This is a genomic window from Halorubrum saccharovorum DSM 1137, assembly GCF_000337915.1.
GTDB classification, from domain to species: Archaea; Halobacteriota; Halobacteria; order Halobacteriales; family Haloferacaceae; genus Halorubrum; species Halorubrum saccharovorum.
The window spans coordinates 111100-165617 of record NZ_AOJE01000010.1 but is presented as its reverse complement, the minus strand read 5'-3'; the positions used below and the strand labels follow the sequence as shown (position 1 = coordinate 165617).

The 54518-nt window shown below is 69.0% G+C and carries 58 protein-coding genes and 1 tRNA gene (2 of these 59 only partly in view); 29 read left to right on the top strand and 30 right to left on the bottom strand.

What is annotated here, in order from left to right; genetic code table 11:
* Positions 1-842: the 5' portion of a hypothetical protein gene (locus tag C471_RS02575; protein ID WP_004046403.1), read on the bottom strand. It extends 220 nt beyond the left edge of the window; only the first 842 of its 1062 coding nucleotides appear in the window; the start codon lies at positions 840-842; its stop codon lies off the left edge, out of view.
* A gap of 157 nt (positions 843-999) precedes the next feature.
* On the opposite strand from C471_RS02575, the gene C471_RS02570 reads away from it, so the two are divergent.
* The 9 genes from C471_RS02570 to C471_RS02530 all read left to right on the top strand — a co-directional run bounded on the left by C471_RS02570 (position 1000) and on the right by C471_RS02530 (position 8822).
* Positions 1000-1524, top strand: a complete 525-nt coding sequence (locus C471_RS02570; RefSeq protein ID WP_004046402.1) for a transcription factor TFIIE subunit alpha — start codon at positions 1000-1002, stop codon at positions 1522-1524.
* Positions 1524-2219, top strand: a complete 696-nt coding sequence (locus C471_RS02565; protein ID WP_004046401.1) for a DUF2110 family protein — start codon at positions 1524-1526, stop codon at positions 2217-2219. Before C471_RS02570 ends, C471_RS02565 begins: the two co-directional genes overlap by 1 nt.
* 3 nt (positions 2220-2222) lie before the next feature.
* Complete coding sequence (locus C471_RS02560) at positions 2223-2990, top strand: DUF5803 family protein (RefSeq protein ID WP_004046400.1); 768 nt, start codon at positions 2223-2225, stop codon at positions 2988-2990.
* A gap of 67 nt (positions 2991-3057) precedes the next feature.
* The gene (locus C471_RS02555) at positions 3058-3777 is read left to right on the top strand and encodes a competence/damage-inducible protein A (protein WP_004046399.1); all 720 of its coding nucleotides are present in this window, start codon (positions 3058-3060) and stop codon (positions 3775-3777) included.
* A 193-nt stretch (positions 3778-3970) separates the two neighbouring features.
* A complete protein-coding gene (locus C471_RS02550) occupies positions 3971-5071 on the top strand; it encodes an ATP-NAD kinase family protein (protein WP_004046397.1) in 1101 nt (366 codons plus the stop codon).
* 208 nt (positions 5072-5279) lie between these two features.
* Positions 5280-7502, top strand: a complete 2223-nt coding sequence (locus C471_RS02545) for a CDC48 family AAA ATPase (protein WP_004046396.1) — start codon at positions 5280-5282, stop codon at positions 7500-7502.
* A 102-nt stretch (positions 7503-7604) separates the two neighbouring features.
* The gene (locus C471_RS02540; RefSeq protein ID WP_004046395.1) at positions 7605-7871 is read left to right on the top strand and encodes a hypothetical protein; all 267 of its coding nucleotides are present in this window, start codon (positions 7605-7607) and stop codon (positions 7869-7871) included.
* Between the two features lie 61 nt (positions 7872-7932).
* A complete protein-coding gene (locus C471_RS02535; protein WP_004046394.1) occupies positions 7933-8466 on the top strand; it encodes a DUF5815 family protein in 534 nt (177 codons plus the stop codon).
* Between the two features lie 140 nt (positions 8467-8606).
* Positions 8607-8822, top strand: a complete 216-nt coding sequence (locus C471_RS02530) for a hypothetical protein (protein ID WP_004046393.1) — start codon at positions 8607-8609, stop codon at positions 8820-8822.
* 82 nt (positions 8823-8904) lie between these two features.
* Here the strand turns inward: C471_RS02530 and C471_RS02525 are convergent, their stop codons facing one another.
* A complete protein-coding gene (locus C471_RS02525; protein WP_004046392.1) occupies positions 8905-9915 on the bottom strand; it encodes a hypothetical protein in 1011 nt (336 codons plus the stop codon).
* A gap of 275 nt (positions 9916-10190) precedes the next feature.
* Between C471_RS02525 and carB the strand changes: the two genes are divergently transcribed.
* Entirely contained in the window at positions 10191-13418 is a 3228-nt protein-coding gene (gene carB, locus C471_RS02520; RefSeq protein ID WP_004046391.1) for a carbamoyl-phosphate synthase large subunit, read from the top strand.
* Positions 13419-13421: 3 nt separating this feature from the next.
* Here the strand turns inward: carB and C471_RS02515 are convergent, their stop codons facing one another.
* Positions 13422-13991: a nitrous oxide reductase accessory protein NosL gene (locus C471_RS02515; protein WP_004046390.1), complete on the bottom strand. Its 570-nt coding sequence runs from the start codon at positions 13989-13991 to the stop codon at positions 13422-13424.
* Positions 13992-14097: 106 nt separating this feature from the next.
* Here C471_RS02515 and C471_RS02510 point away from each other — a divergent pair, with 106 nt between their 5' ends.
* The 3 genes from C471_RS02510 to C471_RS02500 are packed head-to-tail and all read left to right on the top strand — an operon-like array spanning position 14098 to position 17823.
* Positions 14098-16176 (top strand): right-handed parallel beta-helix repeat-containing protein, encoded by a 2079-nt coding sequence (locus C471_RS02510; protein ID WP_004046389.1) that lies wholly within the window; start codon positions 14098-14100, stop codon positions 16174-16176.
* Complete coding sequence (locus tag C471_RS02505; protein ID WP_049908928.1) at positions 16169-16963, top strand: ABC transporter ATP-binding protein; 795 nt, start codon at positions 16169-16171, stop codon at positions 16961-16963. The genes C471_RS02510 and C471_RS02505 overlap by 8 nt, the downstream gene beginning before the upstream one ends.
* A complete protein-coding gene (locus C471_RS02500) occupies positions 16960-17823 on the top strand; it encodes an ABC transporter permease subunit (protein ID WP_004046387.1) in 864 nt (287 codons plus the stop codon). Before C471_RS02505 ends, C471_RS02500 begins: the two co-directional genes overlap by 4 nt.
* A 24-nt stretch (positions 17824-17847) precedes the next feature.
* On the opposite strand, the gene C471_RS02495 is transcribed toward C471_RS02500, so the two are convergent.
* Complete coding sequence (locus C471_RS02495) at positions 17848-18195, bottom strand: DUF7471 family protein (protein ID WP_004046386.1); 348 nt, start codon at positions 18193-18195, stop codon at positions 17848-17850.
* A 112-nt stretch (positions 18196-18307) separates the two neighbouring features.
* On the opposite strand from C471_RS02495, the gene C471_RS02490 reads away from it, so the two are divergent.
* Both C471_RS02490 and C471_RS02485 read left to right on the top strand, forming a co-directional pair.
* Positions 18308-18811 carry a winged helix-turn-helix transcriptional regulator gene (locus C471_RS02490; RefSeq protein ID WP_004046385.1) on the top strand — a complete coding sequence of 168 codons (504 nt, stop codon included), beginning with the start codon at positions 18308-18310 and terminating at the stop codon, positions 18809-18811.
* Positions 18812-19037: 226 nt separating this feature from the next.
* A complete protein-coding gene (locus tag C471_RS02485; protein ID WP_004046384.1) occupies positions 19038-19724 on the top strand; it encodes a DJ-1/PfpI family protein in 687 nt (228 codons plus the stop codon).
* Between the two features lie 38 nt (positions 19725-19762).
* On the opposite strand, the gene C471_RS02480 is transcribed toward C471_RS02485, so the two are convergent.
* The 7 genes from C471_RS02480 to C471_RS02450 all read right to left on the bottom strand — a co-directional run bounded on the left by C471_RS02480 (position 19763) and on the right by C471_RS02450 (position 25921).
* Entirely contained in the window at positions 19763-20242 is a 480-nt protein-coding gene (locus C471_RS02480; RefSeq protein ID WP_004046383.1) for a universal stress protein, read from the bottom strand.
* Positions 20243-20413: 171 nt separating this feature from the next.
* Positions 20414-22627 (bottom strand): PAS domain S-box protein, encoded by a 2214-nt coding sequence (locus C471_RS02475; RefSeq protein WP_004046382.1) that lies wholly within the window; start codon positions 22625-22627, stop codon positions 20414-20416.
* 66 nt (positions 22628-22693) lie between these two features.
* Complete coding sequence (locus tag C471_RS02470) at positions 22694-22996, bottom strand: hypothetical protein (RefSeq protein ID WP_004046381.1); 303 nt, start codon at positions 22994-22996, stop codon at positions 22694-22696.
* On the bottom strand, positions 22993-24339 hold the full coding sequence (locus tag C471_RS02465) for a helix-hairpin-helix domain-containing protein (protein ID WP_004046380.1): 1347 nt from the start codon (positions 24337-24339) through the stop codon (positions 22993-22995). Before C471_RS02465 ends, C471_RS02470 begins: the two co-directional genes overlap by 4 nt.
* On the bottom strand, positions 24336-24728 hold the full coding sequence (locus C471_RS02460; protein WP_004046379.1) for a hypothetical protein: 393 nt from the start codon (positions 24726-24728) through the stop codon (positions 24336-24338). The genes C471_RS02465 and C471_RS02460 overlap by 4 nt, the downstream gene beginning before the upstream one ends.
* The gene (locus tag C471_RS02455; RefSeq protein WP_004046378.1) at positions 24718-25287 is read right to left on the bottom strand and encodes a hypothetical protein; all 570 of its coding nucleotides are present in this window, start codon (positions 25285-25287) and stop codon (positions 24718-24720) included. The genes C471_RS02460 and C471_RS02455 overlap by 11 nt, the downstream gene beginning before the upstream one ends.
* A gap of 103 nt (positions 25288-25390) precedes the next feature.
* Complete coding sequence (locus C471_RS02450; protein WP_004046377.1) at positions 25391-25921, bottom strand: hypothetical protein; 531 nt, start codon at positions 25919-25921, stop codon at positions 25391-25393.
* A gap of 244 nt (positions 25922-26165) precedes the next feature.
* Here C471_RS02450 and C471_RS02445 point away from each other — a divergent pair, with 244 nt between their 5' ends.
* A complete protein-coding gene (locus C471_RS02445) occupies positions 26166-26402 on the top strand; it encodes a hypothetical protein (protein ID WP_004046376.1) in 237 nt (78 codons plus the stop codon).
* 194 nt (positions 26403-26596) lie between these two features.
* Here the strand turns inward: C471_RS02445 and C471_RS16795 are convergent, their stop codons facing one another.
* A complete protein-coding gene (locus C471_RS16795; RefSeq protein ID WP_152421799.1) occupies positions 26597-27502 on the bottom strand; it encodes a hypothetical protein in 906 nt (301 codons plus the stop codon).
* Between the two features lie 655 nt (positions 27503-28157).
* Positions 28158-28231, bottom strand: a tRNA-Tyr gene (locus C471_RS02440).
* Positions 28232-28372: 141 nt separating this feature from the next.
* Here C471_RS02440 and C471_RS02435 point away from each other — a divergent pair.
* Together C471_RS02435 and C471_RS02430 are read left to right on the top strand one after the other, a co-directional pair.
* Positions 28373-29299, top strand: a complete 927-nt coding sequence (locus C471_RS02435) for a hypothetical protein (RefSeq protein ID WP_004046375.1) — start codon at positions 28373-28375, stop codon at positions 29297-29299.
* A gap of 102 nt (positions 29300-29401) precedes the next feature.
* A complete protein-coding gene (locus C471_RS02430; RefSeq protein ID WP_004046374.1) occupies positions 29402-29989 on the top strand; it encodes an NAD(P)/FAD-dependent oxidoreductase in 588 nt (195 codons plus the stop codon).
* Between the two features lie 206 nt (positions 29990-30195).
* On the opposite strand, the gene C471_RS02425 is transcribed toward C471_RS02430, so the two are convergent.
* The 8 genes from C471_RS02425 to C471_RS02390 all read right to left on the bottom strand — a co-directional run bounded on the left by C471_RS02425 (position 30196) and on the right by C471_RS02390 (position 36840).
* Positions 30196-30429, bottom strand: coding sequence for a YgaP family membrane protein (locus tag C471_RS02425; RefSeq protein WP_004046373.1), 234 nt, complete (start codon positions 30427-30429; stop codon positions 30196-30198).
* Between the two features lie 73 nt (positions 30430-30502).
* Positions 30503-30706 carry a hypothetical protein gene (locus C471_RS02420; protein WP_004046372.1) on the bottom strand — a complete coding sequence of 68 codons (204 nt, stop codon included), beginning with the start codon at positions 30704-30706 and terminating at the stop codon, positions 30503-30505.
* 47 nt (positions 30707-30753) lie between these two features.
* Positions 30754-31626, bottom strand: a complete 873-nt coding sequence (locus C471_RS02415; RefSeq protein WP_004046371.1) for a sulfurtransferase — start codon at positions 31624-31626, stop codon at positions 30754-30756.
* Between the two features lie 138 nt (positions 31627-31764).
* Positions 31765-32190, bottom strand: a complete 426-nt coding sequence (locus C471_RS02410; RefSeq protein ID WP_004046370.1) for a universal stress protein — start codon at positions 32188-32190, stop codon at positions 31765-31767.
* A gap of 96 nt (positions 32191-32286) precedes the next feature.
* Complete coding sequence (locus tag C471_RS02405) at positions 32287-32964, bottom strand: SdpI family protein (RefSeq protein WP_004046369.1); 678 nt, start codon at positions 32962-32964, stop codon at positions 32287-32289.
* A gap of 81 nt (positions 32965-33045) precedes the next feature.
* Positions 33046-33576, bottom strand: coding sequence for a GNAT family N-acetyltransferase (locus tag C471_RS02400; protein ID WP_004046368.1), 531 nt, complete (start codon positions 33574-33576; stop codon positions 33046-33048).
* Entirely contained in the window at positions 33573-34868 is a 1296-nt protein-coding gene (locus C471_RS02395) for an ornithine cyclodeaminase (protein WP_004046367.1), read from the bottom strand. The genes C471_RS02400 and C471_RS02395 overlap by 4 nt, the downstream gene beginning before the upstream one ends.
* Positions 34869-34968: 100 nt before the next feature.
* Positions 34969-36840, bottom strand: coding sequence for a site-2 protease family protein (locus C471_RS02390; RefSeq protein ID WP_004046366.1), 1872 nt, complete (start codon positions 36838-36840; stop codon positions 34969-34971).
* Between the two features lie 140 nt (positions 36841-36980).
* Here C471_RS02390 and C471_RS02385 point away from each other — a divergent pair, with 140 nt between their 5' ends.
* Positions 36981-37220 (top strand): hypothetical protein, encoded by a 240-nt coding sequence (locus C471_RS02385; protein ID WP_049908927.1) that lies wholly within the window; start codon positions 36981-36983, stop codon positions 37218-37220.
* A 32-nt stretch (positions 37221-37252) separates the two neighbouring features.
* Here C471_RS02385 and C471_RS02380 read toward each other — a convergent pair whose 3' ends face one another.
* The 3 genes from C471_RS02380 to C471_RS02370 form a co-directional block, all read right to left on the bottom strand.
* Positions 37253-38935, bottom strand: a complete 1683-nt coding sequence (locus C471_RS02380) for a methyl-accepting chemotaxis protein (RefSeq protein WP_004046364.1) — start codon at positions 38933-38935, stop codon at positions 37253-37255.
* 158 nt (positions 38936-39093) lie between these two features.
* Positions 39094-40077, bottom strand: a complete 984-nt coding sequence (locus tag C471_RS02375; RefSeq protein WP_004046363.1) for a 5,10-methylenetetrahydromethanopterin reductase — start codon at positions 40075-40077, stop codon at positions 39094-39096.
* A gap of 2 nt (positions 40078-40079) precedes the next feature.
* Positions 40080-40835, bottom strand: coding sequence for a coenzyme F420-0:L-glutamate ligase (locus C471_RS02370; protein WP_004046362.1), 756 nt, complete (start codon positions 40833-40835; stop codon positions 40080-40082).
* 475 nt (positions 40836-41310) lie between these two features.
* On the opposite strand from C471_RS02370, the gene C471_RS02365 reads away from it, so the two are divergent.
* Together C471_RS02365 and C471_RS02360 are read left to right on the top strand one after the other, a co-directional pair.
* Positions 41311-41814, top strand: coding sequence for a DUF367 family protein (locus tag C471_RS02365; protein WP_004046361.1), 504 nt, complete (start codon positions 41311-41313; stop codon positions 41812-41814).
* 144 nt (positions 41815-41958) lie between these two features.
* Complete coding sequence (locus tag C471_RS02360; protein WP_004046360.1) at positions 41959-42432, top strand: redoxin domain-containing protein; 474 nt, start codon at positions 41959-41961, stop codon at positions 42430-42432.
* A gap of 115 nt (positions 42433-42547) precedes the next feature.
* Here C471_RS02360 and C471_RS02355 read toward each other — a convergent pair whose 3' ends face one another.
* Complete coding sequence (locus tag C471_RS02355) at positions 42548-42910, bottom strand: DUF5518 domain-containing protein (protein ID WP_004046359.1); 363 nt, start codon at positions 42908-42910, stop codon at positions 42548-42550.
* Between the two features lie 151 nt (positions 42911-43061).
* On the opposite strand from C471_RS02355, the gene C471_RS02350 reads away from it, so the two are divergent.
* The 3 genes from C471_RS02350 (at position 43062) to C471_RS17570 (ending at position 44823) form a co-directional block, all read left to right on the top strand.
* Positions 43062-44093 (top strand): hypothetical protein, encoded by a 1032-nt coding sequence (locus tag C471_RS02350; RefSeq protein ID WP_004046358.1) that lies wholly within the window; start codon positions 43062-43064, stop codon positions 44091-44093.
* A 104-nt stretch (positions 44094-44197) separates the two neighbouring features.
* On the top strand, positions 44198-44497 hold the full coding sequence (locus tag C471_RS02345; protein WP_004046357.1) for a hypothetical protein: 300 nt from the start codon (positions 44198-44200) through the stop codon (positions 44495-44497).
* 149 nt (positions 44498-44646) lie between these two features.
* A complete protein-coding gene (locus C471_RS17570) occupies positions 44647-44823 on the top strand; it encodes a hypothetical protein (protein ID WP_004046356.1) in 177 nt (58 codons plus the stop codon).
* A gap of 40 nt (positions 44824-44863) precedes the next feature.
* Here C471_RS17570 and C471_RS02340 read toward each other — a convergent pair whose 3' ends face one another.
* The gene (locus tag C471_RS02340; protein ID WP_004046355.1) at positions 44864-45928 is read right to left on the bottom strand and encodes a type II glyceraldehyde-3-phosphate dehydrogenase; all 1065 of its coding nucleotides are present in this window, start codon (positions 45926-45928) and stop codon (positions 44864-44866) included.
* Positions 45929-46106: 178 nt separating this feature from the next.
* Here C471_RS02340 and C471_RS02335 point away from each other — a divergent pair, with 178 nt between their 5' ends.
* Positions 46107-47057 carry an aminopeptidase gene (locus C471_RS02335; RefSeq protein WP_004046354.1) on the top strand — a complete coding sequence of 317 codons (951 nt, stop codon included), beginning with the start codon at positions 46107-46109 and terminating at the stop codon, positions 47055-47057.
* A gap of 34 nt (positions 47058-47091) precedes the next feature.
* Here the strand turns inward: C471_RS02335 and C471_RS02330 are convergent, their stop codons facing one another.
* Positions 47092-48030 (bottom strand): HVO_0234 family beta-propeller protein, encoded by a 939-nt coding sequence (locus tag C471_RS02330; RefSeq protein ID WP_004046353.1) that lies wholly within the window; start codon positions 48028-48030, stop codon positions 47092-47094.
* A gap of 121 nt (positions 48031-48151) precedes the next feature.
* On the opposite strand from C471_RS02330, the gene C471_RS02325 reads away from it, so the two are divergent.
* A complete protein-coding gene (locus tag C471_RS02325) occupies positions 48152-49135 on the top strand; it encodes a hypothetical protein (RefSeq protein ID WP_004046352.1) in 984 nt (327 codons plus the stop codon).
* 587 nt (positions 49136-49722) lie between these two features.
* Here C471_RS02325 and katG read toward each other — a convergent pair.
* Positions 49723-51864: a catalase/peroxidase HPI gene (gene katG, locus C471_RS02320; RefSeq protein WP_004046351.1), complete on the bottom strand. Its 2142-nt coding sequence runs from the start codon at positions 51862-51864 to the stop codon at positions 49723-49725.
* A gap of 321 nt (positions 51865-52185) precedes the next feature.
* Positions 52186-52572: a cupin domain-containing protein gene (locus tag C471_RS02315; protein ID WP_004046350.1), complete on the bottom strand. Its 387-nt coding sequence runs from the start codon at positions 52570-52572 to the stop codon at positions 52186-52188.
* 169 nt (positions 52573-52741) lie between these two features.
* Between C471_RS02315 and C471_RS02310 the strand changes: the two genes are divergently transcribed.
* Positions 52742-52975, top strand: coding sequence for a DUF2249 domain-containing protein (locus tag C471_RS02310; protein ID WP_004046349.1), 234 nt, complete (start codon positions 52742-52744; stop codon positions 52973-52975).
* A gap of 42 nt (positions 52976-53017) precedes the next feature.
* Here C471_RS02310 and C471_RS02305 read toward each other — a convergent pair whose 3' ends face one another.
* Positions 53018-53356: a glutamyl-tRNA reductase gene (locus C471_RS02305; RefSeq protein WP_004046348.1), complete on the bottom strand. Its 339-nt coding sequence runs from the start codon at positions 53354-53356 to the stop codon at positions 53018-53020.
* Positions 53357-53485: 129 nt separating this feature from the next.
* Here C471_RS02305 and C471_RS02300 point away from each other — a divergent pair, with 129 nt between their 5' ends.
* Complete coding sequence (locus C471_RS02300) at positions 53486-53851, top strand: group I truncated hemoglobin (protein WP_004046347.1); 366 nt, start codon at positions 53486-53488, stop codon at positions 53849-53851.
* A gap of 109 nt (positions 53852-53960) precedes the next feature.
* Positions 53961-54518: the start of a phosphoribosylamine--glycine ligase gene (locus C471_RS02295; protein WP_004046346.1), read on the top strand. 753 nt of this gene lie beyond the right edge of the window; only the first 558 of its 1311 coding nucleotides appear in the window; its start codon is at positions 53961-53963; the stop codon falls past the right edge of the window.

Below are 54518 nucleotides of genomic sequence, written 5' to 3'. Positions count from 1 at the left end.
GCGTCCCGACGCCCGCCGGCCACGTAGAGCCGGTCGCCGACGGCGGCCGGGAGCCACGCCGGTAGGAGCAGGAGCCAGAGCGCGACCCCGGCGGCCGCGTACGCCCACGACGGGATCCGGTCGCGCTCCGGTTCGTACCCGTGGATCCGGTTGACGCGGCGGTCCGCCGCCGTGCGCTCGCCGCGGCGCCCGACGAGCAGTGTCGCGAGGAGCGCCACCGTCTCGACGGCCCCGAGCGCCGGGAGCAGCGCCGTCGAGACGAGCGCCTCACGGGTCCGAAGCCGGACGAGCGCGTGCCGGAGCGCCGCGTCGCGGTCGGCCTTCGACAGCGAGAGCAGGCGGGTCGAGACGACGAGCCGCGAGCCGCGGTAGCCGTCGGCGACGGCGACGTTGGCGGCGTCCGCGCGGACGACCGTCACCTCGGGGGCGTCGACGCCGACCTCGTCCGCGAGGGTCGCGACGCGGTCGGCGACGAAGTCGGCGGGGCGGTCGTCAAGTTCGGCCTCGGGGAGCCGGGCGATCCGGCGGTCGACGACCACCGGACCGAGGAGGGCGGACCCGCCGAGACCGACGACGACCGCGGCGAGGAGCCCGCCGATCGCGCCCGGGCCGATGACGCCGAGGCCGGCGGGACCGAGGAGGGCGGCGACGGGGACCAGCGGGACGGCGGCGAGGAGGACGGGGACGGCGAGGAGGGCGAGCGCGCCGACGGCTCGGCGGACGCGCGTTCCGGCCGCCGGGGGAGTGGACGCGTTCGTGGTGGCGGACGCGTTCGTGGCGTTCGAGCCGCTAGATCCCGCCGCCGGATCCGACCCGTCTCCCGCGTCACCGGTCGATGCCATACGACCCTGTCGTGTCACACGCGGGGTAAAGCTTTGCCGGAGGCAGCCGCGGGCGGTCCCGGCGGCGGATCGCACTGACCGGACCGGCGGCGACAGCGGACGGCGGCGACCGCTCCTTCCGGAGCTTTTAACCCGGTTCCTCCACCAGATCCACGTAATGGCTTTTGAGGATCTACTGAACGACCCCGTCATCCAGAAGTACCTCCACGAGCTGGTGGGGCCGACGGGGATGCCGGTCGCGGCCGCGCCGCCGGACGGCGAGGTCACCGACGAGGAGCTGGCGGAGGAGCTCGGACTGGAGCTCAACGACGTCCGACGCGCGCTGTTCATCCTGTACGAGAACGACCTCGCCACCTACCGCCGGGTGCGCGACGAGGACTCGGGATGGCTCACGTACCTCTGGACGTTCCACTACGACAACATCCCGGAGAACCTCGAAGAGGAGATGTACCGCCTGCTCGACGCCTTAGAGGAGCGCGAGGAGTACGAGCGCACCCACGAGTTCTACCTCTGTGAGGTGTGTTCGATCCGCTTCGAGTTCGGCGAGGCGATGGACTTCGGCTTCGAGTGCCCGGAGTGCGGCTCCCCGGTCGAGGCGATGGACAACGACCGGCTCCGCGAGGCGATGGGCCAGCGCGTCGAGGAGCTCCGTGACGAGCTCAACGTGGACGTGACGGGCTGATGGTCGTCCTCGCAACCAAGTGCTACGTCGAGGGGGACGCCCGAGACCGCGCGCTCGACGGGATGAACTCGCTCGTCGCCAACGACGTCGGCGAGCTCGACGTCGACTGGCACGTCGGCGTCCGCGACGACGACTTCGTGCAGGTGGACGTGAGCGGCGAGGACGCCGCAGTCGCCCGCAACGTCCTCGCGGAGACGTGGGGCGAGGTCGTCGCCCACGACGAGGGGCTGGAAGCCGGCGAGGAGTACGTCGGCACCCTCGAATCGTGGGACGACGACGGCTTCGTCCTCGACGCCGGCGTCGACGTGCGGATCCCGGCCGACGAGATCGGCCTCGGCAGGGGGTCGCCCGAGCAGGTCGTCGAGCGGTTCGGGCTGGTCCAACACCTCCCGGTCCGGTTCGTCTACGGCGGCGACGTCGGCGATCCGGACGCGGAGCCGAGCCGGCTGGCGGACGCCGAGCGCGACCGCCTGTACGACTGGCAGCGCGGTGACGGGCGCCTCAACGTCAACTCGGCGACCCGCGGCGAGGTCCGGGCGACCGTGAACCGCGCGGGCCACGCCCAGGACATCGTCACCGTCGAGCGGCTGGGGCTCTTGGAACAGAGCGTCGTCTGCACCGAGGACACCGACCCGCCGGGGCTGCTGGCCGCGATCGGCTCGTACCTCCCGGCCGAGATGCGCTGCGTCGTCTGACCAGTGAACCGACGCTTCGCCCTCGCGATCGCGGTCGTCGCGCTGCTCGCCGTCAGCGCCGGGTGTCTCACGTACGTCAACGACGGGGGCGAGGTGGCGAACGAGACGCTCGACGCCGAGCCGCCCCACTCGTACGACTTCGACACGGAGCGCGACGCGGCGATCAACCTGTCGACCGGGACGCGCTACACCGCGGTGTACAACGTCTCCGGCGTCGACGAGATACGGTTCTACCGACAGACTCCGTACATGGGCGATCAGCCCTTCGAGTTCGAGGCGCTCCGGTATCAGTACCCGGACGGCGAGGTGATCAACGGGAGCGAGTTCCGGGCTCAGGGCGGCGAGGTCGAGCGCACCCCGGACGAGACGTGGGTCCGGTTCGGCGAGGAGATGGCGGGCGGGCGGGTGGCCATCTCGGCGACCGGGTCGCCCCGCCGGTTCACCACGCTCACCTACGTCGAGGGGTCGTACGCGGTGACGCTCCCGCCCGGGTTCAGCACCGACGTGCCGATCGTCGGACACGTGTCGCCGCGAGACCACGAGATCGAGACGGTCGACGACCGCGACCGGATCACGTGGGACTCCGTGACGAGCGGGTCGGTCGTGGTCCAGTCGTACCGCGAGACCGACCTGCTCGTCTTCGGGGTCATCCTCGTGATCGCCGCGATCGCCGCGGTCGTCGGGACGGCGTACTTCCGGCGACAGCTGGAGGAGCTGCGCGAGCGACGCCGGCAGATGGGGCTCGGCGTGTACGACGACGACGACGAGTAACCGGGGTCCACGTCGGCGTTCCCCTCGGACTGGAGCCCTTTTTCAGTGCGCGACGCCTTGTGCGGGTATGGACGCCGCAATCGTCACCGTCGGGGACGAGCTCCTCGTCGGTGACACCGAGAACACGAACGCGACGTGGCTCTGCGACCGGCTCGCCGACCGCGGCGTGACGGTCCGCCGGGTGACGGTCGTTCCGGACGAGGTCGCCGAGATCGCGCGCGTCGTCAACGAGTACCACGCCGAGTACGACGCCGTGCTCGTCACCGGCGGGCTCGGCCCGACCCACGACGACGTGACGATGGAGGCGGTCGCGGCCGCGTTCGGGCGCGACCTCGTCGCCAACGACGAGGCCGCGGACTGGCTCGCGGAGCGGGGGTACAGCGCGGACGACCTCGTCTCCGAGACGACCCACCTCCCTGCCGACTGCCGGCCGCTCCCCAACGAGGAGGGGGTCGCACCGGGTGCAGTCGTCGAGTCGGTGTACGTCCTCCCCGGCGTTCCGGCGGAGATGGAGGCGATGTTCGAGTCGGTCGTCGAGGAGTTCGAGGGGACTCCGACCCACACCGTCGTCGTCGACGTCGACGAGCCGGAGAGCGCGCTGTTAGAGCGGTTCACGGAGCTGCAGGAGGCGTTCGACGTGAGCGTTGGATCGTATCCCGGCGAGAGCGTGCGGGTGAAGATCACGGCGGCGGCCCCCGACGAGGCGGAGCGCGCCGCCGAGTGGGTGCGGGAGCGGTCGGTGCTGGTCGAGTCGGTCGAGTCGGAGACCGAACCGTCTCAGCGATAGAGGTACGCGAGCCACACCGCGGTGATCACGAGGCTCGCGACGAGCACGGCGGTCGCGGTCGCGTCGATCGGGAGCGGCTCCACCGGGGCGGCTTCGAGTATCATGGGTCGCGCTTGTTCTGGGGGCGCCTTAATATTGATCTTCCCGCGGCGAGACGCGGCCCGCTTAAGGGCTCGCCGCCGAATGACCCGACATGCACGTCGGATTCGCGGTGAACCCGGTCGCCGGGATGGGGGGCCGCGTCGGGCTCAAGGGCACCGACGGGAAGGTGGAAGAGGCGGTCGAGCGCGGCGCGGAGCCGCGGGCGCCGGACCGGGCGCGACGGGCGTTGGACCGGCTCGCGGCGGTCGCCCCCGAGACGCGCGTCTCGACCGCCGCCGACCCCATGGGCGAGCGGCTGGTCCGCGACGCCGGCTTCGAGCCGGCTCGCGTGGTCGACCCGTTCGACGGCGCGACGCCCGACCCCACGGAGACGACGGCCGAACACACCGCGCGCGTCGTCGAGGCGTTCGTCGGCGGCGACGACCCGGTGGACCTCGTCCTCTTCGTCGGCGGCGACGGCACGGCGACCGACGTGGCGACGGCGCTGGAACGGAGCGGAACCGAGACACCGATGCTGGGCGTTCCGGCGGGCGTGAAGGTGTACTCGTCCGTGTTCGCCGTCTCGCCCGAGGACGCCGCCGAGGTCGCGGCCTCCTTCTCCCGCACCGAGCGCCGCGAGGTGATGGACATCGACGAGGACGCCTACCGGGAGGGGGAGGTCCGTCCGGAGCTCCGCGCGGTCGCGCGCGTCCCGGTCGCCGACGACCTCCAGTCGTCGAAACAGACCGCGAGCGGGACGGTCGAATCGCTGGCCGAGGGCGTCGCCGACGACATCCGGGAGCGAGAGGGAGAGGGGGTCACCTTCGTGCTCGGTCCGGGATCGACGGTCGGCGCGATCAAGGCGGAACTCGGGTTCGAGCCGTCGCCGATCGGCGTCGACGTGTGGCGCGACGGCGAGGTGGTGGTCCGGGACGGGACCGAGCAGGAGATCCTCGACGCGCTCGGCGAGGAGAACGTGATCGTCGTCTCGCCCATCGGTGGGCAGGGGTTCGTCTTCGGGCGCGGGAACCCGCAGCTGTCGCCGGCGGTGATCCGGCGGTGTGACGTTCAGATCGTCGCATCGCGGACGAAGCTCGACGACGTGCGGGCGCTCCGGGTCGACACCGACGACCCCGAACTCGACGCGGAGCTCGCGGGATGGGTCCGCGTTCGCGTCGGCAAGTTCGAGACCCGGATGATGAAGATCGCCTGAGACCGGGAGATCGACCCGCCGGGCGCTCCGCGGAGACGGCGAAAACCCGCCCATGCGACGGCGTTTTAACTGCGGATCTCATACCGTGCTACATGATGGCACAGATCGCCGCAGCTCCCGGATCGCTCGGGGGAACCGGCGGCGCCGACAGGGGCAACAGGCTTATTCCCGAACCGGGTGCAGTTACGGATAACCCCCGCGAGGAACCATGAACGAAGTTCAACTCGAAGTGGCGAAGGCGTACCCGAACGACTCGGGGCGCGGCATCGCCCGACTCGACCCCGACACGCTGTTGCACCTCAAGCTCTCGCCCGGCGACATCATCGAGATCGAGGGCGCGGAGACCACCGCCGCGAAGGTCTGGCGCGCCGACCGCCAGGACTGGAACACCGACACGGTCCGCGTCGACGGCTTCACTCGCCAGAACGCCGACGTCGGCATCGGCGAGCGCGTGACGATCCGGAAGGCGGAGGCCGAGAAGGCCGAGAAGCTCGTCTTGGCCCCGCCCGAGGAGGCGTCGGTCCAGTTCGGCTCCGACGCCGCCGGCATGGTGAAACGCCAGATCCTCAAGCGGCCGGTCGTCGAGCGCGACATCGTCCCCGTGATGTCGTCGACGAACCACCCGTTCATGCGGTCGCCCGGCCAGGCGATCCCGCTGATCGCGGTGGAGACGGAGCCCGACGGCGTCTGTCTCATCACCGAGGACACCGAGGTCGAACTCCGCGAGGAGCCGATCTCCGGGTTCGAGAAGACCGGCGGCGGGATCACTTACGAGGACATCGGCGGCCTGCAAAACGAGATCCAGCGCGTCCGCGAGATGGTCGAACTGCCGATGAAACACCCGCAGATCTTCTCGAAGCTCGGGATCGAGCCGCCGCAGGGCGTCCTCTTGCACGGCCCGCCGGGCACCGGGAAGACCCTGCTCGCGAAGGCGGTCGCCAACGAGACCTCGGCGTCGTTCTTCTCGATCGCCGGCCCGGAGATCATCTCGAAGTACTACGGCGAGTCCGAACAGCAGCTCCGGGAGATCTTCGAGGACGCGAAGGAGGAGTCGCCCTCGATCATCTTCATCGACGAGCTCGACTCGATCGCGCCCAAGCGCGAGGACGTGACCGGCGAGGTCGAGCGCCGCGTCGTCGCCCAGCTGTTGACGATGATGGACGGGCTCGAAACGCGCGGGCAGGTGGTCGTCATCGGCGCGACGAACCGCGTCGACAGCGTCGACCCCGCGCTCCGCCGCCCCGGGCGCTTCGACCGCGAGATCGAGATCGGCGTCCCCGACGAGGTCGGCCGCAAGGAGATCCTCCAGATCCACACCCGCGGGATGCCGCTCTCGGACGACGTGAGCCTGGACCACCTCGCGGACGAGACCCACGGGTTCGTCGGCGCCGACATCGAGAGCCTCACGAAGGAGGCGGCGATGAAGGCGCTCCGGCGCTACCTCCCCGAGATCGACCTCGACGACGAGGAAGTCCCGCCGAGCCTGATCGACCGGATGATCGTCAAGCGCGACGACTTCTCCGGCGCGCTCACGGAGGTGGAGCCCTCGGCGATGCGCGAGGTGCTCGTCGAGCTCCCGAAGATCTCGTGGGACGACGTGGGCGGGCTTTCCAGCGCCAAGGAGCAGGTTCAGGAGTCGGTGGAGTGGCCCCTCACCTCTCCCGAGAAGTTCGACCGGATGGGCGTCGACGCGCCGAAGGGCGTGCTGCTGTACGGCCCGCCCGGCACCGGGAAGACGCTGATGGCGAAGGCGGTCGCCAACGAGACGAACGCGAACTTCATCTCGGTCAGGGGGCCGCAGCTGCTCTCGAAGTGGGTCGGCGAGTCGGAGAAGGCGATCCGGCAGACGTTCCGGAAGGCCCGGCAGGTGAGCCCCACGATCATCTTCTTCGACGAGCTCGACAGCCTCGCGCCCTCGCGCGGGCAGGAGATGGGTAACAATGTCTCCGAACGCGTCGTCAACCAGCTCCTCACCGAACTCGACGGATTAGAGGAGATGGGCGACGTGATGGTGATCGGCGCCACCAACCGGCCCGACATGATCGACCCCGCGCTGCTGCGCTCGGGGCGGTTCGACCGGCTCGTGATGATCGGCCAGCCCGACCAGGAGGGCCGCGAGCAGATCCTCGACATCCACACGCAGGACACGCCGCTCGCGCCCGACGTGAGCCTCCGCGAGATCGCGGAGATCACGGACGGCTACGTCGGATCCGACCTGGAGGGGATCGCCCGCGAGGCGGCCATCGAGGCGCTTCGCGACGACGACGACGCCGAAGAAGTGGAGATGAAGCACTTCCGGCGCGCGATGGAGTCGGTGCGCCCCACGATCAACGACGACATCCTCGCGTACTACGAGGAGGTCGAACAGCAGTTCAAGGGCGGCAGCGGCAACGCGATCCGCGACACCGGCGGGCGGATCGGGTTCCAGTAGGCGACGCGGTCGTCACCGCGGAGCCCCGTTCGCGGTCGTCACCGCAGAGCCCCGTTCGCCGCCGACCGTTTTTGCGTCCGGGGCGCGTATCGACGCCCGGCCATGTCCGACGATGTCACCGTCGATGTCGAAGTGGAAGTCGAGGTCGACAGCGACGAGCTACGGATTGAACGCGACGACGCCGAGGTGATCGAAGCCACCTACGAGGCGAACGGGGTCGAGATCGAAGTTGAGGCGGAAGTGGAAGTGGAGGCGGAGTCGGACGCTGAGGATCACGGCGACGAAACCGGGGACTACGACGGCGAGAGCGTCGACGGAGACGGGGCGGAAAGCGTCTCGGATGACGGTGGCTACGAGGGCGACGAGTAGCTCTCCCGTGTCACCCGTCCCGTTCCGCGCCTTTTAACCCCGACAGCGCCCAACGGCGGGTATGTCCCAGCCGCGCGTCCCCGGCGGTGACGAGAACACGCTGGAGCTGCCGTGCGGGCAGACGATCGCGTCCGGCGAGTTGGACCTGGGGATGCGCGAGTTCGAGTGCGACTGTGGCGAGACGCACGCGGTCGTGATGGACGTGCATCCCCCGGAGCGGTTCCTCCCGGACTTCCTGGTCGAGGTGCTTCGCGAGGCGATCGAGACCACGAGCGAGGAGATGCCGGAGTTCGACACGCCGCACCTGCTCGGGGTCGTCTTAGAGGAGTTCCCCGAGGCCGTCGTCGCGTACGACGCCAGCGAGAACGCCGACGTGGGGTACGCGATGGCGTGGGTGACGGAGTTCGACTCCCGCCGCCTCCACGAGATCGTCGTCGAACTCGTCGTCGAACTGATGGAACACGCCGTGAGCCACGCGGACGACGACGAGGCGCTCTCGGCGTTCGAGCAGGAGATGGTCGAGTTCGACGTGACCGAGTTCGTCGACCAGTACCGCGCCGAGCGCGACCTCAAGGCCGAGGACCCGTACGCATAGGCGCGGTCCTCGCCCAGTTCGAACCCGTTCCGCTCGACGCCTCAAACGACCGAGAACGACCGATACAGCCCTCGTGTCAGACGGCTGTCCGACTCGCGTCTCACTGAATCCTATATATTCGGGGACCGTACGTAAGACGTATGAGCGCCGGCGAATACGACCGGTACGACCGGATCCGCAGCGTGCTCGCCGAGGCCGACGAGCCGCTGACGGCGCGGGAGATTCTCGCGCTGGCGGGGGAGTGCGAGGAGATCGACAGCCCCCACCGCGTCGCCACCGTGTTGGGCCGGTGGGCGGAGCGCGGCGAGGTCGAGGTCATCGCGGATCGCCCCTACCGGTACCGGCTGGTGCCCTGAGGGTCGACTCGGGACCGGAAGCCGCCGTTCCGGCTGCCGCCGGGGTCGGGTGCGCGGTCGTCCGGCGACAGCTCGCGGGTGGCTACGGCGTCACGATCAGATCGAACCGATAGACCGCGTCTCGATACCCGACGACGACGTTCCGGAAGTCGACCCGGGTCTCGTAGCCGTCTATCGGTTGGAGGTCGTCCGCGATACCGAGCGTGTCCAGGGCGTCGGCGAGCGCGTCCGAGGGCGGGGCGCCCTCCTCGTAGCGGCGCGGGTCCTCGGCGATGGCGTCGTCCATCACTCCCCGGGCGGGCTCCGAAAGCCCGGCGGAGTCCAGGTCGCGTTCGACGATCACCCCTCTCGCGTGCTCGGTGAATCTGGCACGCCTGTCCGCGATCTCGTGGACGGTGTACGTCCACTCCGGAACGCGGACGGTCCGCCGCTCCGCGACGGGCCGGAAGTGCTCGCCTTCGTACTCGACGAAATCGAACGGGGGTGACGGGACGAGCGCGCTGGCCTCGGCGTCGAGTTCGTGGTGGTACTCGACGGTCTGTAGCTCGTCGAACTCCGGGTCGCCGAGGAACCCGTCGTGGCCCGCGTACACCGCGTCGAGCGCCGCGTCGAGCACGCGCTCGTCCTGCGTCGAAAGGTCGAACGGGGGTCGGGCGACCGTCGCGTCGTCGGGCGGCGTCTCGCCGACTCGTTCGACCGCGAAGTGCCACCGCTCCAGTTCGAGGTGTCGTTCCTCGGCGATACGAACTTCGTAGTAGGTTCCGTCTCGTTGGAGGAACGTCGGCCGCGGCCGCGTCTCGGTCCCCCACGAGTCGCGTCCGACGAGCGGCCACTGTCTCACGGTCGCGCTCCCCGTCTCGAACAGCTCCGCGAGCGTGGCCGTCTTCGTCTCCGTCGAGAAGTCGACGCGGGTCACGGCGTCGATGGCCGTCGGGTCAGGCCACAGGTACGGCCGGCCGATCGACGAGAGGTCCAGTTCGTCTCCGAGGAGCGCGTACGCGTCGAGACTTCCGGGACTCAGACACCCGGCGGTCGCGACGGTCGCGGCCGAGGCGCCGAGCAGTTGGAGGAGGCGGCGGCGGGAACGGGTCATTCCGTCCCGAGATTCCCGGCTTTTTGCTAAATTCCTTGTGGTGACCCCTCGAACCGCCGATCCGTGATATGCGGCGCGGCACTACTGGCCGATCGCGCGACACGTCACCGGCCACCGCGGGGCGTCTCACCGACCGCCGCGTGGCACTTTACCAACCAACGTGCCAAGTACTATCAACCACCGTGGTACGCGCTGACTTGCGAAAATCGCAAACTCGCTGCGAGATTCGTATTCTATCGCCGACCTTATTACGATGAGCGTACTCCGTCGCGATAATGAGCGAGGACCGGACCATACTACTCATCGGTAGCGGACCGATCCAGATCGGACAGGCGGCCGAGTTCGACTACTCCGGCGCACAGGCGTGTCGCGCCCTGCAGGAAGAGGGAGCGCGGGTCGTTCTCGTGAACTCGAACCCGGCGACGATCATGACCGACCCGGAGACGGCGGACCGGGTGTACATCGAGCCGATCACGTCCGAGGCCATCTCGGAGGTCATCCGGATCGAGGAGCCCGACGGCGTCATCGCCGGGCTCGGGGGTCAGACCGGGCTCAACGTCACCGCTGAGCTCGCGGAGGAGGGGATCCTCGACGAGTACGACGTGGACGTGATGGGAACGCCGCTCGACACCATCTACGCGACGGAGGACCGCGACCTGTTCCGCCAGCGGATGGAGAACCTCGGCCAGCCCGTGCCGAAGTCGACGACCATCTCGCTGGACGAGGACGAGTCGGTCACCGACTTCGACGAGGCGGCCTTCCGCGAGCGCGTGCAGGAGGCGGTCGACTCGGTCGGCGGTCTCCCGGTGATCTCCCGGACCACCTACACCCTCGGCGGCTCCGGCTCCGGCGTCGTCGACGACTTCGAGGAGCTCGTCGAGCGCGTCCGCAAGGGGCTCCGCCTCTCGCGCAACAGCGAGGTGCTGATCACGGAGTCCATCGCCGGCTGGGTCGAGCTGGAGTACGAGGTGATGCGGGACGCCGACGACTCCTGTATCATCATCTGTAACATGGAGAACATCGACCCGATGGGGATCCACACCGGCGAGTCGACGGTCGTCACTCCCTCGCAGGTGATCCCCGACGACGGGCACCAGGAGATGCGCGACGCCGCGCTCGAAGTGATCCGCGATCTGGGCATTCAGGGCGGCTGTAACATCCAGTTCGCGTGGCACGACGACGGCACTCCCGGCGGCGAGTACCGCGTGGTGGAAGTGAACCCCCGCGTCTCCCGCTCCTCCGCGCTGGCCTCGAAGGCGACGGGCTACCCGATCGCCCGCGTCACCGCGAAGGTCGCGCTGGGCAAGCGGCTCCACGAGATCGACAACGAGATCACCGGCGAGACGACCGCCGCCTTCGAGCCCGCCATCGACTACGTGGTGACGAAGGTGCCCCGGTGGCCCATCGACAAGTTCGACGACGTGGACTTCGAGCTCGGCACGGCGATGAAGTCCACCGGCGAGGCGATGTCGATCGGCCGGACGTTCGAGGAGAGCATGGTGAAGGCGCTGCGCTCCTCCGAGTACGACCCCGCCGTCGACTTCGGCGAGGTGTCCGACGCGGAGCTGGAGTCGGAGTACCTCGAACGCCCGAGCCCGGACCGCCCGTACGCGATGTTCGAGGCGTTCGACCGCGGCTACACCGTCGACGACGTGATCGAGCTGACCGGTATCTACCGCTGGTACGTCGAGCGCTTCGAGAACATCGCCGACGGGACCGCCGCGGCCGCCGAGGGCGACTTCACCGAGGCCGCGATGGTCGGCCGCACCGACGCGGAGATCGCCGCGACGGCGACCGCCGGCGGCGTCGAGGCGGACGTGAGCGAGGTCGAAACCTCGGTCCCCGACCGGACGTACAAGCAGGTCGACACCTGCGCGGGCGAGTTCGAGGCGTCGACGCCGTACTACTACTCGGCGCGGCTGCCGGAGTTCCTCGACGGCGCCGACACCGCCGGCGCGGCCAACGAGGTCCGCGTCGACCCCGACGTGGAGAGCGTCGTGGTCGTCGGCGGCGGCCCGATCCGCATCGGGCAGGGCGTCGAGTTCGACTACTGCGCGGTCCACGCGGTGCGCGCGCTCCGCGAACTGGGCATCGACGCGCACGTCGTCAACAACAACCCCGAGACGGTGTCGACCGACTACGACACCTCCGACGGGCTGTTCTTCGAGCCCATCTCCGCCGAAGAGGTCGCCGACGTGATCGAGACCACCGGCGCCGACGGCGTGATGGTGCAGTTCGGCGGGCAGACCTCCGTCAACGTGGGCGAACCGCTCAAGGCGGAGATCGACCGCCGCGGGCTCGACTGCGATATCATGGGCACGAGCGTCGAGGCGATGGACCTCGCGGAGGACCGCGACCGGTTCAACGTCCTGATGGACGAGATGGGCGTCGCCCAGCCCGAGGGGGGGACCGCGACGAGCGAGGCGGAGGCGCTCGAACTCGCCCACGAGATCGGCTACCCCGTCCTCGTGCGCCCCTCCTACGTCCTCGGCGGGCGCGCGATGCGCGTCGTCGAGAGCGACGCGGAGCTCGAGGAGTACATCGAGGAGGCGGTCCGGGTCTCGCCGGACAAGCCGATCTTAGTCGACCAGTTCCTCGACGACGCGGTCGAACTGGACGTCGACGCCGTCGCCGACGGCGACGACGTGCTGCTCGGCGGCGTGATGGAACACGTCGAGAGCGCGGGGGTCCACTCGGGCGACTCCGCCTGCATGATCCCGCCGCGCTCGCTCGACGACGAGACGCTCGGCCGGGTCCGCGAGGTCACCCAGGACATCGCCCGCGCGCTCGACACGGTCGGCCTGCTCAACGTCCAGCTCGCGGTGACGGGCGTCCACGGCGACGCCGAAAGCGAGGTGTACGTACTGGAAGCCAACCCGCGCTCCTCGCGGACGGTCCCGTTCGTCTCGAAGGCGACCGGGGTCCCGATCGCGAAGCTGGCCGCGAAAGTGATGACCGACGACCTGACGCTCGACGACCTCGACGTCGACGAGCAGATCCCGGAGCACCGCAGCGTGAAGGAGGTCGTCCTCCCGTTCGACCGCCTGCCGGGCTCGGACCCGCGGCTCGGTCCGGAGATGAAGTCGACCGGCGAGGTGATGGGCACGGCCCGTTCGTTCGGCAAGGCGTACGACAAGGCGCAGGACGCGACGAGCAAGCCGATCCCGGAGTCCGGCACCGCCGTCGTCGACCTCTCGGCCGACGAGTTCCCGGACCCGGACACCGAGGAAGGCGAGGCCCTCGTCGCGGGGTACGCCGAGCACTTCGAGCTGAGCGAGGCGACCGACCTGATCGAGGCCGCGAAGCGCGGCGAGATCGACCTCATCGTCTCGCGTCAGCGCGAGCTGCTGGAGGTCGCCGTCGAGGAGGAGATCACCTACTTCTCGACGCACGCCTCCGCGAAGGCGGCCTTGGAGGCGATCGAGCACAAGGCCGACGACATCGACGTGATGGCGGTCTCCGACCGGCCGAAGCGCGTCGAGAAGTGGGGCGCGAGCGAGTAGCGCTTATAAGGCTTCCAGCGTCCCCCGGTCCACGTCCTCGGCGGGCATCGGCTCGCCGCCGTACTCGTCGACGAACGACTCCACGTCCCCGTCGTCGCTGAACGGGATCAGCTCGGGTCCCATGGCTCCGACGACCTCGCTGCGCGCGACGACGGTGAGGTCGGTCGTCCGCGAAAACGCCTCGCTCCCGACGTGCGAGGAGAACATCGTGTCGGACCCCTCCCGAAACACCTCCTGGTCGACGAGCGAGTAGTCGGTGAGAAACGCCGCCAGAACGGTCCGCCCCGCGTCCTCGGCGTCGAACCGGTAGGTGTACATGCAGACGCTGCTGCAGAACTGCCCCGGCCGCCCGCCCTCGGGCTCGTCGTCCTCGAAGTGGATCTGTCCGACCGGGCCGGGGTGGTCTTCGATTATCATGCCGCACTGGTCGCAGGCCCGCTCGCCGTCGAGCGAGATCGGGGTGATCGACGCGCCCTCGTCGCCCAGACAGCCGGCGGCCGCGAGCGAGAGTCCCGCACCGACGCCGACCAACAGGCGCCGTCTCCCCGTCGACCGCGGTTCGCGTTCGGTCATCGTTTAACAGTTCGCATACGAGCGTCTTAGGCCCTCGGGACCGATTCGGGCGCCCGTTCGAGGAACGAACCAGATCGGATAAACCCCGAGCGGTAGAAATCGACCCGTGGCGCGCTTCGATCCCTACGCCGATCCGTCGCTGGCGGTCCGGCTCGCGCTCGCCGGGCTCCTCCTCGTCGCCGCCGCGGCGACCGCGGGGGCGTTCGCGGCCGACCCCGAGGCGGCCGCGCCGTCGCCGGTCGCCTACGACGACGTGGTCGAGCTCGGGCTCTCCTCGGAGACGGACGCGCTGATGGCCGGGTCGGCGAGGGTGCCGCGGACCGAGGTGTTCTACTCGCAGCTCCAGTACGTGGTCGGCTACAACGGCGTCGAGTCGTTCGTGGCGACGGTCGGCGACGGGCGGACCGAACGCCAGTTCGGCTACCCGATCACCGTCTACGTCGAAACGTTTGACGACGCCCGGCCGGGGACGACCGAGACCGGGCTGTTCAGATCGGAGCGGCTCGGCGAGTGGACGCCGGCGGAAGAGGCGGTGTACGTCGTCGGCAGCGAGGCCCGGAGCCCGGCCGGCGAGACGGTCGTCCCGTTCCGCGAACGCGACGCCGCCGAGGCGTTCGTCGCCGACCACGGCGGGCGGGCGGTCGACTGGGAGGTGGTCCGGAGCCGGTCGTTCGACACCGACTCCGCGGCGGCGGTGCGCGGGACGGCCCCCGACCGGTGGACCGCGGCCGACGAGCGGATCGCGGCCGCCGAGCGCCGCGCCGACCGGCCGGTCTCCGTCGTCGTCAGCGAGGACGCGCCGACGGTCGAGGCGGCGGTCGCGGCCGCGCCGGCGAACACGACCGTCGTCGTCCCGCCGGGGACGTACGAGGAGACCCTGACGGTGAACGAGTCGGTCACGGTCGCCGGCGAGGACGCGCGGATCCGCGGCGACGGCAACGGGTCGGTGATCACGGTTCGGGCGCCGGACGTGGCGCTCACCGGGCTCTCGATCGACGGGAGCGGCGGACAGACCCGCGATCCGGAGGCGGCGCGCGAGGGGCGCGACGGTGGGGACGGGACGTGGGACACCAACATCCAGCTCGGCTACGGCCACGGCGACGCGGGGATCCGCGCGATCGGCGCACCGGGTCTCGTCGTCGACGACGTGACGATCGAGGCGAACGCGAGCGGGCTGCTCTTGCGAGAGGGGTCCCACGCGGTGGCCCGGGACCTCCGCGTCAACGGAACGGACGAGTGGCGGGACGGGTTCATGGGGATCACGGGCATGCAGTCGCGCGTGACGGTGACCGACAGCGTCTTCGAGGGCGGCCGCGACGGGATCTACCTCCACCGCGCCGACGGCTCGGTCGTCCGGAACTCGACGTTCGCGGACAACCGGTACGGGGCGCACCTCATGTACACGGGCGACGCGCTGATCGCCGACAACGCGTTCCGAAACGAGCTGTTCGGCGGGGTCACCGTGATGACGCGTCCCTCGGGCAACGCGATCGTCGGCAACGACGTGCGGAACTCCAGCGCGGGGATCCAGGCCTCGGGCACCCGGACGTACGTCGGGTACAACACCCTCGTCGGCAACGAGCTTGGCTTCTCGACAAGCTCGCGGGGATCGCTGTACGAGCGCAACGTGGTCGCGGGAAACGACGAGGGCGCGCGCGCGACCACGGTCGTCCCGTCGAGTCGAGTGGTCGCGAACGACTTCGTCGGCAACGCGGACCACGCGGGCGCCGGGGCGGGCGCGCTCCGGATCTGGGCCGACGGCGACCGCGGGAACTACTGGGAGGGAGCGAACGTCGGGACCCACGAGCCCGGAGAGCGCGCCTACCGCCCGACATCGCCGGTCGACGCCGCGCTCCACCGCGAAGTCGCCGCGGTCGCCGTGCGCGAGTCGCCCGCGGTCGCTCTCCTCGACCGCCTCCGCGGGACGGTCCCCGGGGCGCGCTCGGGGAGCATCATCGACCCGGCGCCGGCGGCGGCGCCGTATTCGCCGGACCGGCTGGCGGCCGCGCTCGATCCGGACGCGGGACCGGTCGGCGCCGACTGGCGCGCCGAACTGAACGGTGATACCGGGACTACGACGATGGACACACGCGATCGGAACGCGACGGGAGGGAGTATCGATCCGGGAGCGCGACCGGCCGGTCCGACGACCGCACCGCCGACGGGAGGTGTCGCGGATGCCTGACGGGCCGGTCGCGACCCTCTCGGGGGTGACCCGGACGTACGGCGGCGTGCCGGTGCTCGAATCGGTGTCGATCGGGTTCGAGCCGGGCGTCACCGCCGTCGTCGGCCCGAACGGCTCCGGGAAGTCGACCCTGCTCAGGGTCCTCGTCGGCGCGACGGAGCCGACCGCGGGCGAGGTGACTCTCCCCGGGGCGACCGGCCCGAAGCCGCTCGGGTACCTCCCGCAGCGGGTGCCGTTCCGCGAGGGGTTCACCGCTCGCGAGACGCTCGCGTTCTACGCGCGGCTCGTCGGGGACGACCCGGACGCGGCGCTCAAACGGGTCGGCCTCGGCGACGCGGGCGACAGGCGGGTCGAGGCGCTCTCGGGCGGGATGCGGCGACTGCTCGGCATCGCGCAGTCGGTCCTCGGCGACCCCTCGCTCGTCGCCTTAGACGAGCCGGCGAGCGGCCTCGACCCCGGAATGCGCGAGCGCGCGTTCCGCGCGGCCGCCGAGCGAGCCGACGCCGACACGGCGGTCGTCGTCTGTTCCCACGCGCTCGACCTCGTCGACGAGCACGCCGACCGCGTCGTGCTCCTCCGCCGCGGAGAGATCGCCGTCGCCGGCCCGCTGGACCGACTGCTCGACGAGCACGGCGCCGCCGACGCGAGGGAGCTGTACCGCGTCGTGGTCGGCGAAACGAGTGCGCCGGCTCGGGACGAGGGCGACGGCGACGGGAGCGACGGGAGCGGAAGCGACGGCGACGAAACGGAGCCGGCGGTCCACGTCACGGGGGTGTCGGACCGATGACCGGTCCGCTCTCCGGGGTCGCGACCGTGTTCCGGCGCGAGCTCGCGACGGTGGTCCGGACGCCCGGCTACGGCGTGCTCGCGGCGGGACTGCTCCTCGTCGTCGTCGGCCTCCTCGCGGCGGGCGGCGGCGGCGCGACCGGGTTCGTGCCGGCGGTCGTCGATCTGCTCCTCCCGACGGAGGTGCTCGTCCCGCTCGTCGCGGTGGTGTTGGGGTATCGCGCGCTGCTTTCCGACGCCGAAAGCGGCGAGCTGGCGGTGATCCGGACGTACCCGGTGCGCGTCGGCGAGTACGTCGTCGGGGTGCTGCTGGCGCGAACGGTCGCGCTGGTCGCCGTGGTGGGCGTCCCGTACGCGCTGGTCGGCGGCGTCGTCTGGCTGACCGCCGCGCCGGACACGGGGATATTCGCGACCCACACCGGCGTCGACTCGCCGGTGCTGTTCGTCCGGTTCCTCGCGCTCGTCCTCCTCTTGGGCGCGGCGTACGTGTCGCTCGCGGCGGCCGTCTCCGCGCTCGCCGCGAGCCGGCGCAGCGCGATCGCGCTCGGAGTCCTCGCGCTCGTGGCGGGGGTGCTCGGCGGCGACCTCGCGTTGCTCCGCTCGCTCGCGGCCGGGGCGTCGCCGACGACTATCCCGGAGGCGCTCGCGCTCACGCCGAACGGGGCGTTCCGCGGGCTCGTCTTCGAGCACGTGATCGGCGTCGCGTTCGCGCCGGAGGGGGAGTTCGTCGCGACGGGACGGGCGGTCGCCGCGCTGGTCGTCTGGTCCCTCCTCGGCGCCGTCGTCTCGGGCGCGGCGCTGGCGTACGGCCGTCGCGTCGACGCGGTCATCGAGGAGATCCGCAGCGGGTTCGGCGGCTGAGACGGTGACCGATCCGCTCCTCGGTCAGTCCGACGCCGCGTCGTCGCTCACTGATCCCGGAGCGTACGCGTACACCGCGTAGAGGACGACCGCGGCGATCAGGAAATCGAGGCTGTGTTCGAGGAAGTGATGGACCGGCATCGGCACGACGCCGAAGACGGTGCCCGCCCCCACGAGCGAGCGAGCGAAGAGGGCGCCGACGGCGACGCTTATCAGGCCGTACTGCGCGCCCCGGCGGCGGCGGTACGCGACGAGACTCACGAGAAAGAGGAGCCCGGTGCCGGCGCCGGCGACGAACACGACGGCCAAAATCGGCAGCGAGCCCTCTACGCCCCAGCCGCCGAGGGCCGCGGTCGCGGGAGTCGGAGTCACGCTGTCGAGTCGTACTGCGGCGAGCCACAAGAATACACCCGCCGACCGGTCCCGCGCGGAGGGAACGCCCGAGTGCGTTTTACGTGCCGATCCGGTAGCTCGCGACGAAGCCATGCCGGACACCAGATCCCGGGTCCGTCGACACGTCCGCGAGACGCCGGGCGTCCACTTCAACCGGGTGGGCCGCGACCTCGACATCGCCACCGGACAGGCGCAGTACCACCTCCGCCGGCTCGTCCGCGACGGCGAAATCGCGGTCGAGCGGATCGGCGGCCGCGCCCACTACTTCGACCCGGCGTTCGACCCGTGGGAGCGACGGGCGATCGCCTATCTCCGGCGGGAGACCCCACGCGGCATCCTCGTTCGACTCCACGCCGACGGCCCGACCCGCCCGGCGACGCTGGCTGAGGGTCTCGGCATCGCGCGGAGCACGGTCTCGTGGCACGCCTCGACCCTCGTCGAGAGCGGAATCGTCGAGAAGTCCGACGACCGGCCTCTGCGCCTCTCGCTCGCGCGCCCCGAGCGGACCGCGGCGCTCCTCGACGAGGTGTCGCCGTCGCTCCCGGACCGGATCGTCGACCGGTTCGTCCGGACCGTCGACAGCCTGTTCGAGTGAGGGCGCCCGCGGAGAATCCTGTTGCGTTACCGCCTCTCACGGCCTGCGCTCTCGCGTTCGACGCCCGCACCAGACCGGGTCTGCGCAGCCCGGCCGCCGGGTTCGACGTGAGACGATCGACCGCCGAAAGGAAGTAGGTCGAGGGGGAGCGCCGGCGACTCGGCGAGGCGGCGCGTGCATCGGCGAAGGGAACGCACATGACGGTCGGACGCGTGCGGTCTGGACGATGGACGTCGACGTTCTGCTGTACGACGGGTTCGACGAGCTCGACGGGGTCGGCCCGTACGAGGTGTTCGACTACGCGCTCGGCTTCGCCGCGACGGAGGCGAGCGAGGGAGCGGACGCCGGATCGAGCGACGGCGCCGAGTCCGGCGAGGAACCGGGGCGCGTCCGGTACGTCGCCCTCGACGAGCGCGAGCGGGTGACCGCGAGCCACGGGACGCGCGTCGGCGTCGACGGCGTGCTCCCGGACCCGGGCGGCGACGAGGCCCCCGACCTGCTCGTCGTCCCCGGCGGCGGCTGGACCGCGCGAGACGAGGAGGCGAGCGCGTGGGCGGAGGCGCAGAAGGGCGACGTGCCGCGCGCGCTCGGCGAGTACCACGCCGCCGGCGTCCGGACCGCCGCGGTCTGTACCGGAGCGATGCTGCTCGCGGAGGCCGGCGTCACGGACGGGCGGCGCGCGGTCACCCACGCCTCCGCGGTCGACGAGCTCCGCGAGTCGGGCGCGACGGTCGTGGACGCGCGCGTCGTCGACGACGGCGACCTGCTCACCGCTGGCGGCGTGACCTCCGGGATCGACCTGGCGCTGTACCTCGTCGAGCGGGAGTTCGGTCGGGAGATCGCCGACCGCGTCGCGACCGTCATCGAGTACGAGCGCCGATACGAGGTCGCGGGCGACAGCGGGAGCGCCTGAGTTCGATCAATCCCCCGCGCCGTCCCCGGGCAGCGGCATCAATCTCCCGCGCCGTCCCCGGGCAGCGGCGCGGCGTCGTCGTCGCTCTCGCCGGTCTCGTTGACCGTGGTGTCGCCGTCGGCGTCGACCGTGATCACGGTGCAGTCGAGCTCGGTACGCAGGAACGCGTCGATGTCGGGGTCAGAGAGGAGCTTCTGGACCATGCGCCGCCAGCGCCCGGCCTGCTTCGAGCCGATGACGACCACGTCGGCGCCCTCGGCGACGACCTCCTCCAAGATCGTCTCCTCGACGAGGAACCCCCGACGGACGACGTACCGCGCGCGGTCCAGCCGACCGATCCGCTCCTCGACGGCGCGTTTCAGGTCGCTGCGGGAGACGCCGCCCGAGTTCTGATAGAGGTCCACGTGGAGGATCGTGAGTTCGGCGTCGCGCTCCTCGGCGACACGAGCGGCCTCCCGCAGCGTCGCCTCGGAGTGGGACGACGGCGGGAACCGGACCGGTACCACGACAAGAGTCATGTCTGAACGGTTGCATGCGAGGGATAAATACGCTGTCGGTGCGAGTAATCGAACTGAGAACCGGCCTGCTGCAGGCAACTTGTCCGCGAGACCGTCGAGCGGCGACGGGACCGCCTGCTCCCCCGCCGGCGGTGTCCCGCGTCGATGGATGCCGACCCCGGAGGGCCCGGCTCAGCTCCCGGTCTCGACGTCGGCGTCCGTTATCTCGAAGCGGGCGCCGCCCGCCTCCCTCCCGCCCTCTCCCTCCCCCTCCGTCGCCGTGATCTCCCAGCCGTGTGCGAGCACCAGTTGCCGGACGCTCGCCAGACCGAATCCGCCGCCGGTCGCTTTCGTGGAGTGGCCGGCATCGAAGATGCGATCGCGGTCAGCCGGGGGGATCCCCGGACCGTCGTCTTCGACGTAGAAGCCGTCAGGGAGGGTTCCGACGGTCACGTGGACGTCGTCGCCGCCGTGTTCTATGCTGTTCTTGAAGAGGTTCTCCGCCAGCCGTCTGAACGCGTCCTCGTCCGCTCGGATCGTTCCGTTCCCCTCGACCGTCAGCGTCGCCTCGGCGGTCTCCAGTGAGCTCCAGGCGTCCCGTAGACACTCCCGTAGCTCCACGTCTGTGAACTCTCTCACGAGTTCGCCCTCTCGCATCACGGCCGCCAGGTCGTCGATGATGTCGTCGAGCCGTTCGAGCGCCGCGTCGGCCTTCGCGAGGTGCCCCTCGTCGCCGGTCTCTCGGGCCAGCTCCAGCCGGCCCCGAACCGTCTCCAGGGGCGTCCGCAGGTCGTGTGAGAGCACGCTTCCGAAGTGTTCGAACTGGTCCAACTGGCGCCGCAACCGGCGCTCGCGGCGCCTGCGATCGCTGATGTCGCGACCGATACCGACCACGAACTGGTTCCCCTCGGTGTCCGTGAGCCGACGCTTGCGGAACTCGTACGGGACCGTGCGCCCGTCTTTCGTCAGCAGGTCGGCTTCGGTCGTCGCCGACCCGGTTTCGAACGCCTCGTCGATATCCGTTTGGATCCGCTGTCGGTCCTCGGGCGGGAACAGGTCAGCGGGTGACATCGACAGGAGCTCCGTCCGAGAGTAGCCCGTCACCTCCGTCGCGCGATCGGCCACGCGAACGATGTTCCCGTGGTCGTCGATCGCGTAGAAGAGGTCGTCGAGAACGTTGAGCGCCTTATCCAGGAAGTCCTGTTCGACTTCGCGTTCCCGTCTCGCCTCTCGCTGTCGAGTCACGTCCCGGGTGACCTTGAGGAACCCCTGATGGACGCCGTCGTCGTCGAAGACGGCCGTGATGGCGACGTCCGCCCTGAACGTGGACCCGTCCTTGCGAACGCGCCGTCCCGTGTCCGTGGCCGAGCCGGCGTCGCGTGCGGTCTCTAACAGCTCGTCGGCGTACCCCTCCTCGGATTTCTCGTCCGGGTAGAACACGGAGACGTGCTCGCCGACGATCTCCTCCTGGCAGTACCCCTTCAGCCGCTCCGCTCCCCGGTTCCAACTGGTGACGAACCCCTCGGGGTCCAGCGCGACGATCGCGTACTCCTCGACCGCGTCGACGAACTCGGAGAGGCGGTGTCGCCCGCCTTCGAGCGCCCGCTCCTCGTCCTCCTGTGCCGTGATGTCCTGAATGAAACAGAGCAGCGTCCCCTCGGTGCAGTACGAGAGGGCGTGGTCGACCACCAGCCGCGTCCCGTCTTTGCGCTTGTGAACGCTTTCTCCGGTCCATTCCCCCTCGACGGGGACAGAAGGGAGGATCTCCTCGTACACCCTGCTCACGTGATCGTCGGGATACAGCATCTCCCAGTGCTCTCCGATCATCTCCTCGCGCTCGTAGCCGTACGTGTCGACGTACGCCGGGTTGGCGTAGAGGAACCGACCCTCCTCGTCGAGGAACGCGATCCCCTCCCGCGTGGTTTCGATGGCGTGGAACCCTCGCTGGACCTCTCTGGTGGCGTAGTACTGCTGGACCGCGTTCTCGATCCGGTTGACGAGGAGCGTGTACTGGTCCGTTCCCCCCTGCTTCTGGAGGTAGTCGGTGACGCCCGCCGAGATGGCCTCGCTCGCGATCTCCTCGCTTCCCTTGCCGGTGAACAGGATGAACGGGAGGTTCGGGTGCTCCGCTCGAACCGCTTCGAGGAACTCCAGCCCGTCGGTTCCGGGCATGTCGTAATCGCTGACGACGCAGTCGACGCCGCCGGTTTCGAGCCGATCGAGCCCGTCCTCGACGCTCGTTTCGGTGACGACTTCCAGCGCCTCCCCTTCGCGTTCGAGATAGATGGAAACGAGCTCCGCGAACCCCGGTTCGTCATCGACGTGAAGCACCGTGATGTCTCCCCGCTGGCGGGTCAGTGTGTCTAACCGCTCGCGAAGCGAGAGCGGCTCCGACGACGGGACCATGCCGAGACGTTCGTTTCTCCAGACGTATTACTCCTTGCAGAAAACGGAACCGGCCGCGCCGGCCCTTCACGCGACGGGAGCGCCCGCGACCGCCGCGAACTGCTCCGGATCGAACCGGATTCCGCCGACGGTGTCGATCCACGGGAGTCGTCCCAGCTGCTGAGCGCGTCCGTGGGAGAGGCGAACGATCGCGAACCCCGACTGGTGGTGGAGCACGAGGCGGCCGGCCGTCCCCACCAGTCCGAGCAGACCGGTGACGAACGCATCGTGGTCGACCGCGTCCCGCCGTTTCACGAAGAAGAACCCCTCCGCCTCGGGGTCCGGTCCGGCGACCTCGACGGACGCGCCGAACCGCTCCGCGACGCTCATCGGTCCGCCGCCATCCGCGTCGCCTCCTTGATCCAGCCCTCGGCCCGACTCGTCGACGCCTTGGTTATCTCCGAGACGGTGTCGGGGTCGAGCGCCGCGAGCTGTGAGACGTTCCGGACGCCCTTCTCACGGAGACGACCCGCGTACGTCGGGCCGATCCCGGTCACTTCTTCGAGCGCGATCGGTTCGTCTCGGCCGCCGAGCCGCTTCTGGAGGGCGGCGATCTGCTCGACCGGCAGAGAGAGCTCCGCGGCGATCTTCTCGGGGTCCAGCTCGACCAGCGATTCGAGGTCGGTGACGCCGGCGCGGCGGAGCCGTTCGACGACCGCGGGACCGTTCTCGGGATCCACCCCGATTATCGCGCGTCTGAACGCCTCCATGCGCGCTCGCTCGGTGTCGCCGTCGAGCTTCTCCGGTGGGGCGTCGTCGCCCTCCGCCTGGTCGGCGCCATCTTCCTCTGCCTGGCCGGCGCCGTCGTCCTCGCTTCCCGTGTCGCCGTCAGACTCCGGAGCCGGGTCTGCGTCCGTCTGGCTCGCCGCGTCCGTCTGGCTCGCCGCGTCCGTCTGGCTCGCCGCGTCCGTCTGGCTCGCCGCGTCCGTCTGGCTCTCCGGCCCTTCGGAGAGTACCAGATCGACGGGCGACCCGGGCTCGGCGACGGCGTATGGCTCGGGGAACTGCTCGATGACGGCGCCCGGTTCGATCTCCGGATCGGCGACGCGCTCGACCGCCCCGACGGTCAGGTCGGCCGCGGCGAGCCGGCGCGCCGCGACCTCGTGCGGCTGGCCCCGCAGGTCCGGCACGTCGGTGTACCCCGATCCGGCGTCTTCCGGCTCCCCGCGCGGAGCGCGCAGCCGGAACGAGACCTCGCTGAGATTCGCCGACACCGACGACTCGTCCAGCGACGGCAGGTGCATCCGGATCCCGTCGTCCGTCTGGATCACGTTCGTCTTGAGCGTGAAGTCCACGTCGTCGACGCGGTAGCGCTCGCTCGCCAGGTCGTCGTCGACCTCTTCGAGCGCCGCGCCGAGGTTCGAGAAGACCTGCTTCGGCTCCACCGCCGGCCGCTGGGCCTCCAGCTCACCGACCCGCTCCCGAAGCTCCTCGCGCTGTGCCTCGACCTTCGAGAGCTGGCGTTCCAAGGCGGTCCGCTCGCTTCGAACGTCGAGCACGTCGGTCTGCAGGCGAACGAGCGACTCCTGCTGTTCGGTGATCAGCCGTTCGACCGCCGCCCGCTCGACGGTCTCGAACTTGCCGACGTCGAGCTGGGGGATCTCCTCCAGCTGGAACGTCTCGGCGAACCGCGTCGCGCCGGCGTCGACGGTGGACCGCTCGCGGTCGCTCATGGGTTGCGGGACTCCGGCGGGACGGGAGCGATGCGAAGCCGCACTTCGCTGGCGATCTCGGCGTCCAGATCGTACTCGTTCGTGACGCGGTGGTTCAGCGGAACGGCGCTCACGACCGGCTTGTAGGCGCGGACCTCGTTGGTCTCCGGATCGCGGATCTCCTGTCCCTCGATCGACAGCGTCATCTCCAGGTCCGCCTCGACGTCGGCGAACCTGAGCCACGACGCGTCGAGGTCGTACGCGAGGGTCCCGTCCTCGACATCGCGGTCGATCGCGCGCTGGACCTCCATCGACCGCCGGTCGAGCTCCTCCTGCCCCTCCGCGACCGAGAACGCGACCGTCCGGATGAACTCCTTGAGCGGACGCGCGAGCCACTCGTCAGTCGGCACGCTCGCCTCCGTCGCCGGCGGCGAGCCCGTCGCTCGTCTCGTCCGTCTCGCTGGCTCCGGCCGCGGCCGGCATGGGTGTCGGTTTGAGCCGCGCTTCGAGCCGGGCGTTCGCGCCGGCCTCGCGGTCGAACGTTCGCCGGTCGATCACGGACTGGGTGCCCGCCCGGAGACCGAACGCCCGATCCGAACGCCCGCTCTCTGTTCGGTCGCTTTCGGCGACGCTAACGTCGACATCGACTTCGATCGTCGCATCGCTGAACTGGTATCGATCGGGCGTGAGACCGAGTTCGAGCAGGGATCGACGCTCCGTCGCCGCGGCGTCCGTCGTGACCGTCCCGTCCGACTCGATGGTGCGAGTCAGCGTCGGGACGACCTCGACCTCCGTCTCCGCGAGGGTCGTGAACGTCTCGACGGCGTGTGCGTCGAGCTCGGTCTGGGCGTCGGCGACGCCGGCGGCCAGCAGGTAGACGAGGTCGTCGAACGGGACGTCCGCGACCGCGTCGGACGGTCGAGCGGGGGCGATACTGCGCGATGGTAGGTGATGTGCTCGTAATGGCATGAGTCTCAGCGATGCCGCTCTCCTCCGCCGATGCGGATCTCGTGCGAAAGCGCACGGGCGGAGTGAGCGGCGGGTTCGGTCACTCCGTCTCTTTCGGATTCGGTCACTCCGTCTCTTCTTCGACTTCGGGCTCTCGCTGGTCGATCGTCTCGACCTCGGGGAAGAGGTACGGCGGTTCCGGCACCGGAACCATCGTGGTCTTCAGCTTGCTCGTGCCGTGGACCTCCTTGCCGAACTTGCGGTTGTGGCTCACGTCGGTCTGGATGCTCCCGCCCCAGAGGCCGAACCCGGCGTGCGCCTCGGCGCTCACGTCGATGTTCGTCTCGCGCTCGGTGGTCGTCTTGATGTCCATCTCGACCTCGATGACGGCCTCCGAGAACTGGTAGAACGTCGGGAACAGCCCGGCCTGCAGCAGGGAGACGTCGATCGGGTCCGCCTCGGAGTAGGTGACGTCGCCGTCCGTATCGATCGTCCGCGTGATCGCCGGGATGACCTCGATCTCCGTGTCGGCGAGGATCTTCGCGACCTCGACCGAGTTCATGTCTAACTGGTTCTGTGCGTCCGCGATCCCCTGACCCATGCTCGCGATCATCTCGGGGAACGGTACGTCGAGTAGCTCCTGTCCTACGGACATTCTTAAATAATGAACGTAATAGATATTAAATAGGTATGTAAGAAGTTGGGGAGTATGTTGCTGGTTTGATGGGTGAGTCGTGGTCTCCCGGCGACCGCCGAAGCCGACCGGAACAGGTGTAGGGGACTTCCATCGAGGGTACCGGTTCGGCGAGTCAAGGTCGGATCGGTACTCTGATCGTTGACGCTCCACGGGTCCGTCGAGGAGAAAGACGTATGCCCGACGCGCCGAGTGTCCCTGGCACATGTCCCTGCTGGAGGCTTATCGCACTGATCTGCGAGAGCTAGTCGCCGCCCTCGACGATCGAGAGGTCTTCCGACCGGGCGAGCGCGAGGCGTGGGACGAGGGGATCGACGACGCCGACGACGTGAGCGAACTGCTGACGACCGCGGAGGCGCTCCACAAAGCGATGCTCGACCGAGAGGGCGTCGACGAAGTCGTGAGCGAACACACGGAGGCGCGGACGCGGGCGTTTGTGTGACTTCTGTCCTTTCATCAGAGCAGTCGTAGTTGGAGGATCTACCAATTATTTTCAAATATGGGATGGATAATTACCAGGGAACCCACGCTTGCCGTCGAAGTAGATTAACCCAGTTTCTCCGGAAGAATCTGGATAACATCTGAGAAAAATCTCCGCGAATTCTACATCGAGAAATATTGATAACGTATATAGTTCTAATTTTCTTCCGAGATGGTGTAAGTGAGCCATGGTGGTGATTTATACGGAGTCAGCATGTCCACAACCAGAATGATAACCGACTGTGAGAGCACTGCCGCCATGGTTAATTCCGCATAGAAAGTCGACTCTCGGCTAAACCCAGTGATCGCGAGATCAACCACCAAAAGTAGAGGTGGTAATAGCAGAGTGATAGTTACAGTCCACTTTGCCCAGAGAAGGAGATTGTCTACAGTCCTCCAACGTACTTCTCTGAATAATGTGTGCTCTCCGTCATACTCTCCATACAGGATGGCGTTGGGTAAAAGGAGTCTGACGTAGTGTTTAACAATAGAATATTCTTCTGAATGATCACTAGTTAACCAAGTTGAAAAAACGGTCCAACTCTTAGTGAACCCCCCAATAAGTAAGATCATAAGAGCATATACACCATTGAATAGTACACTATCCTTAGAAACTTCGGCAGTAAATGCTGAGCTCTCTGTATTAGGTATATTTGTCAGACACTGAGCAGGCACACGAAGACAATCAAGATATGCAGTTAGACGGTGTAGATTTTGAGTTCTAAGCAGAACTTTTGTTATAAAGAATAAGACTACGATACTAGTTAATAGGTATATGATGTTCATTGCGTTCTCCGTCAGGGATTCCCGAAGAAGATAAGCGGGTAAGTATGCGACGAATATAGAGAAAAAGAGGGGAACAATCATTGAGAGAATATCTGGCGGGATAGGAGAGTAAAGGATTACAAAGCCTGAAAAAACGACGAACAGAACCAATCTAACAAAAGAGGAGACTGGCTTATCCAGAACTGTCTCACGTGCTATTCTGAGAACATCGCGCTCCGATTCGCCGTGTATGACCGTGCTCCTAGTGCTTCGAGCTTCATATTCTACGAAGTACATCCTCCCAAATAGTAAGAAAAAAAGTAAAATGATAGACGTCTGGATTAGTTCAGTACCTAGTGATTCATATTGTCGATATAATAAAATGAAGATGCAAATACAGACTGGGGACACCAACGCTACCTGGATAAGCGAGACAGCCCACTTTCGGGGCGAGGAGAACAGGGCATTACGTATGTCTATTACCATACCTGATTAAATACAACATACTTGAAATGTCTTTCACTTAGTACTCAGAACCAAAGCAAATTCAACCACTGTGAGAGCAACTCCTCCATGAAGCTGTGTCACAGGCAAATTCAAAACTTGAGAAATCCCTGCGTTGTACTATGATTATGAAGATATCAAGGGGGCGGCTATTGTAAAACCGTCGACGGGGATGGGAAATTGCACACGCCCGTGTTAACACGGTCGAGTAAAGGTATCCTGAGATCGGCACGGCGTCTCTCGTTGAAGCATCGCCCTGCCTCAGCTAAGGAGGACTGTGCGCCCGTGACCCTCATAAGCCAATGCTGTTCTCCACTGTGGGCAGCCAGATATACGTAAAGACAGTGCGACAGTCACCCTCGGTTTGTGACCAATTATATTCCAGTGAGATAACGAAAATCGCCTGGGAGCATGGATCTCTTCGGCAACAGAGCGCAAAGGCAGGAAGTCCGCCCTCCCCGAATTGAACGGGGGACAAGTCGATCTACAGTCGACTGCTCTACCAGGCTGAGCTAAGGGCGGTTACCGTATTCTACCCGCTGGATCCAACTTAAGGGTTCCCTTTCAGAACCGGTGTGATCCGCCGTACCGCGGGGGGGATTGGAACTCCTCACCCCACCCGCCGCGCGCGGTTTTTAAGTCGCTCGGGGCGGGAGCGAGGGTATGGCCGACGGCGACGATCGACAGGCGACGTTCGGGTCGGACGGGAGCTTGGAGACCGACACGACGCCGGACGCGACCGGCGAGAACGACTTCGGCGAGGAGAAAGAGGCCAACGAGACCGACGGCGGGTACAGCCGGTACGTCGTCTCCAGCCTCCTCCAGAAGGCGGTGCGCCGCTCCGACGAGGAGGTCGCCGCGTGGGCCGCGTGGGAGTTGGCCCGCTCCGGCTACGCCTGGAACCTCTGGGACCGCCTGAACCTCTACGTCGTCGAGGACCTCCGCGCGGGCAGCGACGTGGCGCTCGCGATCGAGCGCTACGAGGAGCTCGCCACCGAGCGCTGGGAGCCCGCCGAGTGGAAGGGTCGGATCTGCGCGATCCACGCCGCGCTGGCGGCCGCTCGCGCGCGCTCCACCCGCGAGGCCTCGAACGCCGACGCCTACTTCTCCGCCGTCGCCGAGGTCCGCGCCGAGGCGCGCGAGCGCGGCGAGGAGCCCGCCCACGACTTCCCGGTCGGCGACCTCGAACCGGAAGGTGAGTTCGACGCGGTCTTCGACGGTCACACCGGCGAGGGCGCGCGGCGCGACCGCGGCACGCACTTCTTCAAGACCCACGGCGGTCGGGTGGGGCCGGAGGGCGAAGACGACCAGAGCGCGCGCTGGCTGCGACTCGCGATGCTCCTCGACGACGAGACCGATTACTCGGCCGACGACCTCGACCGCGCGGTCGAACCGGTTGATCCCGAGAATCCGTGGGGCGACGGCGCCCCGGACGACGAGGGTTCGGACGACGAGAGCGACCCTCTCAGCGAGCACGAGAGCGACCCTCTCAGCGAGCGCGACACCGCGGGCGGGAACGGTTCCGACGACGGCGACGCCGATGTCCCCGGATCGGAACGTCACGGCTCGCTGTCCGACTTCTCCGAGTAGCGACGGGGTCTGATCTCCTCCGATCTCGCTACGATCGTCCGACGTGCCGTGTCGATGACCGCTTTCGCCAGCCCTTATCAGCGTGCGCCCGTTACGATCCGTATGGCAGACGTAGCAATCGTCGGCGGCGGACCGGCAGGGCTCAGCGCGGGACTGTTCGCGGGCAAGAACGGGCTCGACGCGGTCCTGTTCGACACCGACAAGACCTGGATGCACAAGGCGCACCTGTTCAACTACCCCGGAATCGGCTCGGTGGGCGGCAGCGAGTTCCTCGCGACCCTCCGCCAGCAGGCCGACGACTTCGGCGTCGACCGGAAGCAGGGCGAGGAGGTCACCGCGGTCGAGGCGGCCGGCGACGGCTTCGCCGTGACGACCGAGGCGGGCGAGTACGAGGCCGACTACCTCGTGTTAGCGACGGGCGCGAGCCGCGACCTCGCCGAGTCGCTCGGCTGCGAGTTCGACGGCGACCTCGTCGACGTCGGCGTCTCGATGGAGACGAGCGTCGAGGGGGCGTACGCGACCGGCGCCATGGTTCGCGCCGAGGAGTGGCAGGCGGTAATCTCGGCCGGCGACGGCGCCGCCGCGGCCCTCAACATCCTCTCGAACGAGAAGGGCGAGCACTACCACGACTTCGACGTGCCCGACACCGCGACCTCGGTGTTCGGCGACCTGATCGACGACGACGAGTAAGCGCCCGATTGCGGCTTTTTCCGGCGTTTCGATCGATACCGAGAGCGATAGCGCGGCCCCGGTATCGGCGATCGCTCAGTGCGAACGAACCGTGCCGTGCGCTCGGGTGCGACTCGAAGGGGCGGTCGTCACGGTGAGGACGACGGCGGCCAGTCCGAACAGCGCGAACTGCGCCAGGGCCTTGCAGCCGGCGCCGGTCCCTCGTCTTATCGCGACTCGCCCACCGACGCCGGACACGTGTCGACGCCGAGCAGGGCGTAGAGCCCGCAGGTACCGGTCGCGGCGGTTCCGAGCATCAGAAGCGCGGCGACGCCGAGCACGGGCGCGGCGAGTTCCGGGAGCGGCAACGCGCCGCCGAGAGTTCCGAGCGAGGTGATCCCGAGGACCGCTCCGAGAGCCGTTCTGACGCGCTTATCGGTCGCACCAACATTTTGTTGCATACCTCACAATACTACACACAACCATATATAGGTTTGCACGGCCGGAAAATGTCAAACGTCGGCTGGCCGGCTGTCAGAGCGACGAGGCGGTCAGAAACAGCCCAAGACCGACGAGCAACGGTCCGCCGACGTATCGCGTCAGTCGGACCAGGCCGGTGGTCGGCTCGGGGTTCGCCGCTCCGCTGTTCCTCGCGCGTGCGACGCGTCGCGGCCAGACGATCAGCACGACGCCGAAAAGAGCGGCGCAGAACCCGACGACGGCGTATCGGAGGCTCATAGCCGGAAATCGGTCGATAACGTCCTAAAATTGGCGCCGGGACCGCCCTACTCGCCCGTCTCGATCGGCGCGCCGACGAGGTTCCCCCACTCGGTCCACGAGCCGTCGTAGTTGCGGACGTCGTCGTAGCCGAGCAGCTCGTGCAGGAGGAACCACTCGATCGACGAGCGCTCGCCGACGCGGCAGTAGGTGATCGTCGACTCGTCGCCGTCGACGCCGGCGTCCGAGTACAGCTCGCGGAGCTCGTCGGCGCTCTTGAACGTGCCGTCCTCGTTCAGCGTGGTGCCGATCGGGACGCTGCTCGCGCCGGGAATGTGGCCGCCGCGCTGAGCGGTCTCGTTGAGCCCCTCAGGAGCGATGACCTCGCCGGAGAACTCCTCGGGAGAGCGCACGTCGACCATGGGGATCCCCTCCTCGATCGCCTTGTCGATGTCGTCCTTGTAGGCGCGGACGCTCTCGAAGGGACCGCGGGCCTCGTACTCGCGGGGCGTGAAGTCGGGCTCCTCGGTCGTGAGCGGGTAGTCGTTCTCGACCCAGTACCCCTTCCCGCCGTCGATGACGCGCACGTCGTCGTGGCCGTAGTACTTGTAGATCCAGTAGCCGAACAGCGCGAACCAGTTCGGGACGCGCCCGCCGCCGTACACGACCACCGTGGTGTCGGCCTGAATGCCCCCCTCGCCGTTTCGGGCCGCGAAGTCCTCCTTCGAGACGATGTCGCGCTCCGTCTCGTCGGTGAACACCTCGTCCCACTCGAAGTTCAGCGCGCCCGGGATGTGGCCCTCCTCGTAGGGCGTGTACTCCGACTCGTCGGTGACGGTCGGGTTGTTGATCTCGACGAGCCGGTAGGCCGGGTCGTCGCTCTCGAACTTCTCGAGGTTCGATTCCACCCAGTCCGCCGTGACGAGTGAGTCTTCAGGCATCAACCGTAATAGGGCACAACACGGCTTTTAAGGACCGATAATGGCGGTTCTTTCCGGCGCCTGTGACGCCGGCGTCCCCGGTCTGGGCGTCGAAAGCGTGGCGGAGCGGCCGACGCGGTCGGATCTACCGGCCGACAGCTACCGGATCACCGTCACCGGCACGTCGGCCTTGTCGACGACGCTCTTCGCGACGCTGCCGACGACCTGTTCGCGCTCCTCCGAGAGCCCCCGGTGGCCGACGTAGATGGCGTCGACGGCCGCCTCGCCCGCGTACTCCGTGATCGCATCGGCGGGACGACCGGTGAGCAGTTGGGTCTCCACGTCGATCGGCTCGTCGCCGACCGCCTCCTCGGCGATGTCGCGGGCGCTCTCCAGGACGCCCTGGCCCGCCTCGACGGCGGCCTCCTCGCCCGGGAGGATGATCGTCCCGTCGACCAGCTCCGAGTCCGGCGTCAACACGTGGGCAATCTCCAGCGTCTCGTAGAACGCGACCGCCTGTCGCGCGGCGTAGCGGACCGCTTCGTCGCCCTCCGTCGATCCGTCGGTTGCAACGAGGTAGCTCATACTCGGAGATGGCACGGGCACCCACATAACTCCTGTCCGGCGTTCTCGGGTCCTGACGGCGCGGGGTGACGCGACGGCTCCGCGGGCGGCTCGCCGTTACGTCTCGGATCCCGGGTCGACCGAGCCGCCGTCACCGCGCTCCATGCGGGAATACGCCACGTACGAGTACGCCGCCGAGACGACCGCGGCCGTCACCACCGGTCCGACGAGGAGGACCACCGCGTACTCGCCGAACGCCAGGCCCGCGAGGCCGACGAGCGCGGCGAGCTTGAACAGCCGTCCGCCGAGCCGGTGGGTCCGGTCCCACACCGCGTCGCTGCTGAGCGTCCACGGCGTTCGGATCCCCATGAGCCAGTTGCGCTCGGTCCGAGGGAGCACGGCGCCGACGTAGTAGACGAGCAGCGAGACGCCGGCCACGATCAGGGAGGTGAACGGGAACTCGTAGCCGAGGTTGAACGCGAGGATCCCCGCGTGAACGACGAACAGGAACGCCGTCAGCGCGACGACGAACCAGTCGTAGGTCGGGCGGAAGGCGGCGACGTTCTCGCGGAGCGGGTCGATCCGCGGCAGGGCGGCCAGAAGCAGGACCAGTCCGGCCATGATCGCCGGAGACAGCCAGACGGCGGTCGCCCGCGGGAGGGTCCCGGCCGGCCGGCCGGCGGCGTCCCAGTTCGTGACCACGCGCTCGGGGAGCGAGGGCGCCGCGAACGCGCTCAACGCGGCCGCTATCAGCACGAGCCCCGCCGCCACGGAGAGTCGCTGAACGCTTCGCATGCGGCACGCAACGAGGGCCAAACAGAAGAACGTGTCTGCGAACCGATCCGGAGCAGGCGGGGCGCCCGCCGGTTCGGAGCGTTAGCCGTCGAGCGGGCGCGCCACCATCTCGCCCCACGATTCGAAGCCGTGACGGTCGTAGAAGGCCTTCGCGCGCTCGTTCGCGGGGTCGACGTCGAGCACGAGGCGGTCGAGCGGAAGGTCCTGATCGCCGGCGAGCGCGACGGCGGCGGCCATCAGGTCGTCGGCGACGCCGGTGCCGCGGTGCTCGGGGGCGACGTAGAGCTCGTTGACCACGGCGGCGTCCCAGACCATCGCGAGGCGCTCCGGGAGGACGAAGACGTAGCCGACGAGGTCGTCGTCGCCGTTCTCGTCGAAGTCCTCGCCGCCCTCGTCGACCGCGACCGTCACGCACCGCTCGTCGTCGGCGACGCACCGATCGACCCACGCGAGCCACCGCTCGCGGTAGCCGTCGGTGAGCTTCCCCTCGTAGGCGGCGGCCTTCCCCTCGCCCCCGGTCGACTCGCCGAGCCCGCGCTCGAAGGCCGCCTTCAGATCGTACAGCGCGTCCGCGTCGGTCTCGGGGTCGTACGGCCGAATCTCGGCGGTCATTCCTCCTCGGCGTGGGGGTGTCCGTCGCCGTCGGCGACGGCGATTCCGCCGTCCTCACCTTCCAGCACGAACTCCGCGAGCGTGGGGACGAACGTCCCGATGTCGGTGACCATCCCGACCGCCTGCGCGGAGCCGCGGTCGAGCAGTTGGGTGACCGTCGCGGGGTTGATGTCGACGCAGACGGTCTTGGTCGTCGACGGGAGACAGTTCCCGACGGCGACCGAGTGGAGCAGGGTCGCGAGCATCAACACGATGTCTGCGTCGTGGGCCTGCTCGCGGATCGCGTCCTGCGCCTCGACCGCGTCGGTGATCGTGTCCGGGAGCGGCCCGTCGTCGCGGATCGAGCCCGCGAGCACGGTGTCGACGTCGTTTTTCACGCACTGGTACATCACGCCCTCGGTGACGATCCCGTCCTCGACGGCGGCCTCGATCCCGCCCGCCCGGATGATCTCGGAGATGGTCCAGATGTGGTGTTTATGCCCCTTCCGCGGGTGTTCGAGCGTCTCCACGTCCATCCCGAGCGAGGTGCCGTACAGCGAGCGCTCCAGGTCGTGCGTGGCGAAGCCGTTGCCCGCCGAGAGCGAGTCGACGTAGCCCGCCTCGACCAGTTCGGCGAGCGCGTCGCCCGCCCCCGAGTGGATCACGGCGGGACCGGCGACGACCATCACGTTCCCGTCGGCCTCGGTCACCTCGCGGAGCTCCTCGGCGACCTCGCGGATCGTCGACTCGGAGGGGCGCTCGGAGGAGACGCCGCCCTGCATGAAGCCGAACGCGCCGCCGCCGCTGCGCGGGCGCTCGGGGGGGTTCACGCGGATGCCGGACTGGTCGGTCGCGACGAGGTCGCCCTCCTCGACCGCGTTGAGCACCTTCGTGTACGCTCGGGGACCGCCGTCCGGACCGCCTTCGGGATCGACGATCAGCGCGCAGTCCATCTCGATCCGCTCGACGTCGATCCACTCGCCGTCGTACAGCACCTCGGTCGGGTGGTTCGTGGTCGAGTAGAAGTCCGGCGGGACGACCTTGTCCGCGGGCGCCGTCACGAGCTCCACGTCGCTCGGATCCTCGAGCACCGCGCCGTTCTGGTGGAGCTCGTGGAGGATCGCCTGGAGCGTCTCCGGGCTCTCGGCCGAGACCGCCATCCGACAGTACGACTCCGCCTCCTCGTGGGTCCCCACGTCGAACTGCTCGACGTCGAAGGAACCGCCCAGGTCCATCACCGCGCCGAAGCAGCGCTGCATCGTCCCGCTGTCGATGATGTGGCCCTCGATCTCGACGGTGCGTGAGTGGCTCATACCTCACGGTTTCGCCCCGCGGAGAAACCGGTTTCCCATTCGGCGAACGTCGCGGGGGGCTCGATCTCCGACCCGACCGCTCAGTCGTGACCGTGCCAGGTCAGAGCAGCCCGAGGGCCATGAGGATCTGATTGCCGAAGATCATCATGATCAGTCCGGCGAGCATGACGAGCCCGGAGGAGACCGTGATCGTCCGGACCGCGGCGTGGCGGTCGGAAATCGGGACCCGGCTGACCACCGCCTCGGCGACCATCCGGAGGATGCGACCGCCGTCGAGCGGAAACGCCGGCAGGCAGTTGAACAGCGCGAGCTGGATGTTGATCCATCCGGTCCAGAAGAGGAGGTTCGCGAGGAGGAACGTCCCGCCGCCGAGCGCGGCGAACGCGCCCTCGACCACGAAGAAATTGGTCATCTCACCGGTGAAGCCCGCGAAGTTGAACGGGAGCCCGAACAGGCTGCCGAGCGGGAGGATGAGCGAGGCGAACACGAGCCCGAGCGGGGAGCCCGTGAGTCCCCCGAGCGCGAGCCCGTCGGTCGCGCCCTCGCCGCCGTCGCCGCCGAGCAGTTCGAGGTACGCGCCGGCCGGGTACTCCGAGACGCCGAAGTCGTCGAGCGCGAGCCCGCTGGAACCCGGGAAGACGCTCACGCCGATGAACCCGCCGTCGCGGTTCGGATGGGGATCGAGCTCCACGTCGTAGGGCACGCGCTCGTCGTCGGGACCGTACGCGACGACCTCGACGGTCGCGCCGGGGTCGCGATCGCCGAGCGCCCCCGAGAGCTCGTCGTTGTTCCGGACGCGCTCGCCGTCGATCGAAACGACCGTCATCGGCTCCCCGAGTGGGGCGCCCGCCGCGTGGAGGGGGCCGTCCTCCTGCACGCCGAGGGCGTACGCGCCGATCGGGATCTCGGCGGTCTCGGTGTCGACGGTGGCGTTGGCCGCGCCGTCGGCGTCGACGGTCACCGTCGCGCGCTCCGCGTCGCCGACGGCGGCGAGGAACTCCCGCTCGGTCGCCACGGATTCGCCGTTGACCTCGGTGATCGCCACCGGCTCCGACTCGATCGTCACGCCGAGCGGGTTCCCGCCGGCGGTGCCGATCACGTGGAGCTCGCGGTCGACCTCGACGGTTCGCTCCCCGTCGCCGTCGTCGGCCGTGACGCTGACCGTCTCCCCGGCGTCGGCGAGCGCTGCCTCGAACTCGTCGGCGGTTTCGACGGGCGCGCCGCCGACCGCGACGAGGCGGTCTCCGTGAGCGATGTCGGCGGCCGCGGCCGGCGACTCGGGGGTCACCTCGCCGACGGCGTAGCCGGGGGCGGGCGCGATCGCGCCGACGACGGGACCGAAGAGGAGCGCGAAGACGAGGACCGTGAGGACCGTGTTCGCGGTGACGCCCGCGGCGAACATCCGGGCGCGGGCGCCGCGGGAGGCCTCCTGGGTCGCCTCCTCGTTCGGCTCGACGAAGGCGCCGACCGGGAGGAGCGTGAAGAAGACGAGCCCCATCGACTCGATGTCGATCCCCTCGACGCGGCACAGCAGGCCGTGCGCGCCCTCGTGGACGACCATCGCGATCGCGAGGCCGGCGACGATCTCGGGCGCGACCGAGAGGGGGAGGAAGTCGTTCACCCCGGGGATGATGAGGAAGTTCTGCGGCTGCTGTATCGCCGAGGGCTGGGCGGTTCGGAGCGCGGACAGCGCCGACGAGAGGATGAGGACGAACGAGCCAATCATCGCGACCAAGGCGCCGCCGAGCCCGAGGTTCGCGACGGCCCGCCAGAGCCGCTTCGGCGCGGCGAGCCGGTTGAGGAAGACGCGGCCGCGGAGGGTTCTGAGTGTCAGTACCGGTCCGGAGACGCGGACGGACTCGGGGAGGACCCCTCGGTTCCGGAGCCATATCGCGGCCGCGGAGTACGCGAGGACCCCCGTGAGGACCCACAACAGCGTGTTCTCGGCGAACAGTTCCGTCAGGGCGTTCATGACGAACAGGTCCGTGTCGGTCGGGTGTAAGCCGTTCGGTTGTCAGGACGGGGGCCGCCGATCGCGAGTCGCCTCTCGGTCGCCCGGGAAGGAGGGCCGCGAACTCAACACCCAAGTACCCCCCGGTCCAACTGCCGGCCATGATGGCGCTCATCGACGTCGTCTCTCGACTCGTCGGGGACGTGGGACGGTTCGTGGACCTGTTCGTGAACGACCTGATCCTCGGCGCCGGCGATCCGATTTCGGCGCTCCTCGTCGTCGTCGGGCAGGTCCTGCTCGTCGGCGCGGTGGCCGTGCTCGGATACGCGGCGGTCGGCGCCCTCTTACAGGAGATCGGCGTGACGCTCCCCTCGCTCGGCGGTCGCGGCCCGGCGGAGTAGCGTTTCACCGGTTCACGGCAGCGGCTCCCTGCTCAGTCGTCGCCCGCGCCTGCGATCGATGCTCCCGAGCGCTCCGGTTCGGGACTTTCGGTGCCGGACGCGGTGGCTCGGTCGGCGTCGCCCTCGGGAACCTCGAACTCGCCGAGCGTGGCGAGCAGCTCGTCGGACTGGTCCGAGAGCGCGTGGACCCGACGGGTGACCTCCGAGACCGTCGCGGTCTGCTCTTCGGCCGCGGCGGCCGCGGTCTCCGCCTCCGTCGCCGTCTGCCGGCTGACCGAGGCGATGTCGTCGACCATGTCGACGACTTCCTGGGTCGTCCGCGCCTGGTCGTCGGTCGCCTCGCTTATCTCCTGGACCGTCTCGTCGACCGTCGTCACGTCCTCGACGACCTCCTCGAACTCCCTGAGCGTCGACTCGATCGTGGCGACGCCGTCCGACACCTGCGACTCCATCTCGTCCACGTCCTCGGCGGTCTCCGCCGACGCCGCCTGCACCTCGTCGATGCGCCCCGAGATCGCCGCGGCCTCCTCGCGGGTCTCCTCGGCGAGCGCCTTCACCTCGTCGGCGACGACCGCGAACCCGTCGCCGGAGCCGTCGGCCCGAGCCGCCTCGATGGAGGCGTTGAGCGCGAGCAGGTTCGTCTCCTCGGCGATCCCGTCGATCACGGAGGCGATCTCGTCGATCTCGTCGATCCGGTCGACGAGGTCCTCCACGGCGGTCGCCGTCTCGGCGATGCCGGCTTCCAGCGCCTCCAGCTCCGCGATCGCCGCGGTCGCCTCCTCGCGGCCCGCCCGCCCGCGGTCCGCCGCGCTCCGGGCGGTCGCCGCCGCGTCGTCGGCCGACGCCGCGATCTCCTCGACGGTCGCCGAGAGCGTGCTCATCTCGCCGGAGACCGACTCCAGCGCCTCGGTCTGTTCGGCGGCCCCGTCGCTTATCTCCTGGACCGAGCGCGCGACCTCCTCGCTGGCGCCGTCAACCTCGTCCATGCTCGCGCGCACGTCGCCGCTCGCGTCCGCGACCTCGCCCGTGAACGACGCGACCTCGCCGACCGTCCCGCCGAGCGTGGTCACGAGACGGTTGTAGTTCTCGACCAGCTCGGTGTACCGGTCCTCGTCGGTGGCCAGCGCGTCGCCGTCGATCGTCGCGGTCAGGTCGCCGTCCCGCGCTCGGCCGGCCGCGTCGCCGAAGGCGTCGACGAGCGATTCGAGCTCGGCGGTGTACGCTTCGAGGTTCGCGGCCATCTCGTCGAGCGAGTCGCCGAACGTCCCCGGCACGTCCTCGTCGAGCGCGGGGTCGTCGAACTCCTGGGCCGCGAGCGCCTCCGCCTGCGCCGAAACGGTCCCGAGGTAGCGTTCGACCGCGACGAACGAGTTCACGAGGCTCCCGATCTCGTCGGGTTGATCGCTCTCGGAGAGGGCCGGACCGGAGGCGTCCGTCGCTCCCGTCCCGCTGACGGCGTCGATCTCGCCCGCGGCGATCGCATCGGCGCCGGACTCCAACTGTCGGAGCGGGGCCACGAAGTCGCTGCGCACGATGAGAAGGGTGTTGTAGATCGCGAGCACGGCTCCGAGAAACAGGGCGCCGGAGAGCACGTACGAGAGCCTCCCGGAGACCAGAAACGGCACGAGAAAGATCCCGACGGTGACGAGAAACTGGATCCCGACGGCGGTGACGACCTTGCGCTCTATCGACTCGGAGATCCCCAGGCGGTCCATCGTTCCCCACAGGAGGGTTTCGTACCGCCCCCGGAGCCCCGGGCGTCGCTTTCGTGTCGTCGACATGCAGGGAACTCGGCGGAAGCGGGTTATGAAGCTCACCCCGGAGTTATCAGGCGCGATTCCCGATTCTCGGGCCGCGGAAACGCCGCGGTGATTTAAAAGGCGCCGTCCACGGCCTCGGCCGCGAGGTCGACCGCACTCTCCAGATCCGGGCCGAGGGGCGAGCCGACCACGAGCCCGTCGGCGTGCTCGGCGACGGCGGCGGCGCGCTCGCGGACCGTCTCGGGGTCGCCCGCCATGCAGAACGCGTCGATCATCCCGGGGGTCACGCGCTCGAAGGCCGCGGAGAACTCGCCGGCCGAGACGCGCTCGCCGATCTCCGCGGCCGCGTCGGGGTCGATACCGTGGCGCTTCAGGACCGGCGGCGCCGCACCTCCCGCGATGAACGCGACCGGGGGGCGGGCGGCCTCGCGGGCGGCGTCGGCGTCCTCGGCGACCGAGACCGCGGCGTACGCGATCAGATCGAAGTCGCCGCGGCCGTCGGGACGCTCTCCGAGCCCGTCGTCGACCTGTTCGCGGGCCCACGCGAGGTCCCTCGGATGCGACCCGTTGTACAGCAGCCCGTCGGCGTGTTTCGCGGCCATCCGACACATGTGCGGCCCCTCGCCGCCGACGTGGACCGGGATCGACGCCCCCTGTGGCGGCTCGTAGTTGAGCCCGGCGCCCGCGGCGTCGAAGGTCCCCTCGTGATCGACGCGCTCGCCGGCCCAGAGCCTCTGGGCGGTCTTGAACGCCTCCAGCACGGGCCGGAGCCCGCGCTCGTCTTCGAGCCCGAGGTTCCGGAGCGTCGAGGGGTCGCCGGGGCCGAGCCCGAAGACGGCGCGGCCCGCCGACAGCTCGTCGAGGGTGGCGACCTTCGAGGCGAGCGTCACGGGATGGGTCTCGTAGGGGTTGGCGACCCCCGGGCCGAGCCGGACCGAGTCCGTGGCGGTCGCGAGCTGCGAGAGGAACGCCCACGGGTCGCGGTTGTTGTAGTGACACGTCGAGTAGACGGCGTCGTAGCCGGCCTCCTCGGCGCGGACGCCGAGGTCGACGAGGCGGTGCAGGTCGTGTTCGGGGGTGAGTTCGATGCCGAGCATGGTTACTCCTGAAAGGTCCACTCGCGCAACGCCTGCCGGACGAAGTCGCCCTCGACCTCGCGGAAGTGGTTGTCCGAGCCGTCGTGGTCGCCGAACTCCCAGTCGCGGACGACGACGACGGGGGTGCCGCCCGCGCCCTCGCCGGCGACGAGGTTGGCGGCCGACGCGAGCTCGTCGATCACGTTCTGGACGGTGACGCCCATCTCGCGGCCGTCGCGGTCGCGCTCGCCGCGCCAGTCGCGGCTGGCGGGCATCCCGGCCCAGCCGATCGCGACCCCGCGCTGGCCGTGTCGGAACGGGCGCCCGCAGGTGTCGCTGACGACGACGCGGTCGGCGGCGAGCCCCTCGCGGATTCGCTCCGCGCTCTCGGAGGGGCGCTCCGGGAGCAACAGCAGGTCGCCGCCGGGGACGTTCGACCGGTCGATCCCGGCGTTGACGCCGATGTGACCGAAGCGGGTCGCCGTCAACAGGAAAGGCGCCTCCATGATCAGCTCCGTCGACTCCTCGATGACGGCCTGCGCGAAGCGCGGGTCCTTCTCCTCGCCGGCGATCGCCGCGAGCCGGTCGGCGACCTTCTCGGCGCGCGGGCTCGCCGGGAACTCCGAGAGGTCGAAGACGCGGCCCTCCGCCTTGGAGACGACGGTGCTGGCGACGACGACCACGTCGTCGTCACGGAGGTCGACGCGATCGCCGATCATGGCCGCCAGATCGTCTCCTTCCCGGATCTCCGGGAGGTCCGGAACGGCGAACAGCTCCATACACGCACCTGCGTGGCGATGAGGAAAAACCCCGCCGGTACCGGGCCGGTTTGACGGTATCGGGCTGTCGGAATGGGGGAAGGGGGTTCGGCACAGTGGGCGGCGACGATCGCTTATAAACCGGATTGCGGTGGCGCGTGCCTGCGAGCGGCCGGCAGGCCGCGAGTCAGCACGCGCGAGGGACGCGGCGACCGAAGGGAGCCGCGAGGCTGGGGAGGTGTGAGGCTGCGGTGCTGCGCCGAGCGGGGTGGGACACAAAGGGGCAGCCGCGAGGACGACGCTCGACGACGCAAGCACCGCAACGAGGGAGCAACGCGACCGAGTGAGGAGCGCAGCGAGGCGCGCGAGTCCTCGCGGCTGGGGCTTTGGAAGTGTTCACTGCAGAGTCACTGATCATCTATCGTCGATCGCCCGTGATGCCGGCATTCCCTTCCGCTCCGCACACCTTATAAACGACTCACACGACTTCGTACTCGTGGACCTGCACGTCCGGTACGAGGGCGACGACGACCCCGACAAGTGCACGGCGCGGAAACTCGCGCGGTTCGACCTCGCCGAGCTGCACCGCTCCGACCGCGCCACGCCCTACGGCGTCGTGTTAAACCCCCACGCCGAGCGTGCGCTCTCGCCAGCGGACGCCGGTCTCGCCGCCGAGAACGCGCTCGTCGCGCTCGACTGCTCGTGGGAGTCGGCGGGGGAGAAGATGTTCAGCCTCCCGGGCGAGCACCGCGCGCTCCCCTACCTCGTCGCCGGCAACCCCGTGAACTTCGGGCGCCCGATGCGACTCACCACGGTCGAGGCGTTCGCGGCCGCCTTGGCGATCCTCGGCGAGCGCGACCACGCCGAGCGAATCATGGCGAAGTTCACGTGGGGCGAGACGTTCCTCGAACTCAACGAGGAGCCGCTCCGGCGATACGCCGCCTGCGAGGACTCCGCCGAGGTCGTCGCGATCCAACAGGAGTACATCGACCGGGAGTAGCCCGGCTCTCACGCGCCCCGGCTCTCACGCGCCCCGGCTCTCACGCGTCCCGGCTCTCACGCGTCCCGACCGGCGGGAGACCGGTGCCGGCACCGAACGTGAGCGCGACAAGCCTTTTGCGTGAATCGACCCTACTACGCAGCGATGGTATCCACAGGCGACGCCGCACCCACGTTCACCGCGACGGTCGGCACGAGCGATCACGAACCGTTCGACCTCGACGACCACATCGGCGACGGGCCGGTCGTGCTCGCCTTCTTCCCGGGCGCGTTCACGCCCCCGTGCACGAACGAGATGGTAGCGTTCCAGGAGCGCGTCGCCGAGTTCGACGACGCGGGCGCGACGCTGTTCGGAATCAGCGCCGACTCCCCGTTCTCGCAGGGCGCGTTCCGCGAGGAGCACGGGATCGAGTTCGACCTCGTGAGCGACATGGCCGGCGACGCGATCCGAGCGTACGGGCTGGAGATCGACATCGCCGACCTGGGCCTTCACGGGATCGCCAACCGGGCGGTGTTCGTGCTCGACGACGGGGGCGAGGTCGTCTACGACTGGATCGCCGACGACCCGACCAACGAGCCGGACTACGACGCCGTCCTCGACGCCGTCGAGAGCGCGTAGGCGTACTCGGCCGGTACTCTCTATCGGTGGTCGGTCTCGATCTGCCAGCAGACTCTCGTCCATTGATTCCGCAAATCTGCACGGCCGCGACGAAACCGACCGCGACGAAACCGACTCAGTCCCCGATCACGCCGCCGATCGCGCCCGCGAGCGCCGAGTCGACAGCGAACAGGAACGTCACGAACAGCCCCACGACGAGCACGCCGGCGCCGCTGAGCAGGCCGCCGACGGGGCCGCCGAGGAGCCCCACGAGGCCGCCGAACGCGGCCAAGAGGAGGGTAACGGCGATCCCGCTCACCGACCCCGCGAGCAGGCCGTGCCACGTCCCGGAGAGCAGCCCGCCGCCGGCGACGTAGCCGGCGACGAACCCCCCGATCAGCCCCGCGCCGATGTGCCCGACCACCGGGGCGAACGTCGCGAGGAGCCCGGCGATCACCATCACCACGAACCCGTAGCCGACGGCGCGCCAGTCGGTCATACGCCCCCTACCCGTCCCCCGGATAAATACTCGCTGCCGCGTCCGTCCGGGTTTCCAACGCCCCGACGCGACACCGTCCGGCCGACCGACTCTCGTCCGTCAGCCAGCGCGACGGCCGGAATTTAAGCCGTCAGCGCCCCAACGACCCGCCATGCCCTCCGAGTCCGGCGTATCGATCGACGGGATACGGTCGCCGACAGACCGGGACCCCGGCGCGGATCCAGAGGTCGATCCCGCCGCGTCCCCCGGGTCCGAGACCGACACCGATCCCGAGATGACTCCCGTTGAGTGGGGACCGGTCCGTTTCGAGCGCCTGCGGTCGCTGGCGTTCGGCGCGAGCGTGACCACGGCGGGACTCATCTTCGCCGCGCTGCTGTTCGCCGCCGTCGGCGTCGCCGCCTCGGTGCTCGGGGGGAGCGCCTCGCCGTTTGGAGGCGACGGACCGCCGGCGTCGACGTGGGCGTTGCTCGTCCTCCTCTTCGTCGGCGGTCCGATGTCGCTACTGTACTGGCTCGTGGCGTACGATCAGACCTCACCGGAACGGCGCCGAGAGCTCCTGTCGCAGTTCGGCGACTACGACTTTGACCCCTCGCGGTTTCGGATCGGCTGGACGCTCGCCGGCGCGGGCGCCGTGCTCGTGGGCGTGGTGGCGGCGATCGGGCCCGGCCCGTTCTCGGCCGCGCCGTCGCTTTTCTCCGGCTTCGCCCCGCTTCTCGTTTCGATCTTCGTGTTCCTCCCGACGCTCGCCGGGTCGCGCGGGACCGACGTGCGCCTCGACCCGGCCGCCGAGACTATCGAGCGGACCTCCCGGAGCCACGACCGGACGCGCTCGGACGACCTCGGGTCCGTGATCCGGACCCGTCGGATCGACCTCCCGTGGACGACCGTGTTCCTGCTCGCGTACCGCGGGAACGCCTGGTACCGATCGACGCCGTGGCTGTTCGTCCCGACCGACCGCGCCGACGAGGTCGAGCGGCGGCTGGACGCGGCGCTCGCGCGGAGCGGCGGACCGGATCGGGCCAGCGTCCCGGAGCGCGTCATCCTCGCGATCGTGGGCTCCGCCTCGCTCGTCGTCGGCCTCGCGATGGCCGTCGCGGCCGGGGAACCGGCGGCCGGGGCGCTGTTGGCGCTCCTGACGGCGCCGTTCAGCTTCCTCTTTCTCGCGCTCGCGGCTCGGCTGTGACGCGGCGGCGGCCCCGCACGGACCCCCGCCGAACCACACCTCCGACACCGGACGTGCCACCCCCTACCACGCGACTCATATACTCGGGCCTCGTAGGTCCGTCCATGGACCGACAGCGTCTGGAGAAGGCCCTCGATTCGAAGTTCGGCGGGACCGAGGCCGAGCGGCGAGCGGTCGCTCGGGCGGCTCGCGACCTCGCCGACTCGGGGCGGCCCTCCCGAGACCGCGGGCACGCCCTCACCGTGCCGGGCGTGATCGACCACCTCGAAGACGCGCCCGACGGCTCCTCGCTCGTCGAGCGCTGGAACTGGTGGCTGGGCGCGCTCGACGCCGCCTACGGCGGCTACGACTACTTCACCGTGCGGTTCGTCGAAGGCGACGAGGAGGCGGGGCTCCGGCGGTAGGCAGCGAGGGCGCCGCTCGTTGTCTCCCCAACGTTCACACCGTCAACGGATTCCTTTCACCTTCACTTTCACATTCACTTTCACATTCACTTTCACTTTCACTCCGCGGATGGCTCGCTTATACGGGCGTTCCGACCCTCGTTGACGGTATGAGCGCGACGAGCCACGATCAGCCCCGATACGCGACGCCGACCCGCGTCGACGTGACCGAGTGCCGGACCGATCGGATCGCCGACCGCGCGCGGATGAACCGCGTGCGGGGCAGCGAGGTCCACCTCGAACGCCGGGGCGGGCGCACCTTCCTCGTGACCACCCCCGCGGAGTGAGGCGAGAACAGACGGCGGGGACAGACGTCGGCCTCCCCGATCAGTCGCCCGCGGCGATCTGGTTGCGGCCGGCTCCGCCGTCGGACAGCAGGCTGTCGAGGCCGACGCCGAGCGCCTCGTTGGTCCGCGCCGTCGACTCCTCCCGGGAGATATCGGTCGCCAGCGTGCGGACCGCGTCGACGTTTTCGGGCACCACGTCCGCCTCTTGGTGGACGTTCTGGAACAGGTACAGGTCCTTCCCCTCGACGCTTATCGACTCCTCCCAGACGCAGTTCTCCCAGAGGTCGCCGCGGTCTCGGCCGATGTCGGCCGCGTAGTCCTTCAGAGTCCCGGCGCCGTCGATGCCGGCGCGTTCGGGGATCAGGAACAGCCGCGTCTCGTCGCGGAGCAGCTCCCGGACCTCGTCCGTGGTCGGCTCTCCGCCGAGCGTGACGTTGACGCTGTGGGTGTGCATTCCGGTGACCGGCGCCTTCAGCGCGGCCGTGTCGACGTCGACGTCCGGGAGGATCGTGTTCACGTCGGGGCCGTGGTGGGAGGGGACCGTCGCCGGGTCCGGCACCACGTCGTTTATCGGGCCGCGGTCGGTCTCGCTCGGGTCGCCGCCCCGCCGCACGAGGGTCACGCGCGCCTTCTCGACGCCGTACGCCTCGTCGAGCGGCGCGAGCAGCCGCGAGAGCCCCGTCGTGTTACAGGAGACGACGCGGAGCGAGCCGACGTCGCCGATCTCGCCGCTGGCGCGGGCGTTGAAGGAGGCGTCCGCGATCGCGGCGTCCTCGCCGCCCTGGTAGATCGCGGGGGTGTCGTGAGCCTCGTAGGTCGGTCGGTTGCGCTCGCCGACCCCGCCGGGCGCGCAGTCGACGATCACGTCGACGGCGTCGAGGAGATCGTCGAGGGTACCCGCGATCCCGAGGCCGGCGTCCTCGAACTCGTCCGCTCGGTCGTCGATCGCGACGTACAGGTCGTAGCCGCGACGGAGCGCGGCCTCGGCGCCGTAGTCCGGGCTCGTCTTCGTTACGCCGACGAGTTCCATGTCGGCCTGAACCGCGACCGCGTCCGCGACGCGTTTCCCGATCGTCCCGTACCCGTTGACGCCCACGCGTATCATGGATACCGCTCGCTCGGCGACCTGCATAATGTTTTCGAGTGGCGCAATAAGAAATTAACTACGCGGAGAGTAATCCGTCGGTTAATTCGCGCACTAGGAGGATGAAACTGGATTTCGAAACGGAGTAAACGAACTATCGATGGGAAGGACTAACGCCCGGCGCCCCGGATCGGCGAGCATGTCGAGCGATCTTGCGGACGCCGCCGAGACCGCCGTCGAGCAGTGCCTGCGCGTGACGCCGGACGAGTCCGTCGTCGTCGTCACCGACGACAAGCGCGAGCGTATCGGCGAGGCGCTCTACGAGGCCGCGACCGCCGTCACCGACGACGCGACGATCCTCCGGTACCCGCCGGCCGACCAGCACGGCACCGAGCCACCGGCCCCGGTCGCGGCCGCGATGGCCGAGAGCGACGCCTTCCTCGCGCCGACGACGAAGAGCCTGAGTCACACTCGCGCCCGCGGGAGCGCCTGCGAGGCCGGGGCGCGCGGCGCGACCCTTCCGGGGATCACGGAGCCCGTGTTCACCACCGGACTCGACGCCGACTACGCCGCGATCGACGCCGCCTGCGACGACGTGCTCGCGCGGGTCGCCGACGCCGACGAGATACGGGTGACCTCGCCGGCGGGCACCGACATCACCTTCGGCGTCGGCGACCGAGAGTGGCTCGCCGACACCGGGATGGTCCACGAGCCGGGCGACTTCTCGAACCTGCCGGCCGGCGAGGTGTTCGTCGCGCCCGAGACCGCGACCGGCACCTACGTCGTCGACGGGACGATGATGCCCCACGGCCTGCTCGGGAAGGGGCGTGAGTTGGTCTTCGAGGTCGAGGACGGGCTCGTCACGTCCGTGAGCGACGACGCGGTGCGCGAGGAGCTCGAGACCGCCGCGGAGTCGGTCGGCGACGCCGCCTACAACCTCGCCGAGCTGGGGATCGGGACCAACGTGGGCGTCGACGAGCTGGTCGGCTCCGTCCTCTTAGACGAGAAGGCCGGCGGCACGGTCCATATCGCGATCGGCGACAACGCCGGGATCGGGGGCGAGACGGACGCCCCCGTCCACCTCGACGGCATCCTCCGGAACCCGGCCGTCTACGCCGACGGCGACGAGATCGACCTGCCGAGCGCGTAGGGGCGCGGCCCGCCGGATCGGTACCGCTCCCGACTCACTCCACCGCCCCGAGCGCGACGCCCGCGACCCCCCGCACGCCGACGACCTGGTGACGCCAGCCGTCGCCGGCGTCGACGCAGAGCGTGCCGGCGTCGGTGACGGCGACCGACACGCCTGGACCGTAGCCGAGCGCGACCGGCTCCTCGTCGACCGGGAGATCGGTCGCGGTCCACGTCCCGGCGCCCCACTCGTCGTCGCTCGCGTGGACGAACAGGTCCCCGTCGGCGGCCGCCATCGCGTGGCCGTCGCCGTCGGCGGCGACCGCCGTCGCGTCGCCCTCCAGCGCCGACATCCAGCCGTTGCCCAGCCAGTAGACCCCCGCTCCGGTCGCGGCGAGGGGCGTTCCGACCCCCGCCACGTCGCGGGCGTCGTCGAGCCCGACCGCGGTGAGCGCGCGGGCGGCGTTCGCACCCGCGCCGTCGCCCTCGGTGACTCCGGGATCGGTGACCCGGTGGACCCCGTCGCCGGCGGCGACGAGGGGGCCGTCGATCGCGCGCGGATCCGACGCGGATCCGACCGAGGCGATCGACGTCGCCGTCGGATCGGAACTCGCGTCACCGACCTCGATACGGCCGATCTCCCCGCCCTCGCTCGCGACGAGGAACGCGCCGTCGTGGACGCCGACGGCGACGATCGACTTCGCCTCGTCCGGGTCGTCCGTGACGGGTTCGAACTCGGGATCGTCGCCGACGGGCGCGACCTGAAGCCCGTCGGGGGTCGCGATCCCGACGAGGTCGGGGTCACCGGCGCGGACGAGGACCGCCGCGTCGCGGGCGGGGCCGCGAGCGACCATGTCGAACGCGCCGATCTTGTCGGCCGAGAGCGCCACCCGGACGACGCCGCTCTCGGTAGCGACGTACGCGTCGGTACGGCCCGCCGTCCCGGCGTACACGCGCTTCTCCTCGATCGAGATGTCGTCTTCGGCGGGTGCCATTGCCGGGAGTTCGGCCGGGGGTCTCATAAGCCCCGCGCGGGGCGGCGACGGGGACGGCAGGGAGCCGATCCGGTTCACTCCTTCCGATGCCCATTAGGTCGCCGAGGGCGTACGGTCGAGGGTGCAATCGGTCGCCGCCGAACTCGTCGCCCTGCTCGCCGAGGTGGCCCCGCGGATCGCGCGCATCGCGGCGTTCATCGCGGTCGGCGTCTTCGCCGCCAACGTCGCGGTCGCGTTCGGACTGATCCGGTACGTCGCCGGGCTCGCCGGGTGGCTCACCCGGCCCGCGAACCTCCCCGACGAGGTCGGCACCGCGATCCTCACGACCGCGGCGTCGACGACGGCCGGGTACGCCACGCTCGCCGAGTACCGCGAGTCGGGCCTGCTCGACGACCGGGCGACGCTGGTCGCCGTGACCATCAACACGTTCTTCGGGTTCGTCCAGCACGTGTTCACCTACTACATCCCGGTGTTGATCCCGATCTTGGGAGCGAAAACCGGGGCCGTCTACGTCTCCGCGCGCGCCGGGATCGCCCTGGCGATCACGGTCACCGGCGTGCTCGCGGGCGGCGTCCTGCTCTCCGAGCGCAACGTCGACCGTGGCGCGCTCAGCGAGGTCGATGCGACCGGTCCCGACGCCGACGACCGCACGAGCCGCGAACGCGTCCGCGAGGCCGGCGAGAAGTCGTGGGCCACCCTCCGCCGGATCGTCCCGCGGCTCGCGGTGGTCTACACCCTCGTGATCGCGCTCGTGAACAACACCGACGTGGAAGCCCTGACGAGCGTCGCCGAGCCGATCACCGGCCTGTTAGGGCTCCCCGGCGCCGCCGTCCCCGTGATCGCCGTCTACACGCTCGACACGACCGCCGGCGCGGTGACGCTGGCCGGTACCGCCGACGGCATCTTCACCGTCCGGACCGCGGTCGCGAGCCTGCTCATCGGTGGCATCCTCTCGTTCGCCGTCTCCACGTTCCGACGCTCGATCCCCTTCCAGTACGGGGTCTGGGGCGCCGAGTTCGGCACGAAGGTGATCGCCGTCAACACCGGCCTGAAGCTCGTCTTCATCTCGTTCACGGTCGCGCTGTTACTCGCGCCGGTGTGGTGAGGGATGCTGTCGGCGCGTGCCTGCGAGGCCGCCTCGCGGCCGAGCAGCACCGCGCGAGGGACGCCGCGAACGCCCGCAGGGCGTGAGCGGCGAGGCTGGGGAGGCGTGAGGTGCGGGTGCGTTCCCGCGAGCGGAGCGAGCGGGAGCTCGGAAGTCGCAGCCCGCGCAGCGAACGTAGTGAGCGAGCAGGACCGTCTTCCGGTGGTGCTGTGCGGGATGGGACTCAAAGGGGCAGTCGCCGGCGGCGTTGCCGCCGGCTGCCAGAGGCGCGAAGTGCCTCGCTGCCGGGAGGGCGACGGCGCGCGACGTAAGGACCGCAAGGAGCGAGCACCGCGAGCGACTGAGGACCACAACGAGCGCACCGACCCCCCCGGCTGGGGCTTTGGAGGTGTCCACCGCAGCGTCGTCAATCTCGTACTACCGAGCGACTGAGGCTTTGGAGGTGTCCACCGTCGAGTCACCCCGCAGACGACCAGCAAGAAACGGAACCGGTGTGCGAAAATCGGGAACCTACAGACCGTGCCCTCGACAGTCGGTGAATAACGGTTCAAAAACGCCACCCGCAAAAACCGAAAACGCGTCGACTTCTAGAGGTCGAAGCGGTCGAGCGTCATGACCTTGCTCCACGCGTCGGCGAAGTCCTGAACGAACTTCTCCTCGCCGTCGGCGGCGCCGTAGATCTCGGAGACGGCGCGAAGTCGGGAGTTCGAACCGAAGATCAGGTCGAGCCGAGTCGCCGTCCAGTCGACCTCGCCGGTCTCGGGGTCGACGAGCTCGAAGACCTCCTCGTCGTCGTCGACGGGCTCCCAGTCGCGGTCGAAGTCGAGCAGGTTGACGAAGAAGTCGTTCGTCAGCGTCTCCGGCTCGTCGGTGAACACGCCGCGGTCGGAGCCGTCGTAGTTGGCGTCGAGGACGCGCATCCCGCCGACGAGCACCGTCATCTCGGGGACGGTCAGCTTCAGCAGCTCGGCCCTGTCGACCATCTCGTGTTCCGGCTCGCGGGGCAGGTCCTCGCCGAGGTAGTTACGGAAGGCGTCGACCTCCGGTTCGAGCGCCTCGAAGGACTCCTCGTCCGTCTGCTCCTGCGTGGCGTCGACGCGCCCCGGCTCGAACGAGATGTCCACGTCGTGGCCGGCGGCCGCGGCGGCCTGCTCGACGGCGAGGTTGCCGCCGAGAACGACGAGGTCGGCGAGCGACACCCGCGTGTCGTCGTCGCGCGACTCGTTGAACTCGGCCTGTATCTCCTCGTAGGTCTCCAGTACGGACTCCAGCTCCTCGGGGTGGTTGACCTCCCAGCTGCGCTGGGGTTCGAGGCGGATCCGCGCGCCGTTCGCGCCGCCGCGCTTGTCGCTGTGGCGGAACGTGGAGGCGGACGCCCACGCGGTCTTGACCCGCTCGGAAATCGAGAGGTCGGACTCCGCGATCAGCTCTTCGAGCTCGGCGACCTCCGCCTCGCCGACGACGTCGTAGTCGGCGTCGGGGAGCGGATCCTGCCAGAGCATCGTCTCCTCGGGGACCTCGGGACCGAGGAACCGCTCCGGCGGACCCATGTCGCGGTGGATGAGCTTGTACCACGCCTTCGCGAACGACTGCTGGAACTCGTCGGGATCGTCGCGGAACTCCTCTAACACCGCCCGGAAGTCGTCGTCGTGTTTCAGCGCCACGTCCGTCGTGAGCATCATCACGTCCTCCTTGTCCGCGGGGTCCTGCACGCCGGGGGCGGCGTCGTCGAGCTCGTCGTTCTTCGTTGTCCACTGCCACGCGCCGCCGGGACCCTTCTCCGGCTCCCACTCGTAGCTGAGCAGGTTGTTAACGTAGCTCAGGTCCCACGCGGTCGGCGTGGCGTTCCACGGTCCCTCGATCCCGCTGGTGATCGTGTCGGGACCCTTCCCCTCGCCGAAGTCGTTGTCCCAGCCGAGGCCCTGCAGGTCGATCGGGGCGTCCTCGGGCTCCGGGCCGAGGTGGTCGCCGTCGTCGGCGCCGTGAACCTTCCCGAAGGTGTGCCCGCCGGCGATGAGCGCGACCGTCTCCTTGTCGTTCATCGCCATGTGGCTGAACGTGTCGCGGATGTTCGCCGCGGACCCCTCCAGGTCCGGTTCGCCGTTCGGCCCCTCCGGATTCACGTAGATGAGGCCCATGACGGTGTTCCCGAGGGCGTCGTCGAGTCGTCCGTCCTCCTCGAAGCGCTCCGCCGAAGTCGACTCCCACTGATCTTCCGGACCCCAGTCGACGGCGTCGTCGGGCTTGAAGTCGTCCTCGCGGCCGCCGGCGAAGCCGAACGTCTCGAAGCCCATCGACTCGAGGGCGACGTTTCCGGTCAGAACGATCAGGTCCGCCCACGAGAGCTTGCGGCCGTACTTCTGTTTGACCGGCCAGAGCAGCCGCCGCGCCTTATCGAGGTTGACGTTGTCCGGCCAGCTGTTGAGCGGCGGGAGCCGTTGCCGCCCGCCGGAGGCGCCGCCGCGGCCGTCGTGCGTCCGGTACGTGCCGGCGCTGTGCCACGCCATCCGGATGAAAAGCGGCCCGTAGTGACCGTAGTCGGCCGGCCACCAGTCCTGAGACGTCGTCATTACCTCCTCGATGTCCTCTTTCACCGCGTCGAGGTCGAGCTCCTCGAACGCCTCGGCGTAATCGAACTCCTCTTCGAGCGGGCCGGGGTTGCCGGCGTGCTCGTCGAGGACGTCTAGGTCTAGCTGGTTCGGCCACCAATCGGTGTTGTCTCTTGGCATTATGATTGAAGTTCCGTGGTTAGTTCGCTCGTAACCGCACCGAAAGCGTCTGCACGGGGGATCCACCCGCCCAAAACGGGAGCGCCGGGGTCCGCCAGCGGCGCAAGATCGACCGGCGCAGCGAGCTCGGCGACGCCCGTCTCGGAGGTGGAATCGTCACGCATTCGGCGTCACCGTTTCTTCATCGACCTCGAATAAAAGTCTGGCTACTGTCCGCCGTGCCATTTATTAGCCGGAATATTAGTTTCGGCTTCATAAATAATATTTTCAAGAGACAAAACCCCTCGCCGAGGCGATCGGCGGTCGCGACTTCCGGTCCCGCTACTCCCCGTCGCCCCGCGGATCGAACTCTCCGCGTCGAAGTCCCTCTCTGACGGGGTCGTGTTCAGTGTCGGTCGGCGGCGGCGCGGTGACGAGCGTCGCCTCCAATCGCTCCCCACCGTTCGCCTTCACGCCGCGCGCGGTGCCGCCCTCCACGACGACGACATCGCCGGGTTCGACCGGTCGGTCGGTCTCGCCCTCCCGGACGACGCCGGAACCGGATCGAACCGTGATCGCCACGTCGCTGTCGGGCGCGTGGACCGGGATGAACTGTCCCGGCTCGAAGTAACCGCAGACGACCTTCATCCGGTCGCTCCGGAACACCTCGCTGGTCGAGAACCGCTCGTCGACGTAGCTCCGCTCGGCGTCGAAGTCGGTCGCCGGCACGTCACTCACCCCTCCGGGCGGACGGCGCGCGCCGCTCTCTGTCGGTGCCGGTCGACGTATTGGCAGTCGTGTCTGTCACGATCGGGCGTTCGTGGCCCGTCGGCGAGTGAGTGTTCCCGAACGTGTTCGGCTTAACACGGAATCGGACGGGGCTCCACTCTTCGATCGCATGCCGAGACTCGACGTCCGCGAGATCCCGCCGGTGAACCGCCACGACAAGATACACGAGGAGTTCGACGGGATGGACCCGGGCGAGACGCTCACCATCGTCAACGACCACGAACCGAAGCCGCTGTACTACGAGATGGCGGCCGAGGTCCCCGCGTTCGACGAGGAGGCGTACGAGGTCCGCCAGAACGCGCCCGACGAGTTCGTCGCGGAGTTCCCGAAGACCGAGGACTGAGTGCCCCGATGGAACGGCGGCGACACCGTGTCGGGGTCGAGGCTACACCTCGTCGAGGTCGAAGAGCCGGCGGACCGCCCGCGCTCGTCCCCGCTCCCTCGCCCCCTCGGTCCGAGCCGCCCGCTCCAGCGCCTGCTCCGGGGCGGCGGTCAGCGCCTCGACGAGCGCTGATCCGAACTCTCGGACGGTCTCGCGCTGATCGTCGGTGAGGTCGCCGCGGGCGTCGAGCACCGAGACGGCCTCCGCGACCTCTCGCCGTTCGATCGCGTCGGTTCGGCGGCGGAGCCGCCTCCGGAGCCGCTCCGGATCGGGCGGCGCTCCGAGTTCGTCGTGATCCCCCTCGGATCGGGCGGCGTTTCCGTCGGACCGGTCAGTGCTCATGTCCGAGCGTCGGCCGTCGCCGGGGTGTGTGTTCCCCCGAACGTATTCGGGTCTGACCGGGCGACACGGACAACCCCCGAACATGTTCTTTCGGAGGCGTCTTCAGTCGGAACGAAGTCGATCGACGTGATGCCTGACTCCAAGTCAATCTACGCCGACATCGGCGGCCGAGAGGCAGTCGAGGCCGTCGTCTCGGACTTCTACGACCGCGTCTTCGACGATCCCGTCCTCGAACCGTACTTCGAGGGCGTCGACCGCGAGGCGCTGTACGCCCATCAGGTCCAGTTCATCAGCGCGGTCGCCGGCGGCCCGGTCTCCTACGAGGGCGCGGACATGCGAGCGGCCCACGAGGGAATGGGGATCACCGAGGAGGCGTTCGGGCGCGTCGCGACTTACCTCGGGGAGGCGCTCAGCGAGAACGGCGTCGCCGAGGGGAACGTCGAGGCGATCCTCAAAGAGGTCGGCGCGCTCGAACCCGACGTGGTCGGGCAGTAATTCGACCGGAGTCGGTCCGTCGGTCCCCGCCCCACGTCGATCGGGACCGGCAGACACACTCATCGAGACCGGCAGACACACTCAAGTTCCCGCCGCGGGACGTGCCTCCATGGACACCGAGCGCTTCCTGTTCGTCTCCGCGGACGCCGCGCTGATCACCGATCTCGCGTGGCAGGTTCACCGCGAGGGCCACGACGTGAAGTACCACATCGAGGCCGAAAGCGACCGGGAGATCGGCGACGGCTTCGTCCCCAAGGTCGACGACTGGCGCGCGGAGGTCGAGTGGGCCGACGTGATCGTCTTCGACGACATCTGGGTCGGCTCCGACATCGGCACGGGCGAGATCGCACAGGAACTCCGCGAGCGGGGGAAGGCCGTCGTCGGCGGGACGCCGAACACCGACCACCTCGAGGAGGATCGCGGCTACGCGATGGAGGTCCTCGAAGACCACGGCGTCAACACCGTCGAACACCACATCTTCCACGACTTCGACGCGGGCATCCAGCACGTGCAGGAGAATCCAGCCCCGTACGTCATCAAGCCACTTGGGGAAGTTCAGAACGTTAAACGACTGCTGTACGTAGGGAATGAAGATGATGGCAGCGACGTTGTAGAGGTGCTTCGCGCCTACAAGAAGGCGTGGGGACACCGGATGAAGGGCTTCCAA

Excerpts from the sequence above, each read along its gene's own strand:
- C471_RS02570 (WP_004046402.1), top strand. The coding sequence starts at position 1,000 with ATGGCTTTTGAGGATCTACTGAACGACCCCGTCATCCAGAAGTACCTC.
- C471_RS02565 (WP_004046401.1), top strand. The coding sequence starts at position 1,524 with ATGGTCGTCCTCGCAACCAAGTGCTACGTCGAGGGGGACGCCCGAGAC.
- C471_RS02555 (WP_004046399.1), top strand. The coding sequence starts at position 3,058 with ATGGACGCCGCAATCGTCACCGTCGGGGACGAGCTCCTCGTCGGTGAC.
- C471_RS02550 (WP_004046397.1), top strand. The coding sequence starts at position 3,971 with ATGCACGTCGGATTCGCGGTGAACCCGGTCGCCGGGATGGGGGGCCGC.
- C471_RS02545 (WP_004046396.1), top strand. The coding sequence starts at position 5,280 with ATGAACGAAGTTCAACTCGAAGTGGCGAAGGCGTACCCGAACGACTCG.
- C471_RS02540 (WP_004046395.1), top strand. The coding sequence starts at position 7,605 with ATGTCCGACGATGTCACCGTCGATGTCGAAGTGGAAGTCGAGGTCGAC.
- C471_RS02535 (WP_004046394.1), top strand. The coding sequence starts at position 7,933 with ATGTCCCAGCCGCGCGTCCCCGGCGGTGACGAGAACACGCTGGAGCTG.
- C471_RS02530 (WP_004046393.1), top strand. The coding sequence starts at position 8,607 with ATGAGCGCCGGCGAATACGACCGGTACGACCGGATCCGCAGCGTGCTC.
- C471_RS02525 (WP_004046392.1), bottom strand. The coding sequence starts at position 9,915 with ATGACCCGTTCCCGCCGCCGCCTCCTCCAACTGCTCGGCGCCTCGGCC.
- carB (WP_004046391.1), top strand. The coding sequence starts at position 10,191 with ATGAGCGAGGACCGGACCATACTACTCATCGGTAGCGGACCGATCCAG.
- C471_RS02515 (WP_004046390.1), bottom strand. The coding sequence starts at position 13,991 with ATGACCGAACGCGAACCGCGGTCGACGGGGAGACGGCGCCTGTTGGTC.
- C471_RS02505 (WP_049908928.1), top strand. The coding sequence starts at position 16,169 with ATGCCTGACGGGCCGGTCGCGACCCTCTCGGGGGTGACCCGGACGTAC.
- C471_RS02500 (WP_004046387.1), top strand. The coding sequence starts at position 16,960 with ATGACCGGTCCGCTCTCCGGGGTCGCGACCGTGTTCCGGCGCGAGCTC.
- C471_RS02490 (WP_004046385.1), top strand. The coding sequence starts at position 18,308 with ATGCCGGACACCAGATCCCGGGTCCGTCGACACGTCCGCGAGACGCCG.
- C471_RS02485 (WP_004046384.1), top strand. The coding sequence starts at position 19,038 with ATGGACGTCGACGTTCTGCTGTACGACGGGTTCGACGAGCTCGACGGG.
- C471_RS02480 (WP_004046383.1), bottom strand. The coding sequence starts at position 20,242 with ATGACTCTTGTCGTGGTACCGGTCCGGTTCCCGCCGTCGTCCCACTCC.
- C471_RS02475 (WP_004046382.1), bottom strand. The coding sequence starts at position 22,627 with ATGGTCCCGTCGTCGGAGCCGCTCTCGCTTCGCGAGCGGTTAGACACA.
- C471_RS02470 (WP_004046381.1), bottom strand. The coding sequence starts at position 22,996 with ATGAGCGTCGCGGAGCGGTTCGGCGCGTCCGTCGAGGTCGCCGGACCG.
- C471_RS02465 (WP_004046380.1), bottom strand. The coding sequence starts at position 24,339 with ATGAGCGACCGCGAGCGGTCCACCGTCGACGCCGGCGCGACGCGGTTC.
- C471_RS02455 (WP_004046378.1), bottom strand. The coding sequence starts at position 25,287 with ATGCCATTACGAGCACATCACCTACCATCGCGCAGTATCGCCCCCGCT.
- C471_RS02450 (WP_004046377.1), bottom strand. The coding sequence starts at position 25,921 with ATGTCCGTAGGACAGGAGCTACTCGACGTACCGTTCCCCGAGATGATC.
- C471_RS02445 (WP_004046376.1), top strand. The coding sequence starts at position 26,166 with ATGTCCCTGCTGGAGGCTTATCGCACTGATCTGCGAGAGCTAGTCGCC.
- C471_RS16795 (WP_152421799.1), bottom strand. The coding sequence starts at position 27,502 with ATGTACTTCGTAGAATATGAAGCTCGAAGCACTAGGAGCACGGTCATA.
- C471_RS02435 (WP_004046375.1), top strand. The coding sequence starts at position 28,373 with ATGGCCGACGGCGACGATCGACAGGCGACGTTCGGGTCGGACGGGAGC.
- C471_RS02430 (WP_004046374.1), top strand. The coding sequence starts at position 29,402 with ATGGCAGACGTAGCAATCGTCGGCGGCGGACCGGCAGGGCTCAGCGCG.
- C471_RS02425 (WP_004046373.1), bottom strand. The coding sequence starts at position 30,429 with ATGCAACAAAATGTTGGTGCGACCGATAAGCGCGTCAGAACGGCTCTC.
- C471_RS02420 (WP_004046372.1), bottom strand. The coding sequence starts at position 30,706 with ATGAGCCTCCGATACGCCGTCGTCGGGTTCTGCGCCGCTCTTTTCGGC.
- C471_RS02415 (WP_004046371.1), bottom strand. The coding sequence starts at position 31,626 with ATGCCTGAAGACTCACTCGTCACGGCGGACTGGGTGGAATCGAACCTC.
- C471_RS02410 (WP_004046370.1), bottom strand. The coding sequence starts at position 32,190 with ATGAGCTACCTCGTTGCAACCGACGGATCGACGGAGGGCGACGAAGCG.
- C471_RS02405 (WP_004046369.1), bottom strand. The coding sequence starts at position 32,964 with ATGCGAAGCGTTCAGCGACTCTCCGTGGCGGCGGGGCTCGTGCTGATA.
- C471_RS02400 (WP_004046368.1), bottom strand. The coding sequence starts at position 33,576 with ATGACCGCCGAGATTCGGCCGTACGACCCCGAGACCGACGCGGACGCG.
- C471_RS02395 (WP_004046367.1), bottom strand. The coding sequence starts at position 34,868 with ATGAGCCACTCACGCACCGTCGAGATCGAGGGCCACATCATCGACAGC.
- C471_RS02390 (WP_004046366.1), bottom strand. The coding sequence starts at position 36,840 with ATGAACGCCCTGACGGAACTGTTCGCCGAGAACACGCTGTTGTGGGTC.
- C471_RS02385 (WP_049908927.1), top strand. The coding sequence starts at position 36,981 with ATGATGGCGCTCATCGACGTCGTCTCTCGACTCGTCGGGGACGTGGGA.
- C471_RS02380 (WP_004046364.1), bottom strand. The coding sequence starts at position 38,935 with ATGGACCGCCTGGGGATCTCCGAGTCGATAGAGCGCAAGGTCGTCACC.
- C471_RS02375 (WP_004046363.1), bottom strand. The coding sequence starts at position 40,077 with ATGCTCGGCATCGAACTCACCCCCGAACACGACCTGCACCGCCTCGTC.
- C471_RS02370 (WP_004046362.1), bottom strand. The coding sequence starts at position 40,835 with ATGGAGCTGTTCGCCGTTCCGGACCTCCCGGAGATCCGGGAAGGAGAC.
- C471_RS02360 (WP_004046360.1), top strand. The coding sequence starts at position 41,959 with ATGGTATCCACAGGCGACGCCGCACCCACGTTCACCGCGACGGTCGGC.
- C471_RS02355 (WP_004046359.1), bottom strand. The coding sequence starts at position 42,910 with ATGACCGACTGGCGCGCCGTCGGCTACGGGTTCGTGGTGATGGTGATC.
- C471_RS02350 (WP_004046358.1), top strand. The coding sequence starts at position 43,062 with ATGCCCTCCGAGTCCGGCGTATCGATCGACGGGATACGGTCGCCGACA.
- C471_RS02345 (WP_004046357.1), top strand. The coding sequence starts at position 44,198 with ATGGACCGACAGCGTCTGGAGAAGGCCCTCGATTCGAAGTTCGGCGGG.
- C471_RS17570 (WP_004046356.1), top strand. The coding sequence starts at position 44,647 with ATGAGCGCGACGAGCCACGATCAGCCCCGATACGCGACGCCGACCCGC.
- C471_RS02340 (WP_004046355.1), bottom strand. The coding sequence starts at position 45,928 with ATGATACGCGTGGGCGTCAACGGGTACGGGACGATCGGGAAACGCGTC.
- C471_RS02335 (WP_004046354.1), top strand. The coding sequence starts at position 46,107 with ATGTCGAGCGATCTTGCGGACGCCGCCGAGACCGCCGTCGAGCAGTGC.
- C471_RS02330 (WP_004046353.1), bottom strand. The coding sequence starts at position 48,030 with ATGGCACCCGCCGAAGACGACATCTCGATCGAGGAGAAGCGCGTGTAC.
- katG (WP_004046351.1), bottom strand. The coding sequence starts at position 51,864 with ATGCCAAGAGACAACACCGATTGGTGGCCGAACCAGCTAGACCTAGAC.
- C471_RS02310 (WP_004046349.1), top strand. The coding sequence starts at position 52,742 with ATGCCGAGACTCGACGTCCGCGAGATCCCGCCGGTGAACCGCCACGAC.
- C471_RS02305 (WP_004046348.1), bottom strand. The coding sequence starts at position 53,356 with ATGAGCACTGACCGGTCCGACGGAAACGCCGCCCGATCCGAGGGGGAT.
- C471_RS02300 (WP_004046347.1), top strand. The coding sequence starts at position 53,486 with ATGCCTGACTCCAAGTCAATCTACGCCGACATCGGCGGCCGAGAGGCA.